Origin of the sequence: Magnetofaba australis IT-1, from assembly GCF_002109495.1 — a bacterium.
GTDB classification, from domain to species: domain Bacteria; phylum Pseudomonadota; class Magnetococcia; order Magnetococcales; family Magnetococcaceae; genus Magnetofaba; species Magnetofaba australis.
Genome location: NZ_LVJN01000012.1, coordinates 1 through 54006, shown reverse-complemented (window position 1 = coordinate 54006; position 54006 = coordinate 1). Strand labels below are relative to the sequence as shown.

Sequence of the window (54006 nt, the reverse complement as noted above, 5' to 3'; positions counted from 1 at the left end):
CACCTGTTCATTCCCGACTTGGTCGCCGGCGAACAGATCGACGCCGACGCCAGCCAGGAGTGGGTGTTGTACCGCTTTCCGGACGGCAACCTCTGGCGCAACGGGCCGCCCTGCCCGGCGCAGGCGTAGGAGGCAGCCATGTCGCACCCCATGCGCCCCTACCAGCAGGAGGCCCACGATGCCATCTACGCCTATTTCGAGGAGAACGGCGGCAACTGCCTGGTGGTGATCCCCACTGCCGGGGGCAAGTCGCTGGTGATGGGCTATTTCATCAGGGGGGCCATCGAGCGCTTTCCGGACACCCGCATCATTGTCCTGACCCACGTCCGTGAGCTGATCCGGCAGAACTTCGCCGAGCTGATCGGCCTGTGGCCCGAGGCCCCGGCTGGAATCTTCAGCGCCGGACTGAACAGCCGGGACACCGAATCCCAGGTGCTCTTCTGCGGCATCCAATCGGTCCACAAACGGGCTTACGACATCCAGCGCTGCGATTTGGTGCTGGTGGACGAGGCCCATCTCATTCCCCGGAAGAGCGACACCATGTACCGGCGCTTTCTGGAGGACCTGAAGCGCATCAATCCCACCCTCAAGATCGTCGGTTTCACCGCCACCCCGTACCGGATGGATTCCGGCCTGCTCCATGAGGGGAAAGACGCCCTGTTCGACGACATCGCCTATGAGGCGTCAGTGCGCGACCTCATCGACCAGGAGTTTCTCTGCCCCCTGGTGAGCAAACAGACCGAAACACAACTGGACGTCACCGGCGTCGGCACCCGTGGCGGGGAGTTCATCGCCAGTCAGCTCGAAGCCGCCGTGGATCTGGATCCGGTCACCCAGGACGCCGTCGAGGAGATCATCTCCTACGGCAAGGATCGTCAGGCGTGGCTGGTCTTCTGCTCCGGCGTCGCCCACGCCGAGCATGTGCGGGACGCCATCCGCGCCCGGGGCCATTCCTGTGAGTGCATCTTCGGCAACACCCCCAAGGCGGAGCGGGACGCCATCGTCCAGGCGTTCAAGCGGGGGGAGATCCGGGCGTTGGCGGCCATGAACGTTCTGACCACGGGGTTCAACGCCCCGGCAGTGGACCTCATCGCCATGCTGCGCCCCACCAAATCCGCCGGGCTCTACGTGCAGATTGCCGGACGCGGCACCCGTCTGCATCCCGGCAAGAAGGACTGCCTGGTGCTGGATTTCGCCGGCAACGTCTCCCGGCACGGGCCCATCGACCAAGTGCGCTCGGGCTCCAAGGAAAAGGAGGGTGACGGGGAGGCCCCGGTCAAACCCTGTCCCCAGTGCAACACCATCAACCATGCCGCCGTTCGCCACTGCACCGAATGCGGACACGAATTTCCGCCACCGGAACTGCGCATCGCCCCCAGCGCCACCACGGAACGGGTGTTGTCCGACGACCGGCCCGAATGGGTCCGCGTCTACGACATCGCCTACCGCCGCCACGAAAAGGAGGGCAAGCCGCCCTCGCTGCGGGTGGAATACCTCTGCGGCTTCAACTGGCACAAGGAGTGGGTTTGCCTGGAGCACACCGGCTGGGCCAAACGTCAGGCTGCCCGCTGGTGGTCCCGCCGCGCCCCCCTGGGACTGCCCATGCCGGCCAGCATCGACGAGGCCATGAAGCTGGTGGATCACCTGCGCATCCCCGACCGCATCGCCATCCGCCGTTCCGACCGGTTCGTCGAGGTGGTGGACGCCCAATTTCTGGAGACCGTCACATGATCGACCCGACGCCCGAGGAACAGGCCGCCTTGAAACATGCGGCCGCCATGGCCGGCGAATACCTGGAGAGCCTGCCCGCGACCGATCTGGCCACCTTCACGGTGGAGCAGTACCTGACCCTGATCGAGGTGGCCGTCACCGGCTACCTGGACGAACTCGCCCGGCTCCAGGCCGATGACATCCCGTTTTGAGGTCGTGGCCATGGCCCGGAATTTCATGCACGAATACGGCGACCGGCTGCTGGCCAACGGCTACCCCATCCTGCCCATCATGCCTGGCGAGAAGAAACCGGGCCGGTTCCAACGTGGACAGTGGGTGGATTATCCCGGCTGGACCAAGCACGGCGAACGTGGTGCCACCGACATCGAGCTGGCGGCGTGGAAGGGATGGCCGGAGGCCGGCATCGGCATCGCCGGCGGTTTCATCGTCGGGGTGGATATCGACATCGCCGACGATGCCGGGCTTTCGGACCGCATTCAGGCCTTGGCCTTCGAAACCTTGGGACAGACGCCGGCCATCCGCATCGGCAGACCCCCGAAACGCATGCTGGTCTACCGCACCGCCACCCCCTTCAAGGGGATCAAGGCGCATCCGCTGGAGGTGCTTTGCCAGGGTCAGCAGTTCGTGGCCTACGCCATTCATCCGGAAACCGGCCAACCCTACCAGTGGCCGGTGCGATGCCTGACGGAGATCGTCCTGGAGGAGCTGCCGGAGACATCGGAGACGGAGGTGCGCCGCTTTCTGGAGCAGGCCCTTGCCATGCTGCCCCAGGAGATGCGACCGAAACGGACCGTTGTGGCGCATCCCATGCCTCACGCCGCCCATGCCGGAGAGGCCTATGCCGAGGCCGCCCTCCGGGGGGAGGTGGCCAAGGTGGCGTCCGCGCCTCCGGGATGCCGCAACGACACCCTCAATACCGCCGCCTTCGCCCTCGGCACCCTGATCGGCTCCGGACAACTGCCCCAGGAGACCGCCGAATCCCGCCTGATGGCGGCGGCCATGGCGGCGGGACTCACCGAACGGGAGGCCCGGGCCACCATCGCCAGCGGCATCAACGCCGGCGTATCCCATCCCAGAGAGGTGGCGGCGTCGATTCCGCGTCTGGCAGGACCCCACCCGGCGCAACGGCTGATCGATCAAGCCGGAAAGCAGCAACCGGCGCAGGAGGAGCAGGTCCAGGCTTTCCCCGATCCCGGCTTCGATCCCCTGGACGTGGACGGGGTGTTGAAGGAGCTGATCGACTACATGCTGGCTACCGCCACCCGGCCCCAGCCGGTCCTGGCGCTGGGCAACGCCTTGTGCGCCCTGGGGGCGATCATGGGACGGCGCTACCGCACCGAGACCAATCTGCGGACCAACCTGTACGTGGTGGGCATCGCCGACAGCGGGTCGGGCAAGAATCACAGCCGGGAGATCATCAACGAGCTGTTCATGGAGGCCGGGCTGGGGCGATTCCTGGGGGGACACCGCATCGCCTCGGGGGCGGGGCTGCTCAACGCCATTCATCAGCAACCGGCGATCCTGTTCCAGCAGGACGAGTTCGGCATGTTTCTCCACGCCGCCGCCGACCGCCGCCGCAGTCCCCGCCACATCACCGACATCCTGGACATCATGACCGAAATGTTCACGGCGGCGGGCAGCCTGTTCCTGGGGACGGAATACGCGGGCCGGGACGGCAAGAATCCGCGCAAGGACATCAACCAGCCCTGCCTGTGCATCTACGGCACCACCACCCCCAACCATTTCTGGAACGCCCTGCAATCGGCCAACGTGGGGGACGGCTCCCTGGCCCGCTTCATCATTCTCCAGACCGAGGATGATTACCCCGAGGAGAACCGAAACCGGGCCGTCCGGGAAACGCCTGCATCGCTGATGGAGGGAATCAAGCGCATCGCCGATGGCGGAAAACCCGGGGAAGGCAACCTGGCGGGGATGCTCCCCGGACCGGAAACCGCCGTGAATCCCATGACCGCGACCATCTCACCCCAGGCGCGGGAGCTGTTCCGCAGCCTCAGCGACGAGGTGACGGAGCGTTTGCGGCAGGCCCGGGGCACGCCCTACACCTCGGTGCTCAGCCGCATCGGCGAGAACGCCGCCAAGATCGCCCTGGTGCGGGCCGTCTCCTTCGATCCGGAACAGCCTGTCATTCGGGAAGCGGACGCCTCCTGGGCCATTCGGCTGGTGCAGCACAGCGTTGCCACCGTCATCGAGCAGGTGGAGCGGCATGTGGCCGACAACCAGGTCGAGCACAACCACAAACGGGTGCTGGAGATCATCCGCAAATCCGGTGCGGGCGGCATCAACCGCAGCCAGCTCTGCCGCAAGTCGCGATTCCTCACCAAACGGGAGCGGGACGAAATCCTCTCCGAGCTGGTGGAGGCCGGTGATGTCCTGGTTTGGACCCAACCCAGCGGCACGCCCAAGCCCATCACCCTCTACACGGTGGCTGAAAGTGAAATGGTCGATGGAAATGCGCCGTGAAATGGACACTGGAACCGGCTGTTCCTGCGGGAAATTCCAGAAATTCCTGAAATGGTCATGGATATGGAGCCATACCCCCCATACCCGGGAAAAGAGAGTCCCATGTACACGGGTGGAAATGGATGAAATCCCCCTTGCGACCATTTCAGGAATTTCTGGAATTACAATACTATATTATTATTTTTATATATATTTATTAATAAGTTAGACGTCATCCCCGGCTTGGCGCGCCGTCGACCATTTCCGGGGAATTTCTGGACATTTCAATCGCAGTGCGGTGGACGCGAGATCGGCCCCTCCCTCCACCGCCCTCACCAACCTTCCTTGGAAGGAGTGAGGATATGGTCATCCAACCCCAATCCCCGATGAACGGCCCCGCCGTTCCCCCGCCGTTCGGGCCGGACGGTCCCCCACAAACCGCCAGCGCCATTCTCGCCCTGGACCTGGGCACGAAGACCGGATGGGCGGTGTGGCTGCCGGACGCCGGCATCACCAGCGGCGTCGAAATCTTCCGCCATGATCGTTGGCAGGGCGGCGGCATGCGGTTTCTCCGCTTCAAGCAGTGGCTCACCGACATCAAGAACGCGGCAGGCACGTTGGACGCCATTTTCTATGAGGAGGTGCGCCGCCACATGGGCGTGGACGCCTCCCACGCCTATGGCGGCTGGTTGGCCATCCTCACGGCTTGGTGTGAACACCACCAGATTCCCTACGAGGGGGTGCCGGTTGGCGTCATCAAGCGGCATGTGACCGGTCGCGGCAACGCCTCCAAGGGTTTGGTCATGCAGGGCGTCCAGAAGCTGGGATACCAGCCGGGAGACGACAACGAGGCCGACGCCCTGGCGCTGTTGCACTGGGCTATCCGTCACCGGACGGCGGGAGGTGGGCAATGAGCAACCGCACCCTGTCGGCCATCAACGACGCCATCGGTCCCAACGGCGCGCAGACCCTGATCCGTGAATGCGGAGGTACCCGGGTGTTCGTTCCCAGGAGGATGCATCCGCGCCACCGCCTGGCTCACCTGCTCGGGCTCCAGGTAGCCACCCGGCTGGTGGACCGGCTCGGCGGCGTCACCCTGGCCATCCCGCGCAAATCCACCCTGCAGCGAAACAAACGGGACGCAGAAATCATCCGGCTCTACGACGAAGGCCTGTCGGTGAAGGAGTTGGCCCGCCGTTTCGAGCTGACCGACCGGCGCATCTACGCCATCCTCTCCACCCCCCAGGAACCGGAGGTGGGCCATGGTTGAGACCCGGATCACCCCCAAGCTGGTCATGGCGCGGCTGGAGGAAGCCGCCGCCACCATGCGCCGCCTGCCGCCGGTGCGTGGTCCCCGCAGGGCATCCTACTGGCCGGACATGATCCATGACTGGCAGGCCTACGGGTACAATCCGCCGCAAATTCGCATGGGGCCGCCAGCTCCCGATGCCATCAGCCGGATGGACGCCTGCCTGGAGTGGCTGCGTTGGCTGTCTCCGGACGAGGCCAAGCTGGTCTGGATGCGGGCGGAGCGGGCTCCGTGGCGGGTGGTGTGCAGCGTGTACGGCGCGCCCAAGACCACCGCATGGCGGCACTGGACCCTGGCCATCCTCACCATCCAGGAAAAACTGCTGCAAAAACCTTCATGCGAACCGTTTCTGCACGATTGGAACCCTTTGCCGGAATTGGGGTAGGATCAACGTCAAAATTGGATGCATGCGCGCAAGCGCCACCGAAGCCCGCCCGGGGATCCCCGAGGCGGGCTTTTTCGTGCCCGGACTCGGAAGGAACCACCCCATGAGCGACACCCCGATTCGAATCGACCAGCCCATCGTCGGGTGCGAGGTCGTGAAGGAGGAGAAGCCATCCGTTTCGTTCCAACGCCCCCAGGTCCTGGACGGAGCCACCTACAAGATCAAGCCGCCCGATTCCGATCACGCCATCTACGTCACCATCAACCACACCGTGGCGGACGGCCAGCCCCGGTTGGTGGAGATCTTCGTCAACTCCAAGAGCATGGCCCACTTCCCGTGGGTGGTGGCCCTGACCCGGGTCATCTCCGCCATCTTCCGGCACGAGAGCAAACCCACCTTTCTGGTGGAGGAACTGCGCTCGGTGTTCGACCCCAATGGCGGTTTCTGGTCCGAGGGCCGCTACGTCCCCAGCCTCGTGGCCGAGATCGGCAACTGCCTGCAGCGGCACATGTTGATGCTCGGCATCGTCGATCATCCGGAAGCGCCCAGCGCCGAAGACAACCGCCAGCCCGCACCGCACCAATCCCAACAGGACAGCCAGCCCAAACCCCAGGGGATCTGCGAGAAATGCGGAGCCTTCGCGGTGGTCTTCAGCGGTGGTTGCGATAAGTGTCAGGAGTGCGGGTTTTCCAAGCGCTGCGGCGACGCCTGAGAGCCAGGACAGATCATGATCACCGTCGAAGCCGATGACAGGAAGGCCCGGGCAATCGCCAATGACCTGGAAAAGCAGGTCCGCTTCGCCGCCGCCGTGGCCCTGACCCGCACCGCCAAAAACGCCCAGGACGAGGTGCGCCGGCGGCTGCCGGAACGCTTCACCATCCGCACCGGCTGGGTGGGCAAGGGCATCCGCATCAAGCCGGCGCGCAAGAACGACCTGGAGGCGTCGGTCCGGGTGCTGGATGACTTCATGGCCTTGCAGGAGACCGGCGGTCTGCGCCGGTCCCGGTCGGGCGAAGCGCTGGCCGTTCCGGTCGGCGCACGCCCGACGCCCCGGTCCGTCACCCGGCCCGCCAAATTCCCCGGTCGGCTGCTGGAAAAGCCCAACCACTTCATCGCTCCCCTGAAGGACGATCCCCAGGCCCATGCGGTCTGGCGGCGCGCCGGTCGCAAGGGGAGCAAACGGAAGCTGATGTACCTCTTTGCCGACCGGGTGGAGATCAAGCCCCGCTTCGGCTTCATGGATACGGTTCGGGAGGTGGTGGAGGCGCGCTTCCAGGAGAACTTCAACGATGCCCTGCGCGAGGCGCTAAGCACGGCACGGTAATGGGCAACGGAAATGAGCGACGAAATCATCAAAGCCTGGCGGGAACGCGACGACCCGCTGGATGACATCATCCGTCATTTCACCGATGACTTTGCCAGATGGGACTGGTGCGATGTCGCCGACGAAGGACGGCGGATCTGCAATCTCATGTTTGATTTGGATATCGAGAAGCACTCTCCGTTCGATGGCATCTTCGCCGGTGTGGCCGCCCAGGCCAACCATGGGGCGATCAATGCCATGGCCGCCGCCCTTGGTGTTGATGGCCGTGTTTTGTATCTGGCATTGGCCCACTGGTCCGAGGAGCAGGACAACCCTCCGCAACCCGTTACGTTTGATGCGCTGATGGAAATGGGGCGGAAGAGTATCGAGGGGCTCAATGACTCCATCGATGCCAGCATCATGGTCGGCGAGAAAAATCGCCCGGGTCCTCCCAGGCCCTGAGAAAAGCGGGTGCCGCGCGCGCCCGGGAGTTGCCTAGCGCCAGCTCTGAAAACGGGTTCGCACCCGGTTCGCAGGTTCGCACTTCACCACTGACGATCAAGGGATCGACGAGAATGCCGTGGCACTCTCCATACGAGCATATGCCCGCCACCGGGGGGTGTCCGATGCCGCTGTACGTAAGGCGATCAAGGCCGGACGCATCCCCCAGGAGCCGGACGGCACCATAGACCCGGCCAAAGCGGACGCCGCCTGGGACCGCAACACAAACCCGGCCCAGAAGCGCGAACCAAGTGCGAACCCGGGTACGCAGCAGAGGTTCGCACCCCCCGCGAACCAGCCCCAGAGGTTCGCACCCCCGGCACAGCCACCGAAACAAGGCGCTCCCGACTACCAGACCAGCCGGGCCATCCGCGAGGCGTACTCCGCCCGGCTGGTAAAGCTGGACTTCGAGGAGCGCTCCGAGCAACTGGTCAGCGCCGACGAGGTAAGGGTCGAGGCCTTCAACCTGGCCCGCCGGGTCCGCGACCGGCTGATGAACATTCCCCATCGCATGGGGGCCATGCTGGCGGCGGAGACCGATGCCGACGCCATCGAACGCTTGATCGAATCCGAACTGCGCACCGCATTGGAGGAGTTGCCCGAATGACCCTGACCGCCGCCGCCATCCCCGCCATGGCGGAACGCATCGAGGTGTGGCCGGTGGAACGGCTGATTCCCTACGCCGGCAACGCCCGCACCCACTCCGACGAGCAGATCAACAAGGTGGCGGCCTCCATGGTGGAGTTCGGTTTCACCAACCCCATCCTGGTGGATGGCCGTGACGGCATCGTCGCCGGCCACTGCCGCCTGGCCGCTGCCCGCCGCATCGGCCTGGAGACAGTGCCGGTGGTGGTGCTGGACCATCTCTCCGACGCCCAACGCCGTGCCTATATCCTGGCGGACAACCGGCTGGCCCTGGATGGGGGCTGGGATGATCAGGTGTTGGCTGCCGAACTGGCGCGCCTGCGCGAGGACGAGTTCAACCTCGATCTGATCGGGTTCACTGACGAGGAGATGGACGCCCTGCTGGTGGTGGACGGCGGCGAGGAAGACGGAAGCGATGGAGCCGGCGAAGAGGAGACCATTCCCGAACCGCCGGCCACTCCGGTCACCCAGCCCGGCGACCTGTGGGTGCTGGGCGAACACCGCCTGCTCTGCGGCAGCAGCCTCGTTGCGGATGACGTCATCCGGCTGATGAACGGGGAGCGGGCCGCCCTGTTCGCCACCGATCCGCCCTATCTGGTGGATTACGACGGCACCAACCATCCGCCCAACAGCGCCCGCAAGGCCAAGACTGCTCGAGGCGACACCAGCGGCACGGCGGGCAACAAGGACTGGTCCGCCACCTACGGGGTGACCTGGGATGATTCCAGCCAGGGGCCGGAATTGTACGAGGGGTTCGTTCGGAACGCCATCGACCACGCCATCGACACCCATGCGGCATGGTATTGCTGGCATGCCTCCAAACGGCAGGCGATGCTGGAAGCGGTGTGGGAGAAGTTCGGGGCCTTCGTCCATCAGCAGATCATCTGGACCAAGACCCGGGCGGTGATGACCCGGACCCACTACCTGTGGGGCCACGAGCCGTGCTTTTTCGGCTGGATCAAGGGCAACCGCCCGCCCCGGGTGAGCGAGGAGTACCTCTCCACCGTCTGGCACATGGCCGGGCTGGAGGGCGACGAGCGCCCGGAGCATCCGACGCCCAAGCCCCTGGACTGTTTCGCCATCCCCATGAAGCAGCACATCCAGCCGGGCGGGTTGTGCTACGAGCCGTTCTCCGGCTCCGGATCGCAGATCATGGCCGGTGAGGCCACGGGCCGGCGGGTCTTCGCCATGGAGATCAGCCCGGTCTATGTGGACGTGGCGGTGAAGCGGTTCATCCAGGCCACCGGGAAGATCGTCTACCTGGACGGCTCCGGTGGGAAGACGTTCGCGGATGTGGCCGCCGAGCGGGGGATCGATTTGGAGGAGTGACCGGAAGCAGAGACGCCCGGTCCAATGCCGGGTGGTCTCTGGTGAAGCGGTATGGTGGTCAGCCGTCGAAGGGCTGGTTCTCGTGGTGGCCTGGGAGAACTGCGCAGGTCCAGGGGTCGATCTTGTTGACCTTCTCGGTCGTTTCCCGGGCGATGACCTGGGCGGCAGCGGTTTCGGCGGCCTTGGAGGAGTCCTCGGCCCACACCCACTCGCAGAAGTGTTCGTACTGGATCCAGTTGTCGGGCGCATAGTCGATGATGGCGTAGCCCACCACGGTGAAAGGATGGTTGGCCATGCTGGTCACTCCTCGATCCGGTAGGTGGTGTAGCCGCCCTTGGCTTCGGGTCCGACGTAGCGCAGCCGCTCCGTGGTGACGTTGAGTCCCAGGCGCTTTTTGAGCGTGCCGGCGATGGCTCCGCGCACCGTGTTCGGGTTCCACCCGGTCTCCTGAGCGATCTGCTCGATGGTGGCCCCCTCGGGGCGCTTCATCATCTCGATCATGCGCGCCTGCTTGGAGTTGGCCCGGCCCCCAGTTTTGCGGGTGGCTTTGTTGCCGGCCTTCTGGCCCGCCTGGTAGGCGGCCTCCAGGGCGCTCTTGACGCCCCAGACCGAAACGCTGTGGAAGTCCAGGCTGTCGGATTTGCGGGTTTCCAGGGTGTCGATGAAAAGGTGGTCCAGGGCGATCTGCTCGAAGAGCGCCATCAGGGGATCCGGTTCGGTCGAAGGTTCGCCATCGGCGGGCGGTTCGATCTGCAGTGACTCCTCGGCGGCGGCGACATCCGCCCCGAAATCGTCATCCTGAATCGGCGGCTCCTGGCCGATGGCCTTGAAGCCTTCGGCGGCGATGCGCCAGTCGTTGTCGCCGGCGTCCTGGATCAGGCCCTTGTCCGCCAGCGCCTTGATCACCTTGAGTGCGGCCCCGCCCTTGATCCGGTCCGGCATGGGGTAGATCGCCCCGTCTGGGCGGGTGGCGGCGGCTTCGAGGATGGTTTGCTGGGTGTTGGTGAGGTTGCTCATCTGGATTCTCCTGTTTGGGGTTGCTCGGATTTCAGTCCAGTTCCACCACCCGGTTGACCTCCGGGTCGGTAGCGTCCAGCCATCGGTTGCGGTCGCTTTCCCATTCGATGCCGTTGGCGCGGTCGTCGCGGGCGTTGTCCCAGGAGGCCAGTTCCAGGGCCTTGGCCCGGGCTTCCTCCTCGGTTTCGGCTTCGATGTCCACCTGGGCCTGGATGGTGATCTGGCGGGTCATGGTGATGAAGAATTTGGCCATCTTGGTCTCCTTGGTTGTGCGCTGAACGTGGGTCCATATAGCCATCGCTGCGCGCAACCTATCCAGCTATATAACTGCTTTTACATCACTTTTTTTGATCCCTGTCCGGGCTTCCGGATGGCGCGGACGGCGTTGTCGAACCAGCGTTTGAAACCCCGGTCCGCCATCCGCTTTTCCAGGTGGAAGGCGATGGCCTCGGGGCTCGCCGGGCCGCCCTCGATGAAGCTCATGTCGTCGGCCAGATGGCGTCCGAAGACGCTGTCCAGCAGGTCCCTGGTTTCCTCCGGATCGAGCCGGTAGGCGTCGGCAAAGAAGAGGCTGGCGGCCCGCCAGGTCATCTCCTGGTCGTAGCCGTTCATCCGGCTGGTTCCCCAGAATCCCCAGCCTTCGTTGTCGGTGGGCAGGATTTGGCAGGCGTCGTTCATGGCGTCCTCCTCGGCCCGTATCAGCGGGTCTGGATGGTGATCTGGAATTCCGCGCCGTCCCGGGTCTGGATCGCCAGCCCATCGTCGCGGGTCAGGTAGCCGCCCTCGGCGAAGCTGGCGACGGTTTCGATGCCGCCGCCCATCTCCATCAGGGTTTCGATGGCGTCGTCGATAGCGTCGGCCTGACCGCTCTGGATGGCTTGGAAGAGTTGAATCAGGGCGTTGGTCATGTGCTGGCCTCCTGGTTGGTTGTTGTTGATGACCATAGAGCCATCGTCTACGCCCGCTTATCCAGCTGAATACGATCATCTTTTCATTATTTTTCAGGGTGTTTGCGCGTGCCGCTGTCTGCTGCCGAGGTCTACCGGGAAGCGTTCTTCCAGGGGCTTCGGCCCGACCCGCGCCTGACGGTCTCCCAGTGGGCGGACGCCAACCGGCGGCTCTCTTCAGTGGCCTCCAGCGAACCAGGTCCCTGGCGCACCGCACGGACCCCGTACCTGCGCGAGATCATGGATTGCCTGTCGCCCGGCTCCCCGGCGGAGCGGGTGGTGGTGATGTTCGGTTCGCAGTTGGGCAAGACCGAGGCGGGGCTGAACTGGGTGGGCTACGTGATTCACCACGCGCCGGGGCCCATGCTCATGGTCCAGCCCACGGTGGAGATGGCGAAACGCTACTCCAAACAGCGTGTGGGACCGCTCATCGAGTCGAGCCCGGCGATCCGGGAGAGGGTGAAACCGGCCCGGTCGCGGGACAGCGGCAACACGGTCCTTTCAAAAGAATTCCCCGGCGGCATCCTGCTCATGACCGGGGCCAACAGCGCGGTGGGGCTCTCCTCCGCGCCGATCCGCTACCTCTTCATGGACGAGGTGGACCGCTTTCCTGGAGACGCCGACGGCGAAGGGGATCCGGTGGCGCTGGCGATCCAACGCACCGCCAACTTTTCCAATCGCAAGGTGCTGCTCACCAGCACGCCCACCATCAAGGGCTTCTCGCGCATCGAGGCGGCCTACGCCGAGAGCGACCAGCGCCGCTTCTGGGTGCCGTGCCCGGAATGCGGGGAATTCCAGATTCTGGAGTGGGCCCAGGTGCGTTGGCCCCAGGGGGAGCGGGAGAAGGCGTTCTACCTATGCCCCCACTGTGGGGCAGAGATTGCTGACTACCAGAAAGGGGCGATGCTGGAGAACGGCCAGTGGCGCGCCTCCGCCGAAGGCGATGGCCGAACCGCCGGGTTTCATCTCTCCAGCCTCTATTCACCCCACGGCTGGACCGGCTGGGGCGACATCGCGGTGGAGCACGGGCAGGTCCACAAGGATCCGCCCCGGCTCAAGGTTTGGGTCAATACCAAGCTCGGGGAGACCTGGGAAGAGGACGCCGACCGCATCGACGGCGAGGGGCTGTTGGCCCGCCGGGAGGATTGGGGGGCTTTGCTGCCATTGGAGGTGGCGGTGCTCACCGCCGGCGTGGACGTTCAGGACGACCGGCTGGAGGTGGAGATCGTCGGCTGGGGCCGGGACGAGGAGTCCTGGTCTATCGATTACAAGGTGTTGTGGGGCGATCCCGCATCCCCGGCGGTCTGGCAGGATCTGGACAACCTGCTCCTGCACCGCTGGCCGCACAGCCGGCAGGTGCCCGACATGGCCATTCGCGCCGTGGCGCTGGACACCGGCGGCCACCATACCCTCAAGGCCTACGCTTTCTGCCGCGCCCGCCAGGGTCGGAGAGTCTGGGCCATCAAGGGCCGGGGCGGCATGGGGGTGCCCATCTGGCCCCGGCGGCCCAGCCGCAGCAACAAGGGCAAGGTGCCGCTCTTCATCGTCGGGGTGGACGCCTGCAAGGAGGCGATCATCTCCCGGCTGCGGCTGACCGAGCCCGGGCCTGGATTCTTGCATTTCCCCATGGATCGGGACGCGGAGTGGTTCAGCCAACTCACCGCCGAGTCGGTGGTGACCCGTTATCACAAGGGCCGGCCCATCCGGGAGTGGAAGAAGAAGGATGCGGACCGCAACGAGGCGTTGGACTGTCGCGTTTACGCCATGGCCGCCCTGCAGGGGTTGGTCTCCATGGGATTGCGGCTCAACCGGGATGTGGCGCGCCTTGCCGAAGCCCCTTTGAAGAACGCCGGGCCCGCTTCGGCGAGCGCCACCACCATCAAACCCAAGCCCCAGCGGCGGGTGATTCGATCAAACTGGATGTGACGACCATGGCCACGACTTCCGAACTGCAGATCCGCCGGGACCGGCTCCTGGAACGGTTGGAATCCCTGCAGAAACGGGTGACCCATGGGGACAAGACGGTGGAATACGACCTGACCCAGGTGAAGAACGCCCTGGACCTGCTGGACCGGGAGATCGCCCGCAACGGTGATCGCCGCATCGCCCGGCACCTGCGGGTGCGGAGCCGGAAGGACCTGTGAAACTCCTCCAGCGACTGTTCGGCGGCCTGCCCAAGCGCCGAGCCAATGGGAGCGGTTACGAGGGGGCAGCCTCCGGGCGACGGCTGGGCAACTGGCAACCGGGTGACGCCGGGGTCAACGCGCTCCTGTTCCGGGACGCCTCCCTCATGCGCGCCCGCTCCCGGGATCTGGTCCGGCGCAACGCCTGGGCCAGCAACGCCGTGGACTCCCTGGTGGGCAATCTCGTCGGCACCGGCATCAAGCCCCAATCCACCCATGTGGATCCAGCCACCAAGGAGAAGATCCAGTCCCTGTGGCTGGCCTGGACCCGGGAGGCGGACGCCCACGGCATGCTGGGGTTCTACGGCCTCCAGGCCCTGGTGGCCAGGGCCATGATCGAAGGGGGCGAGGTGCTGGTGCGCCTGCGCAACCGGGAAGCCCGGGACGGCTTGGCCGTGCCGCTGCAATTGCAGGTTCTGGAGCCGGAACACCTGCCAGCCGGCGACAGCCGGGACATGCCCAACGGCCACCGGATCCGGGCTGGCATCGAGTTCGACCGCATCGGTCGCCGGGTCGCCTACCACCTGCTGCGGGAGCATCCGGGCGAAAGCCCCATGCTGTTCCGCGCCGGGGAGGCATCCCGGGTGCTGGCGGGCGACGTCTGCCACATCTTCAAGCCGTTGCGCCCGGGCCAGCTTCGGGGCGAACCGTGGATGGCCCAGGCCCTGGTGCGGCTCCATGAGCTGGACCAGTACGACGACGCGGAGTTGGTCCGCAAGAAAACGGCGGCGCTCATCGCCGGCTTCATCACCAAGCCCGATCCCGAACTGGGCGTCGGCGGTGAGGACGGCGATAAGCCGGACGACGAAGGCGCGGTCCCGGTCACCTGGGCCCCGGGCACCATGCAGGTGCTGCTGCCCGGCGAGGACGTGAAGTTCTCCGATCCGGCGGACGTGGGCGGCCAGTATGGGGAGTTCATGCGCACCCAACTGCGCGCCGTGGCCGTGGGGCTGGGCCTCACCTATGAGCAGCTCACCGGTGATCTCACCGGGGTCAACTATTCATCCATCCGCGCCGGGATGGTGGAGTTCCGCCGCCGGATGGAACAGATCCAGCGCATGGTGCTGATCCACCAGTTCTGCCGCCCGGTCTGGGAGCGGTGGATGGATCAGGCCGTGCTCTCCGGAGCCTTGCCGCTTCCCGATTATCCGAAGCGCCGCCGGGAATACCTGGCGGTGAAGTGGATCCCCCAGGGCTGGCAGTGGGTGGACCCGCAGAAGGAGTTCAACGCCATCATCTGGGCCATCCGCGCCGGGCTGGTCAGCCGGGCCGAGGCGGTCTCCACCTACGGCTACGACATCGAGGAGATCGACCGGGAGATCGCCGCCGACAACCGGCGCGCCGACGACCTGGGGCTGGTCTTCGACTCGGACGCCCGCCGCACCTCCCGCTCGGGGGTATCGCGGGATTCCACCCAATCCGATCCTGAACTCGTGGATCTCAAGGAATAGCTCATGCCACAGACCCTGTTGCCCCATCTGGCGGCCCGGATTCTCGGGACCCCGCTGATGGTGGACCGCGCCCGATTGGAGACCATCCTGTCGGTGATCGGTCCGCGCATCGGCCTGGAGCCTTCAGCCATGCCGCCCGGCTTCGAGGAGACCGACACCTCGTCCAACCTGATGGTCACCCCAAACGGCATCGCCATCGTGCCCATCCACGGCACCCTGGTGAAGCGGGCCGGGGCCATCGAGGCAGCATCGGGCCTGACCTCCTACACAGCCATCGAGGAGCGCATCCTGGATGCCGCCACCGATCCGGGCGTGCGGGCCATCCTGCTGGACATCGACTCCCCCGGTGGCGAGGTGGGCGGGGTCTTCGACCTGGCCGCCCTGATCCTCGAGGCCGGGCAGGACAAGCCCGTCTGGGCGCTGGCGGACGACGCCTTTTCGGCGGCCTATCTGATCGCCTCCACGGCCCACCGCATCATCGTTCCCCAGACCGCCGGCGTCGGCTCGGTGGGGGTCATCGCCGTCCATGTGGACGAGTCGGCCAAGGATGCCCAGGAGGGCCGGACCTACACCACCGTCTTCGCCGGAGCCCGGAAGAACGACTTCTCCAGCCACGCGCCCCTCTCCGACGAGGCCCGGATCGGCCTGCAACGGGAGGTGGACCGGCTCTACGGCATGTTCGTAGCCGCCGTGGCCTCGGGCCGACAGCTTTCCGAGTCGGCGGTGCACGCCACCGAGGCGGGGCTCTTCTTCGGTGGAAACGCCATCAACGCAGGACTCGCCGACCAGGTCGGCACCATCCGCGACGCCCTCGCTGGCCTGTCCGCAACCATTGATACACCCAAAAAGACCCATTTTCACCGGGCGGCCCAGCCGCCGGAACCCATGCACAAGGAGGCTGCCATGCCCATGGACACGCCGGCGGAGCAAACCGCCACCGCTCAACCCAAACCTGAAGCGACTCAGCCCGTGGACCTGGACAAGCTCCGGGCGGAACAGGAGTCCCATCTGCGCGGCGAGGCCCAGGCCATCGTCGATCTGTGCGCCCTGGCGGGCATGCCGGATCTGGCTGGCGGCTTCATCGCCCAGGGGATGACCAGCGAGGCGGTGCGCCGGGAGCTTTTGGCCAAGCGCGCCCAATCGGACGGCCCGGAGATCCACTCCCAGGTGATGCCGGGAGACGGTACCCGCATCCATCCCGCCCAGAGCCTGGAGAGCAACCCGGTGGTGGCCTCCTGCCGCAAGATTGCCCAACAGCATGCCCACGGAGGTAACTGACCATGCCCGTCCTGAACGAAGGAATGAACCTCGGCGACGTCCTCAAGTATGAGGGACTGAACCTCTACTCCCGCGAGACCGTGACGGTCCTGGCCGGCGATGGCGCGGACCGGGTCATGGGCGTGGGGACCGTCATCGGTCGCCGCACCAAGTCCGATGCCGTAGCCGCCGCCGATCCCGGCAACACCGGCGACGGAACCCTCGACAACCTGGCCCTGGGGTCCCAGGCGGTCCCCGGCGTCTACCGGCTCACCTGCATCGAGGCGGCGGCCAATGGCGGCATCTTCCAGGCGGTCACGCCCCAGGGTCACCGCCTGCCCGACATCACCGTGGGCCAGCCCCATGACGGCGACCACCTGAAGCTCACCCTCAGCGATGGCGCGGTGGATTTCGTAGTGGGCGACATCTTCACCGTCACCATCTCGGGTGATGGCAAGGTAACCGCCTTCGATCCGTCCGCCGTGGATGGGACCAATGAGCCCATCGGCGTCATGGCCCGGGACGTGGCCGAGCCCCCCGGCAACGACATCCCTGAAACCGCCATCCTGCGCCACGCCATCCTGGCCGATCACGCCGTGGTCTGGCCGGAGGGCATCACCGTTCAACAGAAGGACGACGCCATCGCGGCCCTGCAAGCCCGTGGCATCCTCATCCGCACGGGAGTCTGATCGCCATGTCTCTTTCCGCCAATCCCTTTTCCAACGACGCCTTCGGCGCGGTGGCGCTCACCGCCGCCATCAACGTCCTGCCCAACCGCTATGGCCGGGTGGAATCCCTGGGCCTCATGCCGGCCCGGCCCGTGCGCCTGCGCAACATCGCCATCGAGGAGCGCAACGGGGTGCTGTCGCTCCTACCCACCGCCGCCGTGGGTTCCCCCGGGACAACCGGCAAGCGGGGCAAGCGCCGGGTGCGCTCCTTCGTGGTGCCGCACATCCCCCACGATGACGTGGTGCTCCCCGAAGAGGTCCAGGGCATCCGCGCCTTCGGCTCCGAGGGGGAACTGGCGGCGCTCTCCGACGTGCTGGCCCTGCATCTTCAGTCCATGCGCGACAAGCACGCCATCACCCTGGAACACCTGCGCATGGGGGCGCTCAAGGGCGAGATCCTGGATGCCGACGGCTCCACCATCTACGACCTGTTCGGCGAGTTCGGCATCACCGCCAAATCCATCAACTTCCAGCTCGGCTCCGCCACCACCGACGTCAAGGCCAAGTGCCTGGAGCTGAAGCGCCACATCGAAGACAACCTGCGAGGCGAGTTCATGACCGGCGTCCACTGCCTGGTTTCGCCCGAGTTCTTCGACAAGCTCACCAGCCACGCCAAGGTGGAGAAGGCCTACGAACGCTGGATGGAGGGCGAGGCTTTGCGCGCCGACATGCGCTCCGGCTTCACCTTCGCCGGTGTGACCTTCGAGGAGTACCGGGGCCAGGCCACCGATCCCGAGGGGACCGTGCGCCGTTTCATCGGCGAAAACGAAGGTCACGCCTTCCCCCTCGGCACCAGCCAGACCTTCGCCACCTACTTCGCGCCGGCGGACTTCAACGAGAGCGTGAACACCCTGGGCCAGCCCCTCTACGCCAAGCAGGAGCCCCGCAAGTTCGAGCGGGGCACCGACCTGCACACCCAGTCCAACCCGCTGCCCATGTGTCACCGGCCCGGGGTGCTGGTGAAGGTGGTTGCCTCCTGATGAACACCTTCTGGACCGATGCCGTGGCCAGCCTGGATGCAGCCTGTCAGCAGACCTTCGGCATCCAGGTGACCTACATCCCCTCCATGGCCAACCGACCCGACCTGTATGGAAAGTCCATTTCGCTCACCGGTATTTTCGACGATGCCCGGGAGATGGTCACCTTGATGGGCGGCCCGGGCATGGAGGCGGTGGTGCCCAGGCCGGTGCTGGAGATCCGTTCGGCGGATCTGGGCTTCACCCCCACCGAAGGGGATGAGGTGATGGTGGATGGCATCACCTACCGGATCCTGGATGTGCAACCCGATGGCCATGGATCCATCAAGCTGGTGCTGAGTCGCAACCCCAGTCCAGGCTGAGCCACGTCATTCGGAGAACACGTTCATGGCCACCGCTTCCAATCTCGCCCCGTTCTACCGGGGCGACACCAAGAGCTTCAACCTGACTTTCCGGGACGCCAACGGCGATCCCATCGATCTGTCCGGCCATGAGCTGTGGTTCACCATGAAGCGCGAGATCGGCGATGCGGATGATGCGGCGGTGCTGCAGAAGCGCATCGTCTTCCTGCCCAACGCCGAATCGGCGGCGGGCAACGGCGTGCTGATTCTGGATTCTTCCGAGACCAGCGCCATCGACCCGGGCACCTACTACTTCGACATGCAGAAGGTGATTCCGGAGAACCCGCCCCTGGTCACTACCTTGATGAGCGGTCGGGTCAGCGTTCTGCCGGATGTGACCCAGAGGGTCTCCTGATGGCCGACCACACCATCAAGGTTGCTATCACCCGGGAGACCATCCACGTCCCAACGGCGGATGGGGAGATTCTGTTCACCATCCAGGAGGAGCGTCTGGATTTCTCCTCACCGCTGGTGCTGGCGGTGCCGGGCTGGCCCTTCGGTCCCAACCCCAACCGGGTGGATGGGATCGTCCGGAACACCCCCTTCGAGATCGACCGGGTCACCATGCCCAGCTACTACCGGGTGGTGAAGTGGCTGTTTCTCCTCAGCGATGAGGAGAACGACCTGGCGGTCACCAGCGAGATCAAGGCGCTGCGTCGGGGCGACAACGTCCACTTCATGGAGTACGCCATCATGGGGGACTCCTCGGTGATTCCCTACGACCTGGACGTCATCGAGGATGGCAGCGCCGTGCGGCTGATCATCAACAGCCGCTATGAGGGGGTGCTCAGCGCCCGAACATCCAAGATCGGCGTTTTCAACTGACATCACCAACCAACATCAACGTGCTCATGCGCCCGGCCATTGGTCGGGCGTTTCTGTTTCTACTCCCTTTTCGCGAATAGGAGAACACCATGGGAATTCCCACTCTGTTTGAAGCCCGAGGCGGTATCAGCATCGGCGTGGCGGTTCTGTCCGGCACCGGCGCGCCCGGTGGCGCGGGCGGTCATCCCGACGATGCGGTCAAGGGCTCCATCTACCTGGATGACTCCAACGGCCAGATGTGGCTGAAGAAGACCGCCGGCACCGGTGCGGACAAGTGGGTCCGCATCCAGAGCCAGGATGATCTGGATACCGCGCTGCTGGGTCAGTCCTGGCGGGAACCGGTCAAGCTGCGTGATGCCACCAGCTATGCCGACATGACTGCCGCCGAAACGGCGGTGAATACCGGCACCATCGATGGCGTGGCCGTGGCCGACGGCGACCGGATCCTGTTCGAGGCCATCACCGGCGAAAACAGCAACGTCTTCATCGTCACCGGTACCCCTGGCTCCGGGGCGATTCTGGTGGAGGATGGCAACGACGCCTCCAAGGGTGATGCCCTCTATATCCAGGACGGCACCGATGCGGGCAAGCAGTACGCCTTCAACGGCAGCTCCTGGGTTCAGCAGGGCAGCGCCTCCAGCACCGAGATCGGCTACCTGCAGTCCTTCATCGGCAAGTCCGGCAACGGCAACGAAGCGCCGGACTACCTGAGCACCCATGTGGTCACCGACGGGGATGCCTTGGAGAAGGCCATTGGCGATCTGGACGCCGAAATCGGGGGTGGTATCGCCACCCCGCAGACCCGCACCGCCGGCCCCATCAGCGATCAGCCCGTCAATCTCAACCTGAAGGCGTTGGATGATGCCATCGGTCCCAACGTCACCTCTACCCATCAGGTGGCAGCGGCGGACTCCGTCAACGCCAACATCTCCGCCCTGGACGCCGCCGTCGGGGCCGATGTGGTCACCCCTCAGGTGCGCACCACCGGCGCGATCTCCGCCCAGGCTGCCAACCTGAACATCCAGTCTCTGGACGCCGCCATCGGCGCGGATGTCACCTCCACCCACTTCGTCGGCGCGGCCAGTTCGGTCAATGCCAACATCAGCGCCCTGGACGCGGTGCTGGCGGATGTGAAGACCGAATCCAAGACCGATTCGGTGACCGCTCTGGCCACCCTGGACAGCGTGCTGGTGGACGAGGCGTCGGTGGTGGAGTGGACCATCCATGCCCGCAGTACCGTCACCGGCTCCAAGGTGTGGAGTGGCAAGGTGCTGGCCATGCACAACGGCACCACGGCGGCGGATGCCACCGATGTGGACTTCAACCTGTTCGCCATCCTGAAGATGGGCGGCATCATCAACCAGTTGGATTTCGATGTGGATCTGAACGGGGCTGGTGTCTCCCAGACGCTGCGCCTGCGCGCCTCCAGTGGCGAAGCGGTCAACATCACCGTCACTCGGAGCATTCTGAACCAGCTGTAAGACGGGATGAATCAGGCGGCCAAAACGACATCGGCCCAACCTCTCATGGGGTCGGGCCGATGCTTTGGCTGCTGCTTCTTTTTGCTGGGAATGACTTGCTGGGGAATTTTGGTCACTGCCCTGGCGATGGGGTTGCGCCGTTTGGGCGGCTCCGGTTTTGGCTTCTTGGCCATGTTTCTTCCTCCTGTTGTGGTGAGCCCGTCTCCCATGAGACGGGCCGTCACTCTATGGGTTTCATTGAGGAAATTCAATCGAAATGGACGATTACCTGTCCGCAGAACCCCTGATCGTGGCCCGTCTCAAGGAGCAGATCCGGGATGCCCGGATTCACTCTTCCTGGGGAGTGCCGGCGATCCGGGAGAACCACGACCTGCCGCCGTCGGTGATCGTCTTCCTGGAGGAGGACGCCCCCGGCGCGGTGGCGGACACCGGTTCCAGCCAGAAGGTGGAACAAACCTGGCTCTGCCTCGTGGTGGTCCGGGACGCGGAGACGGAATCCGGAACCCTCGTCAGCCAGGTAATCCGGGCCATGGCGGGGTGGAAGCCCGCCGGATCTCCATTCTCTGCCTTCAAGCGGGTGAAGTCGGCCTATGCGCCGGATTACTCCCCCAACGGCGTCTTCTATTTCCCGCTGGCCTTCGCCACCAGCTTCGTCTTCAGCGCTTCGAAGTGACTTCAGGTCAGCGGAGACAGGGAGGATTCCAGCCATTGGGCGAACTCCTCCTCGGACAGGTTGCCGTCTGCCAGCCGCATGAAGGTCTGGTACTTGTCGGCAGCGGAGGCCTGGAGCGTCAGGCCGTTCAAGCGCAGGAACAGCAGGCAGGTCACATAGGCGACCCGCTTGTTGCCATCGACGAAGGGATGGTTGCGGGCAATGCCAAAGGCGTAGGCCGCCGCCAGTCTTGCCAGGGTCGGAGGCGTGTCGGAATAGGCCATGAGATTGTGGGGACGAGCCAAGGCGGAGTCCAACAGCCCTTCGTCACGCAACCCCTCGGGACCTCCGTGTTCCGCCAGTTGCCGTTGATGGATGGCCAGGACGGTTTTCTTGAGAAGCCAAACCGGATCGGCCATCAGCTTCCCAATTTTTTCAGCACGTCGCGATCCTCGCGCATGATCTCCTCGGCCACATCCATCTGCCGGGCGAACTCGGGATCGTAGGCGGTCAGCTCGATCCCCTCGGGGGTCTCGACGGCAAACAGGGAATCTCCCTTTTCCACCCGCAACCGGGCCAGGAGTTCCTTGGGCAACACCACGCCGGTGGAATTGCCCACGGCGATCAGCTTCAGGGTCGTCATCGTTCAAGCTCCTTTCACGATCATTATAACGCCTGTAATAACGTCACGCCACAGCAATCCAACATGCCAGGGAGGTTCACCCAATGGCCAAGAAAACCCACACCCTCATCGGCGGGGGTGAATGCTTCATCGCGCCCTTCGCTGGCGGAGCCGCCATGCGCTTTCTCGGCGAGGCGTCCAAGGTGGAACTCAGTTTCAGCGAGGAGAAGAAAACCCTCAAGAACTACTCCACCCCCGGCGGCGGCAACGCCGACACCGTCTCGCTGATCACCGACGTGCAACTGGTGGTCACCGCCCACGGTTTCGACGCCGAGGCACTGGCCATGGCCACCTTCGGCGAGGCGGGCAACATCGCCGGCGGCTCCGTCACCGATGAGTCCCACACCGCCTACCTGGGGGGCTACATCCGCGCCGCCGCCGGAGTGAATCTCACCGCCGTCACCCTGACCAACACCGGCACGCCCCTGGTGGAAGGAACCGACTACGAGGTGAAGGGTGGCGGCGTTTGCATCCTGCCCGGGGCGGTGAACGTGAGCGATGGCGACACCGTGCTCATGAGCTACACCCACGCCGCCAGCCGCACCGTGGAGGCGATCCTGAACGCCGGCAAGGAGTATCGCATGGTGTTCGACGGGTTCAACCAGGCCAACGACAACACCCCGGTGGTGCTGGACGTCTGGCGGGTGAAGAACACCCCGTCCTCCATTGGCCTCGTCACCGACGACTTCGGCAACATCGAGTTCACGTTCGACGTCTTGAAGGACGACGCCAGGACCGGCATCGGCGTCTCCAAGTTCTTCAAACTGACCCAGATCGAGGGGTAATGATCCATGGCCATTGATATCCAGAAAGAGGTGGCCGGGATCACCTTCCTGGTCCACAAGCTGACCATCCGCGAGATCTACGAACTGTTCGCCCGGGCCGACGTGCCCCGGGATCCCAGTGAGGAACCGGACTGGATCGGCAACGTCCTGTTCGAAGACGTCACCCTCCAGGATGTCCTCACCTTCACCGACCTCAACCGGGAGCGGCTGCTGGAGATGCTGCCCGGCGACGTGGAGGCGGTCATCAGCGAGGTGAAACGGGAGAACCCCCATTTTTTCGCCGCATGCCGCCGTCTGGAAGAGGCCGGCAAGCGGCTGGACGCAGTGATCACGTCCAAGCCGTCGGACGGTTCAAGCGCGCCGTCTTTACCCTGATCCGCCTGGGGCACCATGGCGTCTGGGACTATACCTGGGACGCATTCCTGGATGCCCTGGATTTCGAATCCTCCCTGGACAAAGAGAAACCCTGAACCATGGCCAGCACCCAGGCGGCGTTGGAATTCGTTATCCGCGCCAACGATGACGATCTGCGCGCCAGCATCGCCCGCATGGAATCCGACTTCCGGCGCGGCGTCCAGGGCATGGCCAGCGCCGCCCAGTCCCAGGCGCAGAGGATCAATCAGGCCCTCTCCGGCATCCAGGGCTTCCGGGATCTCAAACGGCAGATCGGCGAGACCGAATCCCAGTGGCAGGCGGCTACCCGCGAGGTGGCCCGCCTTGCCCGGGAATTGAGGGAGACGGAAACCCCCACCCGGGCGATGGCCCGGGAGTTCGAACGAGCCAAGCGCAACGCCGGCGGGCTGAAGGATCAGCTGGAGGCCCAGCGGGAGGCGCTGCACCGCATGCGCGGCTCCCTCCGCGAGGCCGGGGTCGATACTGCCCGCCTGGGCGAAAGCCAGGAGCGCCTGCAGCGGGAGATGCGCGCTGCCACCCGGGAGGTGCAGGAACAGTCCCGGGTAGCTCGTGCCTTCGGAACTCTCGGCGTGCGTTCCATGCGCGACGTGGAAAACGAGGTCCAGCGGCTGGAGAACGCCTATCGGGAGTTGTCCCGCTCGGGCCGGGTTTCCGCCGCCGATCTGAACCGCGCCCACCAGCAGATGCAGCGCCGGGTGCGGGATCTGCGCGGAGAGATGAACGGCCTGGATCGCTCCCTTGGAGGCATGGCCGGATCGGTGCGCGGGCTGGTGGCTGCCTATGCCGGGTTCGAGTCGATCCGCGTCGCTTCCGGCTTCATCAAGGATTCCATTCTCACCTATGCCCGCTTCGATGACGTGATGCGGCAGGTGGGGGCCACCTCCGGGGCCACCAAACAGGAGCTGGCCGACCTCACCGAACTGGCCAAGCGGATGGGTTCGTCCACCCGGTTCTCTGCCAGTCAGGCCGCCGAGGGGCTGAAGGCCATGTCGTTGGCGGGGCTCTCTGCTTCCCAGCAGATGCAGGCCTTGCCCCGGGTGCTGGAGTTGGCCGCCGCTGGCTCCGTCGATCTGGAAACCGCCGCCGGCATCGCCACAGCCGCCATGGCCCAGTTCGGGTTGCAGGCCGAGGACCTCACCCAGGTCAACGACATTCTGGTGACCGCCTTCACCAACTCCGCCACCGACATCCAGGGGCTGGGGTTGGCGCTGCAATACGCCGGTCCCGTGGCCAAGGCCGCCGGTAACAGCTTTCAGGAGACGGCCACCGTCCTGGCGCTGCTGGCCAAGAATGGCTTTTCCGGGGAGAAGGCCGGCACTGCTTTGCGCGCTGCCTACGCCCGGCTCTTGAATCCGGTGGACAAGGCCCGGGAGGCGATCAACCGCCTGGGCCTGCAAACCCGGGACGCCGCCGGTCAGTTGCTGCCCATGACCCAGATCCTCCGCAACCTAAAAGCCTCCGGTGCGGACGCCGCCTCCATGATCGAGATATTCGGCGTGGAGGCCGCCCCGGCCCTGATGGCCGCCGTGGGGATGTCGTCGGCGGCCTTCGAGGAACTGGTGGCGAAGTTCGATCAGGTCGGCGGTGTCGCTGGCCGCGTCGCCACCGAGATGGAGGCAGGTATGGGCGGTTCCCTGCGCTCCCTGGAGTCCGCCTGGGAGGGAGTGAAAATCGCCGTCGGCGAAGCCATCGAACAGCACGGTTCCCTCAATCTGAAAGAACTCACCGCCGTCATCAACGAGAACAAGGACGCCATCGTCGAACTGGCCCTGGCCGGTGTGGATCTGGCCGCCATGCTGGCGAAGATCGCCATAGAGGTGGGGCAGTTCCTGCTGGAATGGAAGGATGTCATCGCCGTTTTGGGCACGGTGGCCCTGACCGTGAAGGCGGTCTCCACGGCCACCAAGGTGCTGATGGCGGTGCAGACCGCCCAATGGTTCATCGCCAGCAGTCAGGCGGCATCGGCCTTCGTGGCGGTGCTGGGGGCTCAGGGGCTGGCCGGGGCGCTGGCCCTGGCGCGCACCCGACTGTTAGCGCTGCTCTCCACCAACGTGGCCGGTTTCTTCACCACCGGGGCCACCGGCGTGCAAGGAATGTTGGCGGTGCTGGGCCGGGCGGGACTGGTGGGCGCGGCAGCGGCCGCCGTGGGCTCCCTGGGGTATCTGGCCTACCAGTGGTGGCAGACCAAGAAGGCCGAGGACGCCGCCGCCGAATCGGGCAAGCTCGCTGCCGAAACCCAGGACCGGCTGGCTGCCCGCCTCAAGGAGATCTCCGCCCAGCTCGGGATCAACATCCCGGACATGGCCACCTTCAACCGGCTGCAGAAGGAAGGGGGCATCATCGCCGACGAGGCCGCCGGCGGGTGGAGGCTCTCCGCCCGGGCCGCCGCCGAAGGAATGCGCGAGCAGCATCGGGAGGCGCAGGCCACCGCCCAGCAGATGCAGCAGCTCACCCAGCAGCGGGAAGCGGCACAGCGCAATCTGGCGGCCCTCGAAAAGCAACTGGCCGACGAACAGAAGCGCCTGGCCCGGGAGGCATTGGCGGAAAAAATCCGCACCGCCGAGCAGTCGGTGCAGGCCGCCGAGCGCGCCGTCCAGCAGAGCCTGGAGGCGGAGAAGCGACTGGCCGCCGAAATCCAGGCCATCGAGGAGAAGAAACGCTCGGCCCGCATGTCCACCGAGGACAAGATCCGGGCGCTGCTGGAACGGAACATGTCGGACCGGGAGAAGGAAGCATCCCGCGCGGCGGCGGCCTCCCAGAAGCTGGCCGAGGCCCAGCGCATCCTGGCCCAATCCAACCTCTCCGAGCAGGACATCAAGTGGGCCGAGTCCCTGGCCCGTGGGGCGCAGGACGCCTTCGCCAGCCTGGAGAATACCTCCACCGCCATCCGGGGCGTGCAGGATGCCGGCAACGTGTTGGACAGCCTCTACCAGCGCCAGGAGCAGGCAGCCCGGCAGGCGCTGGGGTCACAGCAGAAGGAAACCGCTTCGCTGACTCAGCAACTGGAGCTGGCGAAGCAGACCGTTGCGGCCCTCAAAGCCGAGATGGACGCCATCCCGGAGAAGGCCACCAAGGCGGTGGAACTCCAGGCACAGGTGGAACAGGCACAAGCATCACTTGCCGCCATCGAAGCGCAACTGGCCGGCATCCGCGACAAGACCGTCACCGTGACGGTGCGCACCGTGGAGGCCCATGCAGGCGGTGGCGTGGTGGGGCTCGCTCGGGGTGGTCGGCTCCCAGGTTATGGCGGCGGCGACCGCATCCCGGCGCTGCTGGAGGCCGGCGAGATCGTCATCCGCAAGGAGCGCTCTCGGGTGTTCCGGGATCTGCTGCTGGCCATCAACTCCGCCCCCATGGAGACGATACGCCGGATTCTGCCGGACGTGCCCCGGTTCCAGGAGGGCGGACTGGTGGGCGCGCTGCAGATTCCCGCAATCCCCTCCCTGGCCCTGGCCGGCGGCGGGATGGTCTCGCCGCCCATCGAGGGGATGGTCCGGCTGGACCTGACCATGAACGGGCGTCCTGCCGCCTCCATCACCAGCCCGCGCCAGCAGGTGCGGCAACTGGTGGACGCCTTGAAAGAACTGCAGAGGGGAACGTTCTGATGCGTTCACCACAATGATGACCATGGCCGCCTTGTGCGGCCTTTTTTACGTCTGGAGACCGCCATGAAGAAGCTGGGAGACCTGATTCTTCCGGACTCCCTCCAGTGGACCGACTGGTGGGAGTGGTCCCCCGTGGCCATGGAGACTGCCCGCACCCTGGGTGGCGCGCCGGTGGTCTGGTCCCAGCCCCTGGCCAAGGGCAGGCCCATCACCCTGGAGGCCGCCGACGAGGTGACCTGGCTGGACCGTGCCACGGTGGAGGCCCTGGATGCCATGGCCGCCCAGCCCGGGGCCGTCTTCACCCTGATCTGGGAGGGGGTCTCCCGGTCGGTGATGTTCCGCCATCAAGACGCCCCGGCGATTTCGTTCCAACCCATCTGGCCGCACCACGACCTGTTCACCGGCACCATCAAGCTCATGGAGATCTGACGCCATGCCCATCCAATCGTCTGAACTGCGCTTCTACAAGTCCGCCACCGTCAGCGACGCCTCGTCCAACGGCGGCCGCATGTCCGCCAACGAAATCCCTGACGGGGTGAAAAACAACGTCTGGCCCGACGTCCCCCAGGGGGAGCGGCTGGCAGGGTCCACCAAGTTCCGCAAGGTTTTCTTCAAGGTGGCCAACGACGACGACATCCGCCTGATCAACCCGCGCCTGTTCGTGGAGACCCCCACGCCCGGCGATGACCGGGTGCTGATCTTCCCCGGCACCCAGACCGATGCTCAGGGGGATCTGACCGGCTCAGAGCGGCAGTACGGTTCCGGATGGCTGGACGCCAACGTCTCCATCGGGGCCACCTCCATCGCCGTCAACGTCGAGTCCGCCGCCGATGCCATCTTTGCGGACGGCGATCTCATCCGCATCTCCGACAAGGACGGCGTGGACGACGCCACCGGCAACGTGGAGTTCGTGCGCCTGGCCGCCACCGGCGGGGTAACCTGGAATGGCGACAAGGCGACCCTCACTTTCGCCGCCGGCCAGTCCCTGCAGAGCGGCTATGCCGCCACCAACACCCGGGTGGGATCGGTTATCGAGGCGGCGAACGTGGAAGCGGCCTGGGACAACTGGTCCGGCTCCACCGTGGCCGGAACCTACGACGGCTCCGCGCCCACCACGCCCCCCAGCACCACCGTGCCGCTGATGGACTCCATCGGCAGCATCGAGCAGACCTGGACCATCACTTTCTCCGACGCCAACAACTTCACCTGCGTCGGCGACACCGTGGGTGACGTAGGCGGCGGTTCCATCGTCGGAGGCGACTTCTCTCCCAACAACCCGGATTTCGACCGGCCCTATTTCACGTTGCCATCCATCGGCTGGGGCGGAACCTGGGCCAACGGCGAGACCATCACCTTCCGCACCCATCCGGCGGCCATCCCGGTCTGGTGGAAGCGCATCGTTCCCGCCGGGGCCAACAGCCTGTCAGCGGACAAGGTGGTGGTGGCCATCACCGGCGAATCGGCCTGATTTCAGCCTCACTCAACGCGATAACTGCGTTGGCTGCGTCATCGGCTCCTCGCCGTGCAGATGCACTGTCTCGTCGCCTCTTCCTTGCCGCCTTGTTCTCACATTGATTGAGGCCGAAATGCCATGAGCGAGATCTCCACCAGCCTCACCATCAACTTCACAGCTCAAGAGCTGGACGAGCCATTCGAACTGGTCGCCGATGACGACGACCAGGGCGGCTCCGCGCCGGTGCAGGTGGCCTTCAGCCAACTGACCTCCACGGTCTGCGGCTGGGGGCGCATCTGCTATGGGATGACCCAGATCACCCCCCTGGCCGTGACGGAGCCGGGCCGCAAGCGCATCAAGCTCTACTGCTCCAGCCGGGTGGCGGCCACGGCGCGGTTGATCATCGACGGCGGCACCGCTCGCCTCATTGGCCGCCGTTCGGAACCGGTGGTGGAGGCGCTCACCTGGACCCGGGAGCACGCCAAGCGGCTGCGCTGGTTCCACGACAGCCCGGCGGTGGAGGTGATCGAACGCACCCCGTTCCGGGACGCCTCCGGAAACCGCGTCGATGCGCCCCGCTACGACCGCTCCCGGGGGGAGTTCCATTCGCCCAAGGAGGTGATCGGCGCGCTGGTGGTGCGCTACGACGCCGGTTTCTCCCTCTTTGATGTCACCTACGGCAATGGGCGGGAGACCGCTTCCGTATCCCAGTTCGCCGAGATGCAGAGCGCCTGGCAGTCGGGCAACGTGGAGACCGCCGAGATCCCGCCGGTACGGGTGATCGCCCTCTCCGAATGGCACGCCACTTTAGGATCATTCGAGCGCAAGTTCTGGCCGGTGGGCGCGCCCAGCATCACCTTCCGCACCCGAACCTCATCCGGCAGCGACAGCCAGAATGACGCCGACGAGGACGAAGAGGACTCCGCCGACGGCTTCTACCAGGAAGTGCCCGGCACCCGCCAGACGGTCCAGGAGCGCATCTACCACCCCGAGGATCCGGAGCAGTACCTGGACGTGGAGAAGACCCTCTACCTGGAGGCCCGCAACACCGTCTCCGGGCGGACGCTCAAGCTGAGGCTGCTCAACCATGCCAGCGGTTAACCTGGGCCCGCTGGATTCGGTGGTGGGTTTCCAGCTCAACCGCACCATGCGCGGCACCCTGGAGATCGAGGGGTGGCAGCACAAGACCTACCAGTGGTGCTACGCGCTCTTCGTCACGAGTAAGCCCATCGAATGGAACGGTCGCCGGGTGCGGGTAAAGGGGCTGGCCTCGGGCCACCGCACGGAACTGACCGCGCAGGTGGGTTCCATGGGCTTCGGTCTCTCCGGCCTGCCGCCGCCCCGGTATTTCTTCCCGGTGGAGGTAAAAAGCCAATACCCCAAGCCTGGCGGCGGCGACGTGCCCACCCCAGGCACCTACCACGACGCCCCGTGCCGCCAGTATTTCCCATGGACCGATGGCGAGGAAGCCATCGCCACCCTGATCGATTGAGGTTGCCATGCCCAGCGAAATGAACCGGTCCGGGCCGTTCTGCCTGGATCCGGAAGCCATCGGCGCGTTCGCGGTCAACACCCCGTTCCTGCTGGAGCACGAGGGCGCGGTGAAGATGCTCTTCATCGCCTCGCTCACCGGCGACGACCACGAACGCAACTACGATCTGTGGCTCATGCCGGGGAAGAATGCCCAGCCCCGAAAGGTGCTCTCCTTCCACGACTGCGTCCACAACCCCTGGGTGGTGCGGGAGGACGGCTTCTTCCGGCTCTACATCACCGTGATGGAGAACGCCCACGACCCGGCCCGCTACCGCTCCAGCATCCGCACCTTCACCTCCACGGATCTGGTGAACTGGCGGCACGAGGCGGAGGTGATCGCCGGCAACGCCACCTTCCCCGAGGTGGAGGGCGTGTCGGTGATCAAACGGGAGGATGGCCGGTACGTGGGCTATTTCACCGTGGCCGCCGCCGGGGACAAGGAGCACCCGCGCTTCTCCGAGAACTACACCGTCTTCTACGCCCTCTCCGACGACGGCATCCGCTTCGGCGAATGGCAGTGGCCGGAGGGGATGGAGCCGGTGGCAGGCGAATCGGATCGGGGGCTCTACAAGCCCAACATCTACCGGGTCGGGCCATCGGACTACGCCTGTTTCGTCTCGGTGGTGCCCTGGCTGCACCGCTTCCATCAGATGGTCTACCGCAGCCGGGATCTGCACCGCTGGGAGAAGCTGGGACCATGGCTGCCGCCCAACCCGGAGCCCGGCACCACCCATGCGCTGAAGGCGACCCTGTTCCGGGGCCATCTCACCTATGCCCTGCGGGATCAGCGGTTCCGCACTTGGATCCGCACCGTGCCCATCGACCTGACCGCCCTGTGCCCCGATTGGAAGCGGTACCACCAACCGTTCCGTCTGTAAGGAGACCGAAATGGCCCTCTACTTCAATGACAACATCCGCAACAACATGCTCAACACCCTGCGCAACTACATCAGCGGCTGGTGCTACGTCTACTCCGGGACCAAGCCGCCCAACTCGGACTACCCCGCGCCACCCACATATCTGGTGCGCTTCCAGATGCAGTTCTCCAACGCCTCCGGAGGCAAAATGTCCCTGAGCAACGCCCCGGTGGCCGGAGAGGTGGTCTCCACCGGCACGGCGACCTGGTTCCGGATCGACAACGGCAGCTACAAGCTGGACGGCAGCATCACCACCGAAGGGGGCGGCGGGGACGCCATCCTCGACAACGTCAACCTCACCGCCGGGGAGATGGTCACCCTGAAGAAGATGGACTTCTCCATTCCCAACCCGGCCTGATCCCCGCCGGATTCCTGCCCCGTGGCCATCCAACGGCAGGTGACGTGCGCCTGGAGCCTGGAGGTAGCCCGGGGTGCGTCCGCCGCATGGGACATCCAGGCCGCTGGTGCGTTGGCGGCAGATTGGGCAATGGGTCTGGAGAACCAAGCCATCGCGCCATGGTCGATTCAGGTTGCCGCTGAGCGGTCCGCCGACTGGTCCATCGAAGCCGCTGCCGGGATCATCTCGCCCTGGGCCAGCCACGTTTCCGCCGGGACGAACGCCTCCTGGTCCATCCATGCCGCTGCGTCCCTGACGGCCCGTCATGATCTGGTCGAGTTTGCCCGGGCGGGCATCACCGATGCGTGGGCGCTGGAAACCAGCCGCATTCTCCCGGCGGACTGGTCCCTGTCGGTTGCTGGCAGTCTGGCCGCTCCCTGGGCGGTCGAGACATCCCAGCGGCATTCGAGCGGCTGGGGCATCCGGGCCGAACGACAGGTCGGAGACGGATGGAGCATCGCCGTTGGCAGGGCTTTGCGGGTTTCCCATGACCTGGGCCAGTTCGCCGAAGCCAGGCTGAACACCCCCTGGTCTTTGGCAGTGGCCGGTGGCATCCATGCCCCCTGGGCGTTCGCCGTTTCCAATGTCCGGGCCGATTCCTGGTCCATCTGGATCGGCTCCAGCCTTACCACGCCGGCAGCCATGGAGGTTTCCGGAAGCCTCGCAGCCTTCTGGCCGATCCAGGTCACCGCTCGCCTGGGCGGGGAACCCTCGCTGCTGGTCTCCCGCCAGCTCTCCGGCACCTTCGACTACCTGCCGGCGGCTCTCACCTTCGATCAGCCGCTGCCGCTGACCTTCGACTCCGCCCTTGCCGTCTCCCAGGTGATGAGCGGGGATGGCATTCTGCCATTGGACTTCTCCGGTCGGTTCATCGCCACCGTCTGGACCGCCACCTTCGATCAGCCACTGCCGCTGACGCTGGATGCCCGAATCCAGGCCGATGCCCGCCGCCTCACCGCTGACAATCCATTCCCCATCGGCTTCGACGCTGCCATTGCCGCCGATGCCCGGGAGATGCGGGGCGAAGGCGTGCTCCCCATCGCCGTGGATGCCTCCATTGCGGCGGACGCCAGATCCTTGTGGATCACCGGCGAACTCCCCATTCAGGTGGATGCGATTCTCGCGCCGGATGCCCGCGATCTTCTGGCCGAGGGAGAACTGCTCATCGGCCTGGAAGCCGACATGCGCCGTGTTGCATGGCAGTTGGCGGCGGACTTGGGCCTGCCCATCGGCGTCGATTCGGTTCTGGCCAACGGCACCAAGTCGTTCCGTGTCCAGGAGATCGCGCTGCCCCTGGTCCTGGATGCCCGGGCCCAGGCCGACGCCCGCTCCATGACGGGGAACGCCATCGTCACCATCGAGGCGGCTGGCCATATCTCCTTCGCGCCGCGCTCCCGGCAGGTGGCGGCGGGTTATGACATCCTCTTTCCCGCCCAACGGGATCTGGATGCCGGCTACGCCTTCGGGGACTTCGGCGAACGCTGGCTTTCGGCGCAGTGGGGCCTGCTGGTCCAGCGCCGTTTCGATGCGGTTTGGGATCTGGGGCAGTTTGTCCAGCCCCGGGGCCTGGAGGCCCCCTGGAAGATCGGTCTGTCCGCCGATCTCTCCGCCCGCTACGGGGCGCCCCTGACCAAAACCCTCACCACGCCCTTCCACGGCAGCGTCTCCCGCACCCTGGAGGGCCGCTTCGCTGTCATGGGGCCGGTCCATGGCGATCTGTCCGCCTGCTGGTCTGGAACCGAACCTACCACCAGCGCCCTGAACGCCGCCTTCGACCTCATGCCCATGAACCCGGTGGCGGACGGCCTCACCGCGTGGTGGGACCTGCTGGCCGACCAGCCGCCAATCCATGCCGGCAGCGGTGTTCGGGCCATTCATTTCGGGTTGCCCATATGAGCGTGCTCTCCGCGACCCTCGCCTTGGCCGAGGGGGACTACGCCTGGACCGGAACCATGGAGCTGGCCGACCCGGCCTCGTTCCAGCGCATCCGCATTGATGATCCCGTCACCCTGGAGTTGGGCGGGGAGTCGTTCGCCATGATGGTGGACAACAAGACCCTCTCCCGGGACGGAGTGAGCCGTCCGCGCCTGACCGTCTCCCTCATCAGCCCCACGGCCCGCTTCGCCACGCCCCGGGCCACGCCCATGGAACGAACCTGGGATACCGCCATCCGCGCCCGGGAGGCCGCCGAAGAGGTGGTGGGCGAAGCCATCCAGTGGGATCTGGTGGACTGGATCATCCCCGCCGGACGGCTCGCGGTCTATGATGCCGCACCGTTGGACGTGGTGCGCACCATCGCCGAGGCCGCAGGGGGTGTGGTGGAGACCACACCCGGTGGCGTGCTACGAGTCAGGCATCGTTTCCCGGTTGCGGTTCCCAAATGGGGCCGAGTCACTCCAAATCACATCCTTACCGACGCCGCCGACAATCTCTCCTGCCGGGAGTCCCACCGCGCCCGCCATCGGGTGAACCGGGTGACGGTGCGGGGGTGGCTGCCCAGCGGCGGGCATCTGTCGGCGGAGGTGGACCGGCGTGAGGACGGCCTCAACCGGGGCCGCACCAGTTTCCATTCCGGTGGCACCGCCCATCTGCTGGTGAACCACGGCTCGGAGACTGCCATCCAGGGCATCACCGCCTCTGCTGGCGCGCTTCTGACCAATGCCGATCAGTCCTTCACCGGTACCGAAGACGTCACCTTCGACGGAACCAACACCGCCACGCTCTCTCAGCCGGCCCGGGCCATCCAGTCGGTGATCTGGCTGGGCAACGACCTGGGCGCGCTCATCCTGGCCCCGGACGGCATGACGCTCCTGGCCAGCCGTTCTGGCGTCGCCATCGCCCGGGTCACCTTCAGCGTGCGCACCCGATCCTGGCGGCTCTCGGCCCCCAGCCGGGTGGCGGGGCTGGACTCCTTCCCGGTGCAGGTGCGCATCACAGGCACGTCCGGCGATTTGGTGGGCGACGGTGAGATCGTCTGTCAGCGGGGCGATGGGGAGTTCCCTGGCGAGGACATCTCCGACCCGCTCTTGGCCACCACCGAGGCGAAGCTCTCCCGGGGCCGGGCCGAGATCGACGCCGGGGAGGACCTTCAGGAGGTTTCGCTCACCTGCGTTCACCGGCCCGGGGTGAGCCCAGGACAGATCGTCGAGATCCACGACGCCCTGATGGGGCGCTCCTGGCGGGGCAAACTCACCGGCGTTGCCCACGAGGCCATCGGCCCCCGCATTACCACATCCCTGGAGGTTCAACGTGTCCCAGCCCGTTCATGACCTGCAACGCCTCATCGCCAGCCAGCAGCCCGTCTCCGGACGGGTGGTGGCCATTACCGGAGGCACGGTCCGTGTGGCCACCGCGCAGGGGGTGGTTGAGGTGTCTGGAGCCGGACTGTCCGTCGGGGATCAGGTGGTCGTGAAGAACGGCAAGGTGGACAAGATCCGGCAAAACGGCGCTGCAAACATTTTGTTCGTTTGACCCATTTCCACCCAAAGGCGTGCGCAGGCATGCCTCGCTCATCAGGAGAAAATACGATGGAAACCGAGGAAATCCTCAAGCTTCTTGGCTTCGTGGTCTCACTGGCCGGCGGGCTGTGGGGCGTCATGCGCTATCTGCTGGGCCGCATCGAGGCGCTGGATCAGTCTGTTGGGCAGAAGGTGGTGCGCATCCATGAGCGGATCGAAACCGTCCAGAAGGAATTCGTCCGCAAGGATGAACTCCTCCCGCACCTGGAGCGGATCGAGAAGGCGCAGGACCGGACCAATCAGCGCATCGACGAGTTGTTCCGTCAGGTCATGAAGTACCAGACCGAGAACCCCAGCTGCAAAAAAGCGCTTCCCTGAATCACCCCAACCCCCAATCACGGAGACATCCCATGTTGACTCTGCTCGGAAGCCTGTTGGGCTTCATCTCCAGCGCATTCCCCGAGATCCTGCGCATGTTCCGCGAACGCCAGGACCGCAACCACGAGTTGGCCATTCTGGATCGCCAGATGGATCAGCTCCGGCTCGGGCATCAGCAGCGTCTGGAGGAAATTCAGATCCAGGCGGATATCGAGGAAAGCAAGGCCCTGTACCAGACCGTTCAGCCCACGGGAGTGCGGTGGATCGATGGTCTGCGGGGTTCCGTGCGTCCCGTCATCACCTATGCCTTCTTCATGCTGTTCGTCGCCGTGAAGGGTGCGGCGCTGTGGTCCTTGGCCCAGCATGCGGACCTGTCGGTCGTGGAAGCGCTGCCGAAGATCTGGGATGAGGAGACGTCGGCCCTGTTCGCGGCGGTCATGTCCTTCTGGTTTGGACAGCGGGCGCTGACCAAGTTCCGGAAGGGGTGACGACATGCGCCACATCACCGAAGAGGGGCTGAACCTGATCAAGCGGTTCGAGGGGTTCAGCCCGACCGTCTACATCTGTCCCGCCGGCTGGCCCACCATCGGCTATGGGCATGTCGTTCGCCAGGGAGAAACGTTCGAGGAACCCATCTCCCGTCTTGATGCGGAGGTACTGCTCAAACAGGACGTGGCCTGGGCCGAACAGGCGGTCTTGCGCTTGGTCGACACCCCTCTGTCGGATGGCCAGTTCGACGCCCTGGTCTCCTTCACCTTCAACCTGGGTTCCGGGGCCTTGCAGCGCTCCACGCTCCGCCGCAAGGTCAACCGGGAAGAGCACGAGGATGTCCCCCGCGAATTCCTGCGCTGGGTCTGGGCCGGGGGGCGGAAATTGAAGGGGCTGATCCGCCGCCGTGAGGCGGAAGGCCTGCTGTACCAGTCCGCCTGATCATCTTTTCCGATTCCCCATCCACTTCTGCGATTTGATGCCACCCTTCCGAAGGTGAAGGGGCAGAATCATGGTGCCGATGGCCTGGGCCAGATTGTCCGAGACCGGTTGCCCGTCCGCCTGATGCTGCACGAGCCAATCCACGATCTCGGTTTTGGTTGCCGTGGGCTCACGGCCATCGACCCAAAAATGCGCCACGGCCTTGTTGATCAGCTCCAGGTGTTCCGTGGGAGCGCTCCGCAGGGCTGGCTTGCCACTCTTCCAGCGGCTTGCGGGAGATTCCTGCGCTCCAACCAGGGAAGGATCGGGCCACAGGCAGTGCAGGAGAGGTTCGGGAATCGCGACCTCGATGTACTGGCCGCCTCTGAAGGTCAACGTTCCCGTCCGCCAATCCACATTCCCCTCCAGCCAATGCTGGGCTGGGATGGAAGTCGGGTTGGCGGCGTGCATCTCCCAGGCTTCATCCGGATTGATGACCCGCCACTGCTGGCGAATGCGCTGGTCTGAAAATCTTCCCTTCGCCAACAGATCTCCCTGTCCCAACGCCTCCCGCAATTCCTGCCACGCCCGCTCTTCGGCTTTCACGCGCAGTTGCTCCGGGGACATTCCCCCAGGTGAAGCCTCGGGAGAACCCTCAGCCTGATCCTTGAACCGCCGCACCTGCTCGGCTGAAGGACCGTTGTAGGCGTCGAAGGCGATCCAGAACACCGCCTGTTTCAGTGAAACCAGCCGTGGCGGGTCAATGTCTCGTCGTGCGGGCATCCCTCATGTTCCTCCTCATGTCCTCATATCCCATCAATTCATTCCGCACCGCCGCCTGACAGCTTCAACGCGGGAACGGATAATCCATCACTTTTTCAATCAATTGACTCTGCCTTGAAGGCAGTCTCCCGGCATCGAAACCTTTTCCTTGCAGGGTTCCGATATTTTTCCCTTCCTCGACTTCCGGGATCCTGAAGACAGGATCAACGAATGTTTGGAGCCGTGCCATGATCAACACCATCCACCCCGACCAGATGCCACCCGACCAGCGCCTGGATGAGGTCGCCGCGATCCTCGCCGCCGGCGTCATTCGCTTACAACTCAAGAAGTCCGGAGAATCCGGGAAACCAGAGAGTTATTCCCTGGATAACGGCAACCAAACGAGCCCTCATGACACCGTCCACAATAACAGAATGGAGGAGTGAAATCATGACGGTGCTTGCAGAAATCGCTGGGCTGCCGAAAAAATCCACCCAGGAACTCAACCAACTCTGGCGCAGCCTGTTCGAAGCCGACCCGCCCCAAGCCGGGAAGCACTACCTGGTCCGGCGTCTGGCGTGGCGCATCCAGGAGCTGGCCCATGGCGGGCTGTCCCAGACGGCGGAAACCATCCTCGATGGCCTGGCCAGGGGGGAGGCGGTTCAAAAGCCGATCAGCACCCTGCGCGCCGACACGGCCCTGCCTGCCCCAGGGGCGCGGTTGATCCGTGAATGGAAGGGCGTCGAGCATGTGGTGACAATCCTGGAGGTGGGCTTCGAATACCAGGGCCGGAAATACCGCAGCCTGTCCGGCGTGGCCAAGGCCATCACCGGCACCCACTGGTCGGGGCCGCTGTTCTTCGGCCTGCGGAAGGGTGGCAAGCCATGAGCCGCAAAACCGCCATCGACACCACGGCCAAGGTTCCCTGCGCCGTCTACACCCGCAAATCCACCGACGAGGGGCTGGACCAGGAGTTCAACTCCCTGGAGGCGCAACGGGAAGCCTGTCTGGCGTACATCACCAGCCAGAAGGCGGAAGGGTGGATTCCGGTTTCCGACCACTACGACGATCCGGCCTATTCCGGCGGCAACACCAACCGCCCGGCGTTGAAACGCCTCATGGCTGACATCGAGTCCGGCAAGGTGAAATGCGTGGTAGTCTACAAGATCGACCGGCTTTCCCGCTCCCTGGCCGATTTCACCCGGCTGATGGAGACCTTCGAGCGCCACGGCATCACCTTCACCAGCGTCACCCAGTCGTTCAACACCGCCACCTCCATGGGGCGGCTGACGCTGAACATTCTTTTGAGTTTTGCCCAGTTCGAAAGAGAGACCACGGCAGACCGCATCCGCGACAAGTATGCCGCATCCCGCCAGAAGGGCCTCTGGATGGGCGGCCACCCCCCGTTGGGATACGACATCCGCAGCAGGGAACTGGTGATCAATCGGGATGAATCCGAACAGGTGCGCTACATCTTCCGCCGCTTCGCCGAGTGCGGATCGCCGACCCAGGTGGTGCGGGATCTGCGCGCCGCCGGCATCCAGAACAAAAGCTGGACCACGGCTTCCGGGGTGCATCGTCCGGGCAAGCCGATCCACAAGGCGGCGCTGTACCGCATCCTCAAGAACCGGGTCTACCTGGGGGAGGCGACCTACAAGGGGGAGTCGTTCCCCGGCAGACACAAGCCCATCATCACCCAGGAGCTTTGGGATCGGGTCCACGGCCTCATCGATGAGCACCGGCGGGACCGGACGACATTGCCCAGGGGGCAGACGCCGTTTCCCCTCAAGGGGCTGGTGCGCTGCGGCCACTGCGACATGGCCATGAAACCGACCCACTCCCGCAAGAAGGGGCAGATCCAGTACCGCTATTACATCTGCATCAACGCCGCCCGGGCCGGTCACGACCAATGCCGGCTGCCCAGCGTGCCGGCGGCGGAGTTGGAGCGGCTGGTTCTGGACCATGTCCGCCGGCTCATTCAGACGCCGGAAGTGGTCGCCAAAGCCCTTCAGCAGGTCAAGCGGAACGGCGCGAAGCGCCCGGATCGCACGGTCATCAAGCAACTGACCAGCCTGGATCCGGTGTGGGAGGAGCTTTTCCCCTTGGAGCAGAATCGGCTGCTCAAACTGCTGGTGGAATCCATGGTGGTCACCACCACCGGCATCGACCTGCGCCTGCGGGTGGACGGCCTGGGTGCGCTGGTGGATGAACTGGTCAACGAGGAAGAGAGGAACGTGGCATGAGAACGCGATTGTCCGACGACGGAACTATCCTCCACATTCACATCCCCATGGCGCTCCGGCGGCGCGGCGGCAAGAAGGTCATCGTCACCTCGGGAGCCGCCAGGACGGGCGACGAACCGGACCGGTTCCATGACGACCCGGTGGTGCGCGCCCTGGCCAAGGCCCGCCGCTGGCAGAGTATGCTGGAGAACGGCGCAGCGGCCACCATCAAGGACCTGGCCCGCCAGGAGGGGGTGGACAAATCCTTCATGGCCCGCACCCTGCGCCTGAATTCTCTGGCTCCAGAGATTGTCGAGTCCATTCTTGATGGGTCTTATCCCGACACCATCAGCCTGGAGTCGCTTAGGAGCCCATTTTCGTTGGTTTGGAAAGATCAAAAGGAGTATTTCTTCTAGGTTTTGAGATTCCAAGCCCGATAGAGCAAAGGCACCACCACCAATCCAAACAACGCTGAGCTGACCGAGCCAAAAATCAGGGCGATGGCCAAGCCGCCGAAAACCGGATCCGGCACCATGATGGCGGTCCCCAGAACGATGGCCAGGGTGGTCAACAAAATGGGCCGCAGACGAACGGCTCCTGCTTCCAGGGCAGAAGCGTCCGGCTCAAACCCCTTTTTGCGATACTCCCGGGCGAAATCGATGATCAACAGGGAGTTGCGCACCACCACGCCGGCCAGGGCGATCACCCCCACCATGGAGGCGGCGGAAAAGGATTGCCCCAGCAACCAATGGCCGGGAAAAACGCCGATGAAGGCCAGTGGCACCACCGTCATGGCCAGAATGGGGAGCCGAAACCGGCGGTAATAGCCCACCAACAGAAAAAAGACCGCCGCCAACGCCATGCCGAGAGCAAGTCCCATGTCCCGGAAAGCATCCAGCGTCAGGCGCAGTTCACCCTCCCACAACAAACGGTAGCCTTCGAGAATCTCGGGGCGGACGGGGTTGAAGCGCAGATTGCCCGTTTCAAGGATTTCACCCTGTTCCAACTTCATGCCATCCAGACGACGGTCCAGATCCAGCACCGCGTAGACCGGGGCCGAGGCGGCCAGCTCCCCCCCCACCAGAACCACGCGCTCTCCGTTCTTGTGATGGATGGGGCGTGGCACGCTTGTCATGGACACGTCCACCAGTTCGGATAGGGGAATGCGCCGACCCTCCGGCCCATCGATAAAGGCCCGCTCCAGCATATCGGGGTCAACACGATGCCGCCGGGGAATATGCAAACGGATCGGCACCGGCTCGCGTTCTTCGCCCGGGTGCAGATGGGCCAGGGTTCCTCCCGCCAACATCATAGTCAGGGCATCACCCACCTGAGCGGCAGTCAAACCGGCCATGGCGATCCGGTTACGGCGCAGGGAAAAGCGGTACTCCTTGACATCGAACGGCATGCTGGCCCACACCTCGGCCATGTCCCATGTGTTCCGGAATGCCTCCACCACCCGTTTTCCCAGCCGTTCCAACCGGTCGATATCCGGGCCGTACAGTTCCGCCAGCACCGTCGCCCGCACGGGGGGGCCGGGGGGATCCTCCACCAGTTGAATGATGCCTCCGGGGTAACGGGCCGCAATGCGGGCCACCGGCTCCCGCAGCGCCTGAACGATTTCGATGGAGGTGCGGTCCCGGCTCCCCTTGTCGGTCAGGTTGACCCGGACCTCAGCAAATTGTGGCCCGATATTGCCGCCGCTTCCCTTGAGCTGGCCATTGAAGTCAATCACCGCAGGAAAACCAACATGGGTCTGGAGGTTGCGCACCTCTGGATGAACCCGCAGTAGTGCTTCCACCTCCCGGGCCGCCCGGTCGGTGATTTCCAGTGGCGTAGTTTCCGGAAGATGGATATGCACCAGGAAGGTGTTTTTGTCATCTTTGGGCAGAAAGGCCAGAGGAATTCCCAGAGGGGAGACTTCCCCGGCAATCCCCTGGGGCCGCACGAACTGCCAGGCCGGTTGCAACAGGGCCAGCACCAACAGGCCGAAGATGCCCAGGTAGACCAGCCAGCGTGTCACCCCATGGTTCAACAGATGCAGCATGAAGCCACGATAGCCCCGCTCCAACCAGCCGTGGCTTTCCCCGGCCTCCCCACCATCGGTCTTCATGAACCCCCGGGCAAGCCATGGCATCATGCTGTAGGCGATGATCAGGGAGGCGATCATCGCCACCGGCACGTTGAAGGTGATGGGCATGAAATACTGCCCCAGCATGCCACTGACCAGGGTCAGGGAAAGAAAGACCAGCACCACGGTGAAGGTGGCCAGCGTGGTGGGGTTGCCGATCTCGTGGGTGGCGGTGACCGCCGCCGCGATGCGCTGCTCGTTGGTGGCTTTCAGAGGTAGGCCATGGAAGTGCCTGTGGGTGTTTTCCGCTACCACGATGGCGTCATCCACCAGCATGCCCAGGGCCAGGATCAGGGCGTAGAGGGTGATGCGGTTGAGCGTCGGCCCCGCCAGCAGGTCCATTCCCATCACCACGGCGAAAACCAGCGGAATGGTGATGGCCACCATGGCCGCTGCTCGGAATCCCAAAAACAGCCAGAGCACCAGGGTCACCGCGCCGATGGCGATGAAGAGATGTTCCACCAGGATGGTCACAGTCCGGTCCGCTTTGTGGCCATCGTCCCGGGTGATCTCCTGATGCACCCCGGGGGGCAGGAACCCTTTTTCCATAGTGGCCAGCCGCTGGCGCAACGCGGCGGTCAGGTCCACCGCATTGACTCCGGGGCGTTTGGCGATGGCCACCGTGACGGCCGCCATGCCCGCACCATCCATCTCAATCGAACGGCTGTCCGCAGCGCCGTAAAGGAAACGGGTCAAGCTGTCAGGCTCTTCAGTGGGACCATCCACTACATCAGCGATATCTTCCACCCGAACCAGACCGCCATCGAACCGGCCCACAACGATCCGCGCCACATCTTGGACTGAGGCCAGGCGGGACGACAGCCGCAGTGAATGGTTTTCCCCAACATGGACTCGATGATCAATGGGTCGATAGTGATCCGCAGCCCCCAGGGCCGCCACCAGTCCATTCAGCGTCATGCCGGATGCCTGCAGGCGCTCCGGCGTGGTTTCAATCCGCACCTCACGACTGCGCCCGCCGACGATCCGGCCACGCCCGACGCCGGGGGTTGACCGCAACCGTTCCAAGACTCGCTGGGCCATGCGGCGCAAGGCATGGTCGTCATGGGATGCCGAGGCCAGCGTTACGGTGAAGACCGGAACATCGTCCACGTCGATACGCCGGATGCGCGGCTCTCCCGCTCCGGGGGGCAAAGAGTAGCCCAGCACTCGGTCATAGAGGCGGACCAGAGACCTCTCAGGATCCTGTCCCACGCGGAATTCCACCATCACCTGGGCCGCGCCATCGAGGGCGACCCCGTGGATATTCTTCACCCCATCGATAGCCGCCAGTTCGGCTTCCAGAGGGGAGAGCAGCAGGTGTTCAACCTCGGTGGGGGAATGGCCGGGGAATGCGATGGCCACCTCGGCGGCGGGGACGATGATCTGGGGGTTTTCCTCCCGTGGCGTGAAGGTCAGGCCGATCACGCCAAACAGCAGTATCGCCACAGCCATCAGAGGGGTCAGACGTGAAGCGACAAAGGCCCGCGCCAAACGGCCCGGCCAGTTGAGACGCTCCGGCATCATGGCATCGCCATCCGATCACCGTCACGGAGCAGCCTGGGAGGATCGACGACCAACTCTTCATCCCCATTCAACCCGGAATGGATCTCGACCTGTCCGTCGGCCAGATTTCTCCCTGTTCGTACGGCACGGAAACGCAAGGTCCCGTCCGCCGTTTGTTGGAAACAGCCCGTCACCCCCGCTCGCAGGGTGAGCGTTGCCTTGGGAACGACCATACCGTCATCATGCCCAACCGTCAGATGAAGCGTGCCGAACGTGCCGGAGGGGATGGTCAACGCCTCGGGCAGTATCGCCCGGACCAACCCCGTTCCTGAATTGGGATCAACCACCTCCACGACATGGCTCACTATGGCGCGGATCCATTCCGTCCCGCCGTCCAGCCGGATCATGACCGACCCAGCCGGAGCCAAATGCCCGAGAAATCGGCGTGGCAGCCGTGTTTCGAATTCCTGTTGCCCGACACGTTCCAGGTGGAGAAGAGGCGCTCCCACCGTGGCCAAGGCTCCCGGATCAACCGAACGGCCTGTGATGCGTGCCTTGAATGGTGAAACCATACGGATATAGACCCGTTCGGCCTTGAGCGACCTAAGCACCGCTGTGGCGCGTTCTACCTCCACCCGGGCCAGATCAAGGCGCAATCGGCTTTTCTCCAGCCGCTCCCGGGAGCCGGTCTGCTTTTCAAGCAAGGCCTGATACTTGGCCACATCCCGCCGGGCATCCTCCATATCCAGACGGGCCGCCGCCAATGCCGCTTCCGCTTCGGCAATGCTCCTTTCGATCTGGGTGTCATCCAGGGCAACCAGCAATGCGCCTTTCTCCACCACATCCCCGATCTCCACCGCGACCTGTTCCACAAAACCGGTGATGCGCGAGGCTACGGCAATGGACTCTCTGGCCATGACATGACCGGGGGATTCATAAACAAGAGGAATGGCCCGCCTCTCCACGGTGGCAAGCGCCAACCCACGCCAAATCCGGTCAGGCCCCACCTCTGGTCCGGTTGCCCAAACAGGCGCAGTCACCGCGAACAGGATGATCGAGACCAAGCCCCATGTTCGACTGGAAGTCATGGTTTGGCACACCCCCCCATGCCATGCAGCAGGATGGTGGTGACATGCCCGGCAATGACGGAAGGATCGTCGTGTTCCACACGACCGCCCGGGAGAAATTTGCGGATGGGGCCGGTCTCCAGGTGATAGAGCACCAGCCCCGCCATGGATATGGCCAGCAGGTGGGCATCGCAGCCGGGGGAAACCGAAGCGGCCAATTCGGCCAGACCGTTGAACTGGTCCTTGAACACTTTCTCAGCCAAAACTTTCAATCGCGCTTCGTCGCCATCCATCAGCTCCCGTTGCAGCAGCAGGCGGAAATTGCGGTCCCGGCTCATCAGCTCGGTAAAGCGGAAAATCAATCGGCGCAACCGATCCTGAGGCGTTCCCGGTTCCGACAGGGCCTGCGCCATGCCTTCCGCCTTGTCGGCGAAGGCAAGGGCCATGGCCCCCAGATGCAGGGCTTCCTTGTTGGGAAAGTGGTGGTAGATGGTCGCCGCACGGATCCCCACGGCCTGGGCGATCTCCCGCATGGAAACGCCTGCATAGCCTTTTTCCGCGAACAGCGGAATAGCGTGCTCGAGGATGGAGAGCGCGGTTTCCGAGAACTCCTTGGGATTGTTCAATATGGTCACAGCAACCTCTCTATCTAACGTTCGTTAGAGATTCTGCCCAATCGTTTTCTTCTTGTCAAACAGTCGGTGGAAATAGCACAAAGACACCAATCCTCTAACTTGAGGGTCAACCTTTCAGCGCGGGTTCGTCTCTGCCCCCATTCCATCGAATGGAGGTCAAAACAGCCGAAAAATCGGCAGCGTCAGAATATGCTGTTTTTGCATAGGAAACTGCCCATTTTGAAATCCGTGGTCGGATGGGCAAAAGTCCACGGGCAGAGAGAGAAAGAGAGGATATGGGGCCGGAATCGGGCCTACTGGGCGTTGCCCCGACCACGGCGGGAAACCGGACCCTGGGAGGCACTCCCCGTAACCGTTGGATTTGTTGGGGAATTTTGAACCAAAAAGGCCGCCCGGTTGGGCGGCCTTTGAAGGGAGAATTCCCTTTAAAATCAATTTGGTGGAGCCGAAGGGAGTCGAACCCTCGACCTCTAGAGTGCGATTCTAGCGCTCTCCCAACTGAGCTACGGCCCCATTTCCCGTTCAGTGAATCCCCTTATACTGTCTGAAGGGAGTGGTTTTGGCAAGAGGAAAAAATCAGAACCCCGATTTTGATTAAATAATGTAGGACTGCGCCTGATTCTTCAGGAACGCGGCGTACTTGCGGTCCTCAATGAGAATGTGGCGCACGATCCAATCCTTGAAGAAGCTGTTGAAGCCTTCATCCATGCGGAACTCATGCGCTGCAAGGCGCTCTTTTTCCGCATGCACCTGACGAATGAGGCTCTCGTGGCGCGCCTGATGCTCCCGGCGATGCTGGAAGCCCACCTGACGCAACATCGCCTCTTCATTGGCAAAGTGCTCAATGCTTAAGCTGATCAGCGCATCGAGCCGCTCTTCGCGTTGGGCGGCGGTGGCGTCGCCGTTCAGGGAAGCTTCAGAGAACTTCTCCCCCAGTTCGAACAGTTTGATGTGCTGCGCATCCATCTCCGGCACGTCCAGGGCGTATTCATTGCGCCAGTTGAACACGCTGTCGTTCTCATCGTCCATCTTCGAGAGCAGCTGCATGCGGCGTTCAAACGCCTCAAACAGTTTCCAGCGCACGATGGGCGCATCACGCAGCAGTCCGCCGGGAATCAGGTAGCACTCGGTCTCCTCGGCGGCAATAAAGGTGAAGATGGAGCTGGTGTCGAAAATCGCGCTCTCTTCGCCAAAGAAGTCGCCCGGCTTGAGGGTCTCGGCGTGGATCTCGCCCAACTTGCAGGTGATGGAGCCGGACTTGATCAGATAGAGCATGCGGCCATCGGCATGGCGGAAGTCGTGGCCGCGGGCGTAGTTCTCCGAGCCCATGGCTTGGGTGATGCGGTTCTGCGTGGCCTGTCCAATGCTCTCGCTGAACAGCCGGGTCTTCTCCAGGAAGTTGCGGTAGATGCGCAACCGATCCAGATCCTCGCGCAGATGGTTGATCTCCACAAAGCGGCTGAACAGTTCGGTGGGGATCTTCAGCGCCTGCACAAAGCTGGTGGCGCGATAGGTGCGGGTGGAGCCTTGATCATGCAGACAGGGCTGCTCGCCGATGAGGGTGCCGGCGTAGACCTGGGAGCGCAGGTTGGCCTCGGCGTCGATCACCTCCACGTTGCCGGTGAGCACCAGATAGAGATCCGTGGGCTTGGCCCCGGCTTTGAGGATGATGCTCTCCGGGTTGAGCAGCGCGGTGTCGTTATTGAGCAGCATGCGCAGCTGGTGTAGCGGCGCGGTGGGCAGGTGCGAGCGCAGGAAGTGGAACGCCACCCGCAGGATATAGTCCTGGCAGGCGGGAATCAGCACCTCGGTGGCGCCAAAGGGGGCGCCGGAGCCGATCTCCTTCTCATGGTCGGTCAGATCCCGCGCCATGTGTGAGATGATGATTTTGCCCGACTCATCGTCGGTGAAATCTTCGGCCTGACCATGAATCATGCCGCCGCCGCAGTCGATCTTCTTGACGTCGGTGCGGGTCAGGTAGGTCCGGCTCACCTCATCGTACATCTGCTGGCTGACGCCGGGCTTCTCCGGGTCGTCGGTGACCATATCCTTGAGTACGCTCAACGCCACGATGTCGGCAAAGTGAGCGTAGGAGCGGTAGCCATCCTCCCACAAAGTGCGGAACTGGAAGATGCTGGTCTCCACCGGGTGGGGCGAAAACTGCGGCTTGACCTCCAGCCCTTCGATATTGTTCCAGGCGTCATAGGCCAGATCGTGCACCTCGAAGTAGTGGGCGAAGTTCTGCTCGTCGATGGAGAGCAGCGCCGCCAGCTTCTTGGACACCGAGACGCGCACCAGCGGCGTGGCGTAGTACTTCAAACGCCGGTCGGCGCGAATCAGGCTGGCCAAGCCAGCAAAGTGGTCATCATGGGAGTGGGTGTGGAAGATCCCCTCGATCTCATTGATGCCGATGCCCAGGGAGATCAGGCTGTTTTCGATGCTGGGGCCGGCGTCGATCAGATAGATCTTGCCCTGGAACATCAGAATGCTGGACATGCTGGGGCGGTTGACGTCCCAGCCGTCGCCATTGCCCGAATGCACCACCGAGAAGTATTCGCGGCGAATCTGATGGTAGCCCAGGGGGTAGGGGGACTCATAGCGCTCCAGCGGGGCCAGATTGAGGTCGACGGTGACCGAGTGCCCTTTAAAACGAATCTCGAAGACGTTGACCTGCAGACGGCGAATGGTGACGCCGTTCTTGATCTCCACCTCCTGCCCTTCAATGAAGAGCGTGTCGAGAAACTCATCGCTGTGGCGAATTTTGCCAAACGCAAAGCTGAGTTTCATGCGGATCATCGCCCGCGCCTGCTCGGGAGAGGCGCCCGCTTCAATCAACTCCTGCTCGTTGTGCAGGCCGTAGTTGCCGCGATAGATATAGCGCATCTGCGCGGTGACCTGATCGCGGTGACCGATCAGGCGCGGCTTCTCGCCGGTGTTGCGCGGATGGTTGGGGATGATCATGCCCTGGCGGTAGAGCATCTGCAGTACGGGGAACTCGGCCATATTGGAGAATTGACCGTTTTGCAGCAGCACGTCCGACAGCAGGATGGTGTTGGGACCGGTTTCAAAAGGGACGCCATTATCCTCGGCGGGCACCACCAAGCCGCGTTTCATCAAGTGCTTGATGCTGTCAGCCGGACAGCCGCACAGCATGTACAGGTTGGCTTCCGGCGCTTCAACCCAGCAAATGCCGCGGGCGACGTCCACTTTCGTAATCGGTTTCATGCGTTCCTCGATAAATTGACGCGCAACGCGCAATGTCGGACGAATTTTGCCCTGCGCTCTGGCGCTGCCCCAACCAAATTGGGGCGGTGCGGCTGAATCATGCCTATTTACAAATACTCCCGATTATTCGCACCTAATGGGGCAGTTGCAATCCTGTTCTGTGTTTGTTGCGAAAGTGTGAAGTCTAAGTTTATGGAATATTGCAGGTTATATTTTTTTGAGAAGACGGGGTTTTTGCAGGGGCGGATCAGGTGGAAGGCGGGCACGCTTGCTTTTGCAGGATTTGAGCGCGGTTTTATCTTCTCTTCCCCCTTTCTTTTTGAGAAATTCTTTCAACTTGCCATGGCGACCGGTGTACACTGTTGGCGCCTCAATTGAATCAATTTGTTATCCAATTCCCCGAACTTCTGACGAGGATGTGGCGCGCGCGATATGTCCATTCGCAAGCAATTGACTCTTTTTGTGTTTTGTCTGCTTCTGCTGGTCGGGCTGGGTCTGAGTTTGGTGGCCGGCGAGCTGTCGCTGATGGCCTGGGCTCTGCTGGCGGCGCTGTTGGGCGCATTGGCGCAGTGGGTGTTCCTGGGCGGCATTATGCGTCAAATCTCCTTGGTGAACGGCCAATTGGCCAAGCTTGCCTCGGGGGATTTGAGTCAGCGCGCCAACGCCAACCGCGCCAAGGCGGAGATGCGCGGCGTGGTGGGCGCCATGAACGCCCTGACCGGCGCGCTGGCGCGCACCCTCAATGGCGTGATTTTGCAGTCGGATAGCGTTGCGGCTTCGGTGCGTCAGCTTACTTTGGTGAAAAAGGCGCTGGTGAGCGACGCCCAGAATGCGCGCAATTTGACCGAAAAGGTGGTGACCAACAACGACACCCTGGGTCGAGAGATCGATGACATCAAGGATTCGGTGAGTCAGGCCAGCGCCAACATCGACGTGATTTCGCAATCCGCCGACACCCTCTCGGAAGCCATTGGCGGCATTGCTGATGAGGCCAGCGCCGCTTCGGGGGTGGTCAATGACATGGCGCAAGCGGCCGACGGCATGCGCAATAACGTGGGGCGCGTCAATGCGCGCTTGACCCAGGTAAGTGATTCAGCCAAAGAGACCGCCGACGCCATCGGTCAGTTGACCGGCGCCTTGGGCGGCATCCGTCAGCAGTGTCAGCGCGCTAGTGAGAAAGCCGCTCAAGCCGACGCCCGCGCAGGGGAGGCGATGGCGGTGATGCAGCGTCTGGCGACCTCGGCCAGTAAAATTGGCGATGTGGTGGAGTTGATCAACAATATCGCCGACCAGACCAACATGCTGGCCTTCAACGCCGCCATTGAGGCGGCGGGCGCCGGTGAGTCGGGCAAGGGGTTTGCAGTGGTGGCCGCCGAGGTCAAGGCGTTGGCTGGCCAGGTGGCCAGCGCCACCGACGTGATTGTGGAGCATATTGAAGAGATTCGCGGTCAAGCGAGCGACGCGTCCCATGCGGCGCAGGAGATCTCCCATGTCATCGACGCGGTGAGCGACGCCAACCACGAGATCGTTCTGGCGGTGGATGAGCAGACCGAGATTGTGGGCGGCATCTCGCAGAGCATGAATGGCGTCTCCGAGGCGGTGACGGCGGTGACTCAGCGCGCCGCAGAGATGGCGCACGCCGCCGAAGAGGTGGCGCGAGGGGCCGCTGATGCGGCCAACGGCGCCAATAATATCGCCCGCGCCGCCGAAGCGGCCACGGCGGAGGCGGAGGAGTCAGCCAAACAGGCTGCGGACGCCAAATCCTTCGCTCTGTCCATTCTCAGCTCTTCCGAACGCACCCGCAAAGCGTCTCAGAATGTGCGTATTGAGGCCGATCAGGCGTTTGAACTGGTCAATCGCATGCATGGGGTGGCGGCGGGGGAGTTGGGCATTCTCACCGATATCGTGCACGCCACCAGCGACGCGCTGAGCGTGGTGCGCACCGGCTTGTATGTGGGCGAACCGCCATTCGACGCCCTGGCGGTGAAAGAGGCGCACCTGGCTTGGCTCAACCGTTTGCAGCGGGCGCTCAATGGATGCGAAACGCTGCGTCCCGAGGATGTGAGCGCGGCGCGGGATTGCGCCTTTGGCCAGTGGTATTACGGTGAAGGGCAGCAGTTTGCCAAGTTGGGCAAGTTCGCTGAACTCGGCACGGTGCATGAGAAGGTGCACGAAACCGCGCGGGAGGTCTCCGCCTTGATCGTTTCCGGGGAGTTGGCTCAGGCGCAGGAGCGTTTCGCCCAATTCAATGATCTGCGCGCGCGTCTGTTCGTGCTGCTGGATGAGGTCTATCTTGAGAGCATGTTGGGGCCCGACGCCACCCCGGTGGTGCTGTGGGACGCCGCCAGTATGACGGTGGGCCATGAGGCGATCGATAAAGATCACAAGCGTATGGTGGATATGATCAACAACCTCAACTCCGCCATGTTGTCGGGAGGCGGACGATCGGTGCTGGCGGAGGTGTTGGAGCAGTTGAGCGGTTATGTGACCGAGCACTTCGCCCGTGAGGAGGCGGTGCTGCGTCAGATCAACTACCCCGATGCCGACAAGCATGCCCGCAGCCACGCCAAACTCAATGCCGAGCTGCACAATATAATGGTCAAATACGAGGGCAAAGGCAGTAGCGTCATGCGTGAGGTGATGGCCTTCCTGCGCGACTGGCTGGTGCACCATATCCAAAAAGAGGATCGCGCCTTCGCGCCCTATATCGAACAGGCCAAGAAACGATAATTGACCCGCTGCGCCTCATCTTATGATCTCTGCTGACCGCCCCGCCGCCATCATTATTCGCCGTCCCGACGACATGCATCTGCATCTGCGCGATGGCGCCATGTTGCTCGCCGTGGCGGGCCAGAGCGCATGGGCCGGGCGCGCCGTGGTCATGCCCAATCTGAGCCCGCCGGTCACCACGGTGGCGCAGGCGTTGGCCTATCGTCAGCGCATCCTGACGGCGCTTCCTCCCGGCGCCGAATTCGATCCGCGCATGGCGGTCTATCTGACTGAGCGCACGCCTGTTGATGAGATCGACCGCATCGCCGATGCGCCTCAGATCGCCTGCGTCAAATACTACCCGGCGGGAGCCACCACCAACGCTGAACTCGGGGTGGGCGATTGGCGCCGGGTGATCCCGCTGTTGGAGCGCATGGCCCAGCGTGGGGTGATTCTCTCGGTGCATGGCGAGGTCTCTGATGCCGATGTGGACCCGTTTGACCGGGAGACGCTGTTTGTCGAGCGCATTTTGTCTCCCATGATGGCGCAACTGCCAACATTGAAAATCGTCCTGGAGCACATCTCCAGCGCAGCGGCGGCGACGTTTGTGCGTCAGGCGCCCTCGACCCTGGCGGCCAGCGTGACGCCGCATCACCTGTCCTTCAATCGTTCGCTGTGGGCGGGCGGACGGCTCAACCCCCACGGCTACTGTCACCCGGTGATCAAACGCGAGTCGGACCGTTTGGCGCTGGTCGCCGCGGTGACCGGAGAGGACGCCCCACGTTTTTTTCTGGGCACGGACAGCGCGCCGCATCCACGCAGCGCCAAGGCCTGCGACCGCGCGGCGGCGGGGGTGTTCAGCGCGCCTGCGGCGCTGCCGCTGACGGCGCAAGTGTTCGCCGAGGCGGGCGCGTTGGACAAATTAAGCGCGTTCGTAGGCGAGAATGGCGCGCGTTTCTATGGCTGGTCGGCGCTGTCCAGTCGCGTCACGTTGGCGCGTGAAGCGCACCGCATTGCGGATTCTGTTCCCGTGGGCGATGATCCGGCGCAGGCTGTCACTCCGCTGTGCGCCGGACAGACGCTCAACTGGCGCGTGCTCTGATTTCCTTTAAACTGTTGCTGCGACTCTCCTATGGTTCCCGTCAATATCATCACCGGTTATCTGGGGGTGGGCAAAACCACCGTGATCCGCAACCTGTTGGCGCAGGCCAAGCCGGGGCAGCCGTGGGCGGTGCTGGTCAATGAGTTTGGCGATGTAGCCATTGATCAAGGCGCCATGGGGCAGGGGAGCAGTGGGGGCGTCGCCATTCGTGAAGTGGCGGGGGGCTGCATCTGCTGTACGCTGGGCGGCGAGATGGACGCCGCCATCGGCCAGATTCTGGACCAGGTCAAACCCGCCCGTCTGTTGGTGGAACCCACCGGGTTGGGGCATCCGGGCGGTGTGATCGAGGCGCTGACCCAGCCCAAGTATTTCACGCGGCTACGCATGGGCAATGTGCTGTGTCTGGTGGATCCCCGGCGTCTTGCCGATCCGCAATTGGCCGGGCAGAAGACCTTTCGCGACCAAGCCTCCATCGCCGATATCCTGCTGGCGGCCAAGGCGGATCGCTGTGAGGAGGCGGATCTGGCGGCGTTTCACGCCTTCGCCGACGGACTGTTCCCGCCCAAATTGACCCGCGCCGAAGTCTATGAAGGACGACTGGATGCGGGGTTTCTGGATCTGAAAGGGCGCTCCCGCCGCGACGTCACCGCCCTGCGCGCCATGGCGGCGGAGTCGGGGCATGCTCATGTCCATGACGCGCCGCATGCGCGTCTGCAAGCCGCCGATCCCACCCCGGACGCGCCTACGCGGCTGCTCAGTCAGGGGTTGGGGCACGCTGGGTGCGGCTGGATCTTCCATGCCGACAACATGTTCTCCGAAAGACCGCTCGTTGACCTGCTGCGCGGCGTCGAGCGGGTGCTGGGGACGCGCCCGGCGCGTCTGAAGGGGATCTTTCGCGTCGGGCCCACGCGGCGGGTGCTGATCAATCGCGTGGGCGATGAGTTCGACGTGGATGATTCGGTGGCCTACTGGCGCGATAGTCGGGTGGAGGTGATTGCGCCGGAGTTGGGCGCGCGGCCCGATTGGGACGCGTTGGAAAAAGAGATGTGCGCGATTCGGTGGGGCTAGCGTTGACGCCGCGCGCTGCGGACGCTATGATGCGCCCTCCTGTACTGAATTTAGTCGCCGCCGCGCCGCTTTAGCGCGTGGCGCGCGGTCGCCCGTTTATGGGCGGCGTTGATGGTCAGGCCTTGCGCGACGAATGCCCGCCAACCCCGTCAGGCCCGGAAGGGAGCAGCGGTAACGGGACTGTTCGTGCGCCGCAATTCGTTTGACCGGAGCCGCCCTCCCTTTCCCACACTTCGCACAGCCGGGGGGATTCAGGCGCCATGTCCTCTTATGTGGTTCTGGCGCGCAAATGGCGCCCCCGCCACTTCGCCGATCTGATCGGACAAGAGCACGCGGTGCGCGCGCTCAAAAACGCGCTGACCCAAGGCAGACTCCCGCAAGCGTTTCTGTTTACCGGCATCCGTGGGGTGGGCAAGACCACTCTGGCGCGGCTGGTGGCCATGTGTCTCAACTGTGAGACCGGCGTGACCGCCGACCCGTGTGGCCAGTGTGACGCCTGCCGCGGCATCGCAGCAGGCAACCACCCGGATGTGCTGGAGGTGGACGCCGCCTCGCGCACCGGCGTCGATGACATGCGCGAACTGCTCGACGGGGTGGGGTATCAACCCAGCGGCCGCTTCCGCATCTACACCCTGGACGAAACCCACATGCTCTCCAAGGGCGCCTTCAACGCCCTGCTCAAAACCCTGGAAGAGCCGCCGTCCCACGTCAAATTCATCTTCGCCACCACCGAAGTGCGCAAGATTCTGCCCACCATCATCAGCCGCTGCCAGCGCTATGATCTCAAGCGCGTGCCGCTGGAGACCCTGAGCGGCTATCTGGGCGAGATTCTGCAAAAAGAGTCGGTCGAAGGGGACGAGGCGGGCGTCGAAGCGGTGGCCCGCGCCGCTGACGGTTCGGTGCGCGATGCGCTGTCGCTGCTGGATCAGGCCATTGTGCACGGCGCGGGCGCGGTGCGCTTCGATACGGTTAAACAGATTCTCGGCCTGACCGACCAACACGCCATGGATCAACTCTGCGCCGAGCTGCTGGGCGGCGCCGGGGCGGGGCTGCTGCAGCGGCTGCGCAGTTTCCATGAGCTGGGGGTGGAGCCGCTGCGCATTGTGGATGATCTGTTGGAGCGTCTGCACGGCGGCGCCCGCGCCCGGGTGGTGGGGATTGAGGCGGTATTCGGCGCTCAGGCTCATGCCGATTTTGTGGCGCGACTGGAGAGCGTGTCGCTGGAGCATCTGCAGATGCTCTATCAGACGCTGTTGCGCGGCCGCGCCGATCTCAATTTGGCGGTGGACCCGCAACAGGCGCTGGAGATGCTGCTGCTGCGCGCCGCGCATTTGCGCCCCACGCCGCCATTGGCGAAAATCATCGAAGCGATGGAGGCGCGCGCGCCGCAACCGGAGGCGCCGTCGCAACCTGCGGCGCCGTCCGCGCCGCAGCAGTCGGCTGCGCGGGAGTCGGAGAGCGCCGCGCCC

60 protein-coding genes, 1 tRNA gene and 1 other RNA gene (1 of these 62 only partly in view) are annotated in these 54006 nt (G+C 64.3%); 47 read left to right on the top strand and 15 right to left on the bottom strand.

Translation table 11 applies throughout. The features are described from left to right. The 12 genes from MAIT1_RS01305 to MAIT1_RS01250 all read left to right on the top strand — a co-directional run. Positions 1–129 carry the 3' end of a PD-(D/E)XK nuclease family protein gene (locus tag MAIT1_RS01305; protein WP_241893385.1) on the top strand. The gene continues 876 nt to the left of window position 1, outside the view, so only the last 129 of its 1005 coding nucleotides appear in the window; its start codon lies off the left edge, out of view; the stop codon is at positions 127–129. A gap of 9 nt (positions 130–138) precedes the next feature. Then, positions 139–1731, top strand: coding sequence for a DEAD/DEAH box helicase (locus MAIT1_RS01300; protein WP_085440213.1), 1593 nt, complete (start codon positions 139–141; stop codon positions 1729–1731). Beyond that, positions 1728–1922, top strand: coding sequence for a DUF6511 domain-containing protein (locus MAIT1_RS01295; protein ID WP_085440212.1), 195 nt, complete (start codon positions 1728–1730; stop codon positions 1920–1922). The genes MAIT1_RS01300 and MAIT1_RS01295 overlap by 4 nt, the downstream gene beginning before the upstream one ends. Next, positions 1906–4212, top strand: a complete 2307-nt coding sequence (locus MAIT1_RS01290; protein ID WP_085440211.1) for a DUF3987 domain-containing protein — start codon at positions 1906–1908, stop codon at positions 4210–4212. Before MAIT1_RS01295 ends, MAIT1_RS01290 begins: the two co-directional genes overlap by 17 nt. Before the next feature lie 365 nt (positions 4213–4577). Next, complete coding sequence (locus MAIT1_RS01285) at positions 4578–5105, top strand: hypothetical protein (protein ID WP_085440244.1); 528 nt, start codon at positions 4578–4580, stop codon at positions 5103–5105. Further along, positions 5102–5461, top strand: coding sequence for a Mor transcription activator family protein (locus MAIT1_RS01280; RefSeq protein WP_085440210.1), 360 nt, complete (start codon positions 5102–5104; stop codon positions 5459–5461). The genes MAIT1_RS01285 and MAIT1_RS01280 overlap by 4 nt, the downstream gene beginning before the upstream one ends. Beyond that, entirely contained in the window at positions 5454–5885 is a 432-nt protein-coding gene (locus MAIT1_RS01275) for a DUF6362 family protein (protein ID WP_085440209.1), read from the top strand. Before MAIT1_RS01280 ends, MAIT1_RS01275 begins: the two co-directional genes overlap by 8 nt. Positions 5886–5988: 103 nt before the next feature. Then, the gene (locus MAIT1_RS01270; protein WP_085440208.1) at positions 5989–6597 is read left to right on the top strand and encodes a TSCPD domain-containing protein; all 609 of its coding nucleotides are present in this window, start codon (positions 5989–5991) and stop codon (positions 6595–6597) included. 15 nt (positions 6598–6612) lie between these two features. After that, a complete protein-coding gene (locus MAIT1_RS01265; RefSeq protein WP_085440207.1) occupies positions 6613–7209 on the top strand; it encodes a hypothetical protein in 597 nt (198 codons plus the stop codon). 12 nt (positions 7210–7221) lie between these two features. Beyond that, positions 7222–7650, top strand: a complete 429-nt coding sequence (locus tag MAIT1_RS01260; protein ID WP_085440206.1) for a hypothetical protein — start codon at positions 7222–7224, stop codon at positions 7648–7650. Between the two features lie 157 nt (positions 7651–7807). After that, positions 7808–8296, top strand: coding sequence for a hypothetical protein (locus MAIT1_RS01255; RefSeq protein WP_241893383.1), 489 nt, complete (start codon positions 7808–7810; stop codon positions 8294–8296). After that, positions 8293–9663 (top strand): site-specific DNA-methyltransferase, encoded by a 1371-nt coding sequence (locus MAIT1_RS01250; protein ID WP_241893382.1) that lies wholly within the window; start codon positions 8293–8295, stop codon positions 9661–9663. Before MAIT1_RS01255 ends, MAIT1_RS01250 begins: the two co-directional genes overlap by 4 nt. Positions 9664–9721: 58 nt before the next feature. Here the strand turns inward: MAIT1_RS01250 and MAIT1_RS01245 are convergent, their stop codons facing one another. The 5 genes from MAIT1_RS01245 to MAIT1_RS01225 form a co-directional block, all read right to left on the bottom strand. Continuing rightward, positions 9722–9958, bottom strand: coding sequence for a hypothetical protein (locus MAIT1_RS01245; RefSeq protein WP_085440204.1), 237 nt, complete (start codon positions 9956–9958; stop codon positions 9722–9724). 5 nt (positions 9959–9963) lie between these two features. Then, positions 9964–10680, bottom strand: a complete 717-nt coding sequence (locus MAIT1_RS01240; protein ID WP_085440203.1) for a DUF3489 domain-containing protein — start codon at positions 10678–10680, stop codon at positions 9964–9966. A 31-nt stretch (positions 10681–10711) separates the two neighbouring features. Continuing rightward, on the bottom strand, positions 10712–10933 hold the full coding sequence (locus MAIT1_RS01235) for a hypothetical protein (RefSeq protein ID WP_085440202.1): 222 nt from the start codon (positions 10931–10933) through the stop codon (positions 10712–10714). An 80-nt stretch (positions 10934–11013) separates the two neighbouring features. Then, positions 11014–11358: a hypothetical protein gene (locus MAIT1_RS01230; RefSeq protein ID WP_085440201.1), complete on the bottom strand. Its 345-nt coding sequence runs from the start codon at positions 11356–11358 to the stop codon at positions 11014–11016. A 20-nt stretch (positions 11359–11378) separates the two neighbouring features. After that, complete coding sequence (locus MAIT1_RS01225; protein ID WP_085440200.1) at positions 11379–11588, bottom strand: hypothetical protein; 210 nt, start codon at positions 11586–11588, stop codon at positions 11379–11381. Positions 11589–11696: 108 nt separating this feature from the next. Here MAIT1_RS01225 and MAIT1_RS01220 point away from each other — a divergent pair, with 108 nt between their 5' ends. From MAIT1_RS01220 to MAIT1_RS01175, 10 genes are all read left to right on the top strand, one after another. Beyond that, a complete protein-coding gene (locus MAIT1_RS01220) occupies positions 11697–13553 on the top strand; it encodes a phage terminase large subunit family protein (RefSeq protein WP_085440242.1) in 1857 nt (618 codons plus the stop codon). Between the two features lie 5 nt (positions 13554–13558). After that, positions 13559–13771 carry a phage head-tail joining protein gene (locus tag MAIT1_RS01215; RefSeq protein ID WP_085440199.1) on the top strand — a complete coding sequence of 71 codons (213 nt, stop codon included), beginning with the start codon at positions 13559–13561 and terminating at the stop codon, positions 13769–13771. Further along, on the top strand, positions 13768–15261 hold the full coding sequence (locus tag MAIT1_RS01210) for a phage portal protein (RefSeq protein ID WP_085440198.1): 1494 nt from the start codon (positions 13768–13770) through the stop codon (positions 15259–15261). The genes MAIT1_RS01215 and MAIT1_RS01210 overlap by 4 nt, the downstream gene beginning before the upstream one ends. A gap of 3 nt (positions 15262–15264) precedes the next feature. Then, entirely contained in the window at positions 15265–16539 is a 1275-nt protein-coding gene (locus MAIT1_RS01205) for a S49 family peptidase (RefSeq protein WP_085440197.1), read from the top strand. Between the two features lie 2 nt (positions 16540–16541). After that, on the top strand, positions 16542–17207 hold the full coding sequence (locus MAIT1_RS01200; RefSeq protein ID WP_085440196.1) for a head decoration protein: 666 nt from the start codon (positions 16542–16544) through the stop codon (positions 17205–17207). A 5-nt stretch (positions 17208–17212) separates the two neighbouring features. After that, positions 17213–18226, top strand: coding sequence for a major capsid protein (locus MAIT1_RS01195; protein WP_085440195.1), 1014 nt, complete (start codon positions 17213–17215; stop codon positions 18224–18226). After that, a complete protein-coding gene (locus tag MAIT1_RS01190; RefSeq protein ID WP_085440194.1) occupies positions 18226–18585 on the top strand; it encodes a head-tail joining protein in 360 nt (119 codons plus the stop codon). The genes MAIT1_RS01195 and MAIT1_RS01190 overlap by 1 nt, the downstream gene beginning before the upstream one ends. Positions 18586–18610: 25 nt before the next feature. Continuing rightward, positions 18611–18979, top strand: a complete 369-nt coding sequence (locus MAIT1_RS01185; RefSeq protein ID WP_085440193.1) for a hypothetical protein — start codon at positions 18611–18613, stop codon at positions 18977–18979. Further along, positions 18979–19449: a hypothetical protein gene (locus tag MAIT1_RS01180; RefSeq protein WP_085440192.1), complete on the top strand. Its 471-nt coding sequence runs from the start codon at positions 18979–18981 to the stop codon at positions 19447–19449. The genes MAIT1_RS01185 and MAIT1_RS01180 overlap by 1 nt, the downstream gene beginning before the upstream one ends. Positions 19450–19538: 89 nt before the next feature. Next, positions 19539–20930, top strand: coding sequence for a hypothetical protein (locus MAIT1_RS01175; RefSeq protein WP_085440191.1), 1392 nt, complete (start codon positions 19539–19541; stop codon positions 20928–20930). Positions 20931–20941: 11 nt separating this feature from the next. On the opposite strand, the gene MAIT1_RS21735 is transcribed toward MAIT1_RS01175, so the two are convergent. Beyond that, complete coding sequence (locus MAIT1_RS21735) at positions 20942–21103, bottom strand: hypothetical protein (RefSeq protein ID WP_158089243.1); 162 nt, start codon at positions 21101–21103, stop codon at positions 20942–20944. A gap of 83 nt (positions 21104–21186) precedes the next feature. On the opposite strand from MAIT1_RS21735, the gene MAIT1_RS01170 reads away from it, so the two are divergent. After that, the gene (locus tag MAIT1_RS01170; RefSeq protein ID WP_085440190.1) at positions 21187–21603 is read left to right on the top strand and encodes a phage tail terminator protein; all 417 of its coding nucleotides are present in this window, start codon (positions 21187–21189) and stop codon (positions 21601–21603) included. A gap of 2 nt (positions 21604–21605) precedes the next feature. Here the strand turns inward: MAIT1_RS01170 and MAIT1_RS01165 are convergent, their stop codons facing one another. Together MAIT1_RS01165 and MAIT1_RS01160 are read right to left on the bottom strand one after the other, a co-directional pair. After that, positions 21606–22001 (bottom strand): type II toxin-antitoxin system death-on-curing family toxin, encoded by a 396-nt coding sequence (locus MAIT1_RS01165; protein WP_085440189.1) that lies wholly within the window; start codon positions 21999–22001, stop codon positions 21606–21608. Then, positions 22001–22225, bottom strand: coding sequence for an AbrB/MazE/SpoVT family DNA-binding domain-containing protein (locus tag MAIT1_RS01160; protein ID WP_085440188.1), 225 nt, complete (start codon positions 22223–22225; stop codon positions 22001–22003). Before MAIT1_RS01160 ends, MAIT1_RS01165 begins: the two co-directional genes overlap by 1 nt. A gap of 83 nt (positions 22226–22308) precedes the next feature. On the opposite strand from MAIT1_RS01160, the gene MAIT1_RS01155 reads away from it, so the two are divergent. From MAIT1_RS01155 to MAIT1_RS01085, 15 genes are all read left to right on the top strand, one after another. Beyond that, positions 22309–23049: a phage tail tube protein gene (locus MAIT1_RS01155; protein WP_085440187.1), complete on the top strand. Its 741-nt coding sequence runs from the start codon at positions 22309–22311 to the stop codon at positions 23047–23049. 6 nt (positions 23050–23055) lie between these two features. Next, a complete protein-coding gene (locus MAIT1_RS01150) occupies positions 23056–23424 on the top strand; it encodes a hypothetical protein (protein ID WP_085440186.1) in 369 nt (122 codons plus the stop codon). A 98-nt stretch (positions 23425–23522) separates the two neighbouring features. Further along, complete coding sequence (locus MAIT1_RS01145) at positions 23523–27068, top strand: phage tail tape measure protein (protein WP_085440185.1); 3546 nt, start codon at positions 23523–23525, stop codon at positions 27066–27068. Positions 27069–27131: 63 nt separating this feature from the next. Next, positions 27132–27497 (top strand): hypothetical protein, encoded by a 366-nt coding sequence (locus MAIT1_RS01140; RefSeq protein ID WP_085440184.1) that lies wholly within the window; start codon positions 27132–27134, stop codon positions 27495–27497. A gap of 4 nt (positions 27498–27501) precedes the next feature. Next, positions 27502–28536 carry a hypothetical protein gene (locus MAIT1_RS01135; protein WP_085440183.1) on the top strand — a complete coding sequence of 345 codons (1035 nt, stop codon included), beginning with the start codon at positions 27502–27504 and terminating at the stop codon, positions 28534–28536. 123 nt (positions 28537–28659) lie between these two features. Further along, positions 28660–29622, top strand: coding sequence for a hypothetical protein (locus tag MAIT1_RS01130; protein ID WP_085440182.1), 963 nt, complete (start codon positions 28660–28662; stop codon positions 29620–29622). After that, entirely contained in the window at positions 29609–30013 is a 405-nt protein-coding gene (locus tag MAIT1_RS01125; RefSeq protein ID WP_085440181.1) for a hypothetical protein, read from the top strand. Before MAIT1_RS01130 ends, MAIT1_RS01125 begins: the two co-directional genes overlap by 14 nt. A 7-nt stretch (positions 30014–30020) precedes the next feature. Beyond that, on the top strand, positions 30021–30932 hold the full coding sequence (locus MAIT1_RS01120) for a glycoside hydrolase family protein (RefSeq protein WP_085440180.1): 912 nt from the start codon (positions 30021–30023) through the stop codon (positions 30930–30932). 10 nt (positions 30933–30942) lie between these two features. After that, the gene (locus MAIT1_RS01115) at positions 30943–31329 is read left to right on the top strand and encodes a hypothetical protein (protein ID WP_085440179.1); all 387 of its coding nucleotides are present in this window, start codon (positions 30943–30945) and stop codon (positions 31327–31329) included. Between the two features lie 129 nt (positions 31330–31458). Then, positions 31459–33264, top strand: coding sequence for a hypothetical protein (locus MAIT1_RS01110; protein WP_085440178.1), 1806 nt, complete (start codon positions 31459–31461; stop codon positions 33262–33264). Continuing rightward, positions 33261–34637: a hypothetical protein gene (locus MAIT1_RS01105; protein ID WP_085440177.1), complete on the top strand. Its 1377-nt coding sequence runs from the start codon at positions 33261–33263 to the stop codon at positions 34635–34637. The genes MAIT1_RS01110 and MAIT1_RS01105 overlap by 4 nt, the downstream gene beginning before the upstream one ends. Beyond that, a complete protein-coding gene (locus MAIT1_RS01100) occupies positions 34618–34839 on the top strand; it encodes a hypothetical protein (protein ID WP_085440176.1) in 222 nt (73 codons plus the stop codon). The genes MAIT1_RS01105 and MAIT1_RS01100 overlap by 20 nt, the downstream gene beginning before the upstream one ends. 56 nt (positions 34840–34895) lie before the next feature. Beyond that, positions 34896–35204 (top strand): hypothetical protein, encoded by a 309-nt coding sequence (locus tag MAIT1_RS01095; RefSeq protein WP_085440175.1) that lies wholly within the window; start codon positions 34896–34898, stop codon positions 35202–35204. A 32-nt stretch (positions 35205–35236) separates the two neighbouring features. After that, positions 35237–35692, top strand: a complete 456-nt coding sequence (locus MAIT1_RS01090; RefSeq protein WP_198947763.1) for a hypothetical protein — start codon at positions 35237–35239, stop codon at positions 35690–35692. Between the two features lie 4 nt (positions 35693–35696). Continuing rightward, a complete protein-coding gene (locus MAIT1_RS01085; RefSeq protein WP_085440174.1) occupies positions 35697–36134 on the top strand; it encodes a lysozyme in 438 nt (145 codons plus the stop codon). On the opposite strand, the gene MAIT1_RS01080 is transcribed toward MAIT1_RS01085, so the two are convergent. Together MAIT1_RS01080 and MAIT1_RS21730 are read right to left on the bottom strand one after the other, a co-directional pair. Beyond that, complete coding sequence (locus MAIT1_RS01080; RefSeq protein ID WP_085440173.1) at positions 36135–36896, bottom strand: hypothetical protein; 762 nt, start codon at positions 36894–36896, stop codon at positions 36135–36137. It lies immediately after the preceding gene. Between the two features lie 64 nt (positions 36897–36960). Continuing rightward, positions 36961–37125, bottom strand: a complete 165-nt coding sequence (locus MAIT1_RS21730; protein WP_158089242.1) for a hypothetical protein — start codon at positions 37123–37125, stop codon at positions 36961–36963. Here MAIT1_RS21730 and MAIT1_RS01075 point away from each other — a divergent pair. Genes MAIT1_RS01075 through MAIT1_RS01060 form a run of 4 tightly spaced genes read left to right on the top strand, consistent with a single transcriptional unit; the run spans position 37124 to position 39513 of the window. Next, entirely contained in the window at positions 37124–37321 is a 198-nt protein-coding gene (locus MAIT1_RS01075; protein ID WP_085440172.1) for a hypothetical protein, read from the top strand. The two genes, MAIT1_RS21730 and MAIT1_RS01075, sit on opposite strands and share 2 nt — an antisense overlap. A gap of 4 nt (positions 37322–37325) precedes the next feature. Further along, positions 37326–37763 carry a DUF2924 domain-containing protein gene (locus MAIT1_RS01070; RefSeq protein ID WP_085440171.1) on the top strand — a complete coding sequence of 146 codons (438 nt, stop codon included), beginning with the start codon at positions 37326–37328 and terminating at the stop codon, positions 37761–37763. Continuing rightward, a complete protein-coding gene (locus MAIT1_RS01065) occupies positions 37760–39118 on the top strand; it encodes a recombinase family protein (RefSeq protein WP_085440170.1) in 1359 nt (452 codons plus the stop codon). The genes MAIT1_RS01070 and MAIT1_RS01065 overlap by 4 nt, the downstream gene beginning before the upstream one ends. Then, positions 39115–39513, top strand: a complete 399-nt coding sequence (locus MAIT1_RS01060) for a hypothetical protein (RefSeq protein ID WP_085440169.1) — start codon at positions 39115–39117, stop codon at positions 39511–39513. Before MAIT1_RS01065 ends, MAIT1_RS01060 begins: the two co-directional genes overlap by 4 nt. Here MAIT1_RS01060 and MAIT1_RS01055 read toward each other — a convergent pair. The 5 genes from MAIT1_RS01055 to MAIT1_RS01035 form a co-directional block, all read right to left on the bottom strand. Continuing rightward, positions 39510–42752, bottom strand: a complete 3243-nt coding sequence (locus MAIT1_RS01055) for an efflux RND transporter permease subunit (protein ID WP_085440168.1) — start codon at positions 42750–42752, stop codon at positions 39510–39512. The genes MAIT1_RS01060 and MAIT1_RS01055 overlap by 4 nt on opposite strands. Next, on the bottom strand, positions 42749–43711 hold the full coding sequence (locus MAIT1_RS01050; protein ID WP_158089241.1) for an efflux RND transporter periplasmic adaptor subunit: 963 nt from the start codon (positions 43709–43711) through the stop codon (positions 42749–42751). The genes MAIT1_RS01055 and MAIT1_RS01050 overlap by 4 nt, the downstream gene beginning before the upstream one ends. A 104-nt stretch (positions 43712–43815) precedes the next feature. Continuing rightward, positions 43816–44433, bottom strand: coding sequence for a TetR/AcrR family transcriptional regulator (locus MAIT1_RS01045; RefSeq protein ID WP_085440166.1), 618 nt, complete (start codon positions 44431–44433; stop codon positions 43816–43818). A gap of 437 nt (positions 44434–44870) precedes the next feature. Then, positions 44871–44946: transfer RNA gene (locus tag MAIT1_RS01040), tRNA-Ala, on the bottom strand. An 81-nt stretch (positions 44947–45027) separates the two neighbouring features. Further along, positions 45028–47658, bottom strand: coding sequence for a bacteriohemerythrin (locus MAIT1_RS01035; protein ID WP_085440165.1), 2631 nt, complete (start codon positions 47656–47658; stop codon positions 45028–45030). Positions 47659–48090: 432 nt separating this feature from the next. On the opposite strand from MAIT1_RS01035, the gene MAIT1_RS01025 reads away from it, so the two are divergent. The 5 genes from MAIT1_RS01025 to dnaX all read left to right on the top strand — a co-directional run. Beyond that, positions 48091–50388 (top strand): bacteriohemerythrin, encoded by a 2298-nt coding sequence (locus MAIT1_RS01025; RefSeq protein WP_085440163.1) that lies wholly within the window; start codon positions 48091–48093, stop codon positions 50386–50388. A 22-nt stretch (positions 50389–50410) separates the two neighbouring features. Continuing rightward, a complete protein-coding gene (pyrC, locus tag MAIT1_RS01020; RefSeq protein ID WP_085440162.1) occupies positions 50411–51469 on the top strand; it encodes a dihydroorotase in 1059 nt (352 codons plus the stop codon). Positions 51470–51499: 30 nt separating this feature from the next. Next, positions 51500–52537, top strand: coding sequence for a CobW family GTP-binding protein (locus MAIT1_RS01015; protein ID WP_085440161.1), 1038 nt, complete (start codon positions 51500–51502; stop codon positions 52535–52537). 113 nt (positions 52538–52650) lie between these two features. After that, an RNA gene (ffs, locus tag MAIT1_RS01010) (signal recognition particle sRNA small type) lies at positions 52651–52748 on the top strand. Positions 52749–52797: 49 nt separating this feature from the next. Further along, on the top strand, positions 52798–54006 hold a 1209-nt coding region (gene dnaX / locus MAIT1_RS01005), incomplete at its 3' end, for a DNA polymerase III subunit gamma/tau (protein ID WP_085440160.1).

What these genes read in the sequence shown, in the direction of transcription:
- MAIT1_RS01085 (WP_085440174.1), top strand. Translation starts at nt 35,697, where the DNA reads ATGCGCCACATCACCGAAGAGGGGCTGAACCTGATCAAGCGGTTCGAG.
- MAIT1_RS01065 (WP_085440170.1), top strand. Translation starts at nt 37,760, where the DNA reads ATGAGCCGCAAAACCGCCATCGACACCACGGCCAAGGTTCCCTGCGCC.
- MAIT1_RS01130 (WP_085440182.1), top strand. Translation starts at nt 28,660, where the DNA reads ATGAGCGAGATCTCCACCAGCCTCACCATCAACTTCACAGCTCAAGAG.
- MAIT1_RS01265 (WP_085440207.1), top strand. Translation starts at nt 6,613, where the DNA reads ATGATCACCGTCGAAGCCGATGACAGGAAGGCCCGGGCAATCGCCAAT.
- MAIT1_RS01230 (WP_085440201.1), bottom strand. Translation starts at nt 11,358, where the DNA reads ATGAACGACGCCTGCCAAATCCTGCCCACCGACAACGAAGGCTGGGGA.
- MAIT1_RS01025 (WP_085440163.1), top strand. Translation starts at nt 48,091, where the DNA reads ATGTCCATTCGCAAGCAATTGACTCTTTTTGTGTTTTGTCTGCTTCTG.
- MAIT1_RS01115 (WP_085440179.1), top strand. Translation starts at nt 30,943, where the DNA reads ATGGCCCTCTACTTCAATGACAACATCCGCAACAACATGCTCAACACC.
- MAIT1_RS01075 (WP_085440172.1), top strand. Translation starts at nt 37,124, where the DNA reads ATGATCAACACCATCCACCCCGACCAGATGCCACCCGACCAGCGCCTG.
- MAIT1_RS01260 (WP_085440206.1), top strand. Translation starts at nt 7,222, where the DNA reads ATGAGCGACGAAATCATCAAAGCCTGGCGGGAACGCGACGACCCGCTG.
- MAIT1_RS01175 (WP_085440191.1), top strand. Translation starts at nt 19,539, where the DNA reads ATGGGAATTCCCACTCTGTTTGAAGCCCGAGGCGGTATCAGCATCGGC.
- MAIT1_RS01070 (WP_085440171.1), top strand. Translation starts at nt 37,326, where the DNA reads ATGACGGTGCTTGCAGAAATCGCTGGGCTGCCGAAAAAATCCACCCAG.
- MAIT1_RS01295 (WP_085440212.1), top strand. Translation starts at nt 1,728, where the DNA reads ATGATCGACCCGACGCCCGAGGAACAGGCCGCCTTGAAACATGCGGCC.
- MAIT1_RS01090 (WP_198947763.1), top strand. Translation starts at nt 35,237, where the DNA reads ATGTTGACTCTGCTCGGAAGCCTGTTGGGCTTCATCTCCAGCGCATTC.
- MAIT1_RS01245 (WP_085440204.1), bottom strand. Translation starts at nt 9,958, where the DNA reads ATGGCCAACCATCCTTTCACCGTGGTGGGCTACGCCATCATCGACTAT.
- MAIT1_RS21730 (WP_158089242.1), bottom strand. Translation starts at nt 37,125, where the DNA reads ATGGCACGGCTCCAAACATTCGTTGATCCTGTCTTCAGGATCCCGGAA.
- MAIT1_RS01160 (WP_085440188.1), bottom strand. Translation starts at nt 22,225, where the DNA reads ATGACGACCCTGAAGCTGATCGCCGTGGGCAATTCCACCGGCGTGGTG.
- MAIT1_RS01035 (WP_085440165.1), bottom strand. Translation starts at nt 47,658, where the DNA reads ATGAAACCGATTACGAAAGTGGACGTCGCCCGCGGCATTTGCTGGGTT.
- MAIT1_RS01060 (WP_085440169.1), top strand. Translation starts at nt 39,115, where the DNA reads ATGAGAACGCGATTGTCCGACGACGGAACTATCCTCCACATTCACATC.
- MAIT1_RS21735 (WP_158089243.1), bottom strand. Translation starts at nt 21,103, where the DNA reads ATGGCCAAGAAGCCAAAACCGGAGCCGCCCAAACGGCGCAACCCCATC.
- MAIT1_RS01195 (WP_085440195.1), top strand. Translation starts at nt 17,213, where the DNA reads ATGTCTCTTTCCGCCAATCCCTTTTCCAACGACGCCTTCGGCGCGGTG.
- MAIT1_RS01110 (WP_085440178.1), top strand. Translation starts at nt 31,459, where the DNA reads ATGGGTCTGGAGAACCAAGCCATCGCGCCATGGTCGATTCAGGTTGCC.
- MAIT1_RS01200 (WP_085440196.1), top strand. Translation starts at nt 16,542, where the DNA reads ATGCCCGTCCTGAACGAAGGAATGAACCTCGGCGACGTCCTCAAGTAT.
- MAIT1_RS01135 (WP_085440183.1), top strand. Translation starts at nt 27,502, where the DNA reads ATGCCCATCCAATCGTCTGAACTGCGCTTCTACAAGTCCGCCACCGTC.
- MAIT1_RS01170 (WP_085440190.1), top strand. Translation starts at nt 21,187, where the DNA reads ATGGACGATTACCTGTCCGCAGAACCCCTGATCGTGGCCCGTCTCAAG.
- MAIT1_RS01250 (WP_241893382.1), top strand. Translation starts at nt 8,293, where the DNA reads ATGACCCTGACCGCCGCCGCCATCCCCGCCATGGCGGAACGCATCGAG.
- pyrC (WP_085440162.1), top strand. Translation starts at nt 50,411, where the DNA reads ATGATCTCTGCTGACCGCCCCGCCGCCATCATTATTCGCCGTCCCGAC.
- MAIT1_RS01140 (WP_085440184.1), top strand. Translation starts at nt 27,132, where the DNA reads ATGAAGAAGCTGGGAGACCTGATTCTTCCGGACTCCCTCCAGTGGACC.
- MAIT1_RS01105 (WP_085440177.1), top strand. Translation starts at nt 33,261, where the DNA reads ATGAGCGTGCTCTCCGCGACCCTCGCCTTGGCCGAGGGGGACTACGCC.
- MAIT1_RS01145 (WP_085440185.1), top strand. Translation starts at nt 23,523, where the DNA reads ATGGCCAGCACCCAGGCGGCGTTGGAATTCGTTATCCGCGCCAACGAT.
- MAIT1_RS01015 (WP_085440161.1), top strand. Translation starts at nt 51,500, where the DNA reads ATGGTTCCCGTCAATATCATCACCGGTTATCTGGGGGTGGGCAAAACC.
- MAIT1_RS01275 (WP_085440209.1), top strand. Translation starts at nt 5,454, where the DNA reads ATGGTTGAGACCCGGATCACCCCCAAGCTGGTCATGGCGCGGCTGGAG.
- MAIT1_RS01225 (WP_085440200.1), bottom strand. Translation starts at nt 11,588, where the DNA reads ATGACCAACGCCCTGATTCAACTCTTCCAAGCCATCCAGAGCGGTCAG.
- MAIT1_RS01165 (WP_085440189.1), bottom strand. Translation starts at nt 22,001, where the DNA reads ATGGCCGATCCGGTTTGGCTTCTCAAGAAAACCGTCCTGGCCATCCAT.
- MAIT1_RS01185 (WP_085440193.1), top strand. Translation starts at nt 18,611, where the DNA reads ATGGCCACCGCTTCCAATCTCGCCCCGTTCTACCGGGGCGACACCAAG.
- MAIT1_RS01055 (WP_085440168.1), bottom strand. Translation starts at nt 42,752, where the DNA reads ATGATGCCGGAGCGTCTCAACTGGCCGGGCCGTTTGGCGCGGGCCTTT.
- MAIT1_RS01180 (WP_085440192.1), top strand. Translation starts at nt 18,979, where the DNA reads ATGGCCGACCACACCATCAAGGTTGCTATCACCCGGGAGACCATCCAC.
- MAIT1_RS01095 (WP_085440175.1), top strand. Translation starts at nt 34,896, where the DNA reads ATGGAAACCGAGGAAATCCTCAAGCTTCTTGGCTTCGTGGTCTCACTG.
- MAIT1_RS01235 (WP_085440202.1), bottom strand. Translation starts at nt 10,933, where the DNA reads ATGGCCAAATTCTTCATCACCATGACCCGCCAGATCACCATCCAGGCC.
- MAIT1_RS01190 (WP_085440194.1), top strand. Translation starts at nt 18,226, where the DNA reads ATGAACACCTTCTGGACCGATGCCGTGGCCAGCCTGGATGCAGCCTGT.
- MAIT1_RS01285 (WP_085440244.1), top strand. Translation starts at nt 4,578, where the DNA reads ATGAACGGCCCCGCCGTTCCCCCGCCGTTCGGGCCGGACGGTCCCCCA.
- MAIT1_RS01270 (WP_085440208.1), top strand. Translation starts at nt 5,989, where the DNA reads ATGAGCGACACCCCGATTCGAATCGACCAGCCCATCGTCGGGTGCGAG.
- MAIT1_RS01205 (WP_085440197.1), top strand. Translation starts at nt 15,265, where the DNA reads ATGCCACAGACCCTGTTGCCCCATCTGGCGGCCCGGATTCTCGGGACC.
- MAIT1_RS01150 (WP_085440186.1), top strand. Translation starts at nt 23,056, where the DNA reads ATGGCCATTGATATCCAGAAAGAGGTGGCCGGGATCACCTTCCTGGTC.
- MAIT1_RS01155 (WP_085440187.1), top strand. Translation starts at nt 22,309, where the DNA reads ATGGCCAAGAAAACCCACACCCTCATCGGCGGGGGTGAATGCTTCATC.
- MAIT1_RS01215 (WP_085440199.1), top strand. Translation starts at nt 13,559, where the DNA reads ATGGCCACGACTTCCGAACTGCAGATCCGCCGGGACCGGCTCCTGGAA.
- MAIT1_RS01120 (WP_085440180.1), top strand. Translation starts at nt 30,021, where the DNA reads ATGCCCAGCGAAATGAACCGGTCCGGGCCGTTCTGCCTGGATCCGGAA.
- MAIT1_RS01080 (WP_085440173.1), bottom strand. Translation starts at nt 36,896, where the DNA reads ATGCCCGCACGACGAGACATTGACCCGCCACGGCTGGTTTCACTGAAA.
- MAIT1_RS01300 (WP_085440213.1), top strand. Translation starts at nt 139, where the DNA reads ATGTCGCACCCCATGCGCCCCTACCAGCAGGAGGCCCACGATGCCATC.
- MAIT1_RS01240 (WP_085440203.1), bottom strand. Translation starts at nt 10,680, where the DNA reads ATGAGCAACCTCACCAACACCCAGCAAACCATCCTCGAAGCCGCCGCC.
- MAIT1_RS01125 (WP_085440181.1), top strand. Translation starts at nt 29,609, where the DNA reads ATGCCAGCGGTTAACCTGGGCCCGCTGGATTCGGTGGTGGGTTTCCAG.
- MAIT1_RS01290 (WP_085440211.1), top strand. Translation starts at nt 1,906, where the DNA reads ATGACATCCCGTTTTGAGGTCGTGGCCATGGCCCGGAATTTCATGCAC.
- MAIT1_RS01280 (WP_085440210.1), top strand. Translation starts at nt 5,102, where the DNA reads ATGAGCAACCGCACCCTGTCGGCCATCAACGACGCCATCGGTCCCAAC.